Source organism: Polaromonas sp. AET17H-212, assembly GCF_002379085.1.
Taxonomy (GTDB): domain Bacteria; phylum Pseudomonadota; class Gammaproteobacteria; order Burkholderiales; family Burkholderiaceae_C; genus Polaromonas.
Window position 1 is genome coordinate 1 of record NZ_NBZW01000004.1, and the last position, 55619, is coordinate 55619.

Annotated in this window: 58 protein-coding genes and 1 other RNA gene (1 of these 59 running past the window's edge); 24 read left to right on the plus strand and 35 right to left on the minus strand. The window is 62.8% G+C overall.

The window, feature by feature from the left end:
- Positions 1–643 (plus strand): FAD-dependent oxidoreductase (locus B7G53_RS05310; RefSeq protein ID WP_217992590.1); only part of this gene is annotated, 643 nt, incomplete at its 5' end.
- A 122-nt stretch (positions 644–765) separates the two neighbouring features.
- Here B7G53_RS05310 and B7G53_RS05315 read toward each other — a convergent pair.
- Positions 766–1281, minus strand: coding sequence for a ComEA family DNA-binding protein (locus tag B7G53_RS05315; RefSeq protein ID WP_096664664.1), 516 nt, complete (start codon positions 1279–1281; stop codon positions 766–768).
- Between the two features lie 197 nt (positions 1282–1478).
- On the opposite strand from B7G53_RS05315, the gene B7G53_RS05320 reads away from it, so the two are divergent.
- Both B7G53_RS05320 and B7G53_RS05325 read left to right on the plus strand, forming a co-directional pair.
- Positions 1479–1931 carry a CBS domain-containing protein gene (locus tag B7G53_RS05320; protein ID WP_096664668.1) on the plus strand — a complete coding sequence of 151 codons (453 nt, stop codon included), beginning with the start codon at positions 1479–1481 and terminating at the stop codon, positions 1929–1931.
- 10 nt (positions 1932–1941) lie between these two features.
- On the plus strand, positions 1942–2292 hold the full coding sequence (locus B7G53_RS05325) for a hypothetical protein (RefSeq protein WP_096664671.1): 351 nt from the start codon (positions 1942–1944) through the stop codon (positions 2290–2292).
- A 21-nt stretch (positions 2293–2313) separates the two neighbouring features.
- On the opposite strand, the gene rfaD is transcribed toward B7G53_RS05325, so the two are convergent.
- The 11 genes from rfaD to gyrA all read right to left on the minus strand — a co-directional run bounded on the left by rfaD (position 2314) and on the right by gyrA (position 15407).
- The gene (gene rfaD / locus B7G53_RS05330; RefSeq protein ID WP_096664674.1) at positions 2314–3330 is read right to left on the minus strand and encodes an ADP-glyceromanno-heptose 6-epimerase; all 1017 of its coding nucleotides are present in this window, start codon (positions 3328–3330) and stop codon (positions 2314–2316) included.
- A gap of 16 nt (positions 3331–3346) precedes the next feature.
- The gene (gene rfaE1, locus B7G53_RS05335) at positions 3347–4294 is read right to left on the minus strand and encodes a D-glycero-beta-D-manno-heptose-7-phosphate kinase (protein ID WP_096664677.1); all 948 of its coding nucleotides are present in this window, start codon (positions 4292–4294) and stop codon (positions 3347–3349) included.
- A gap of 115 nt (positions 4295–4409) precedes the next feature.
- A complete protein-coding gene (gene lapB / locus B7G53_RS05340; protein WP_096664680.1) occupies positions 4410–5555 on the minus strand; it encodes a lipopolysaccharide assembly protein LapB in 1146 nt (381 codons plus the stop codon).
- The gene (locus B7G53_RS05345) at positions 5545–5817 is read right to left on the minus strand and encodes a LapA family protein (protein ID WP_096664683.1); all 273 of its coding nucleotides are present in this window, start codon (positions 5815–5817) and stop codon (positions 5545–5547) included. The genes lapB and B7G53_RS05345 overlap by 11 nt, the downstream gene beginning before the upstream one ends.
- Before the next feature lie 52 nt (positions 5818–5869).
- Entirely contained in the window at positions 5870–6181 is a 312-nt protein-coding gene (locus B7G53_RS05350) for an integration host factor subunit beta (RefSeq protein ID WP_096664686.1), read from the minus strand.
- A 69-nt stretch (positions 6182–6250) separates the two neighbouring features.
- Positions 6251–7936 carry a 30S ribosomal protein S1 gene (gene rpsA / locus B7G53_RS05355; RefSeq protein ID WP_096664689.1) on the minus strand — a complete coding sequence of 562 codons (1686 nt, stop codon included), beginning with the start codon at positions 7934–7936 and terminating at the stop codon, positions 6251–6253.
- A gap of 151 nt (positions 7937–8087) precedes the next feature.
- Positions 8088–10070 (minus strand): bifunctional 3-phosphoshikimate 1-carboxyvinyltransferase/cytidylate kinase, encoded by a 1983-nt coding sequence (locus B7G53_RS05360; protein ID WP_096664692.1) that lies wholly within the window; start codon positions 10068–10070, stop codon positions 8088–8090.
- Between the two features lie 10 nt (positions 10071–10080).
- A complete protein-coding gene (locus B7G53_RS05365; RefSeq protein WP_096664695.1) occupies positions 10081–10959 on the minus strand; it encodes a prephenate dehydrogenase in 879 nt (292 codons plus the stop codon).
- A gap of 38 nt (positions 10960–10997) precedes the next feature.
- Complete coding sequence (pheA, locus tag B7G53_RS05370) at positions 10998–12080, minus strand: prephenate dehydratase (RefSeq protein ID WP_096664697.1); 1083 nt, start codon at positions 12078–12080, stop codon at positions 10998–11000.
- Positions 12081–12171: 91 nt separating this feature from the next.
- Positions 12172–12759: a DUF2059 domain-containing protein gene (locus B7G53_RS05375; RefSeq protein ID WP_096664700.1), complete on the minus strand. Its 588-nt coding sequence runs from the start codon at positions 12757–12759 to the stop codon at positions 12172–12174.
- Positions 12759–15407 (minus strand): DNA gyrase subunit A, encoded by a 2649-nt coding sequence (gene gyrA, locus B7G53_RS05380; protein WP_096664703.1) that lies wholly within the window; start codon positions 15405–15407, stop codon positions 12759–12761. The genes B7G53_RS05375 and gyrA overlap by 1 nt, the downstream gene beginning before the upstream one ends.
- 253 nt (positions 15408–15660) lie before the next feature.
- On the opposite strand from gyrA, the gene ompA reads away from it, so the two are divergent.
- From ompA to B7G53_RS05405, 5 genes are all read left to right on the plus strand, one after another.
- Positions 15661–16293, plus strand: coding sequence for an outer membrane protein OmpA (ompA, locus tag B7G53_RS05385; protein WP_096664706.1), 633 nt, complete (start codon positions 15661–15663; stop codon positions 16291–16293).
- Between the two features lie 69 nt (positions 16294–16362).
- Positions 16363–17070 (plus strand): bifunctional 2-polyprenyl-6-hydroxyphenol methylase/3-demethylubiquinol 3-O-methyltransferase UbiG, encoded by a 708-nt coding sequence (gene ubiG, locus B7G53_RS05390; RefSeq protein ID WP_096664709.1) that lies wholly within the window; start codon positions 16363–16365, stop codon positions 17068–17070.
- A gap of 8 nt (positions 17071–17078) precedes the next feature.
- Positions 17079–17744: an HAD-IA family hydrolase gene (locus B7G53_RS05395; protein WP_096665095.1), complete on the plus strand. Its 666-nt coding sequence runs from the start codon at positions 17079–17081 to the stop codon at positions 17742–17744.
- Positions 17745–17756: 12 nt separating this feature from the next.
- Positions 17757–18143: a transfer-messenger RNA gene (gene ssrA / locus B7G53_RS05400) on the plus strand.
- Positions 18144–18552: 409 nt separating this feature from the next.
- Positions 18553–19230: a DUF4760 domain-containing protein gene (locus B7G53_RS05405; RefSeq protein ID WP_096664712.1), complete on the plus strand. Its 678-nt coding sequence runs from the start codon at positions 18553–18555 to the stop codon at positions 19228–19230.
- A gap of 70 nt (positions 19231–19300) precedes the next feature.
- Here B7G53_RS05405 and B7G53_RS05410 read toward each other — a convergent pair whose 3' ends face one another.
- The 4 genes from B7G53_RS05410 to B7G53_RS05425 all read right to left on the minus strand — a co-directional run bounded on the left by B7G53_RS05410 (position 19301) and on the right by B7G53_RS05425 (position 22925).
- A complete protein-coding gene (locus tag B7G53_RS05410) occupies positions 19301–19789 on the minus strand; it encodes a hypothetical protein (protein ID WP_096664716.1) in 489 nt (162 codons plus the stop codon).
- 9 nt (positions 19790–19798) lie between these two features.
- Positions 19799–20908 (minus strand): HigA family addiction module antitoxin, encoded by a 1110-nt coding sequence (locus B7G53_RS05415; protein WP_096664718.1) that lies wholly within the window; start codon positions 20906–20908, stop codon positions 19799–19801.
- Between the two features lie 12 nt (positions 20909–20920).
- A complete protein-coding gene (locus B7G53_RS05420) occupies positions 20921–21217 on the minus strand; it encodes a type II toxin-antitoxin system RelE/ParE family toxin (protein ID WP_096664721.1) in 297 nt (98 codons plus the stop codon).
- Between the two features lie 424 nt (positions 21218–21641).
- Complete coding sequence (locus tag B7G53_RS05425; protein WP_441338963.1) at positions 21642–22925, minus strand: phospholipase D-like domain-containing protein; 1284 nt, start codon at positions 22923–22925, stop codon at positions 21642–21644.
- Positions 22926–23102: 177 nt separating this feature from the next.
- Between B7G53_RS05425 and B7G53_RS05430 the strand changes: the two genes are divergently transcribed.
- Positions 23103–23843 (plus strand): pseudouridine synthase, encoded by a 741-nt coding sequence (locus B7G53_RS05430; RefSeq protein WP_096665101.1) that lies wholly within the window; start codon positions 23103–23105, stop codon positions 23841–23843.
- Between the two features lie 114 nt (positions 23844–23957).
- Complete coding sequence (locus tag B7G53_RS05435; RefSeq protein WP_096664724.1) at positions 23958–24590, plus strand: molybdopterin-dependent oxidoreductase; 633 nt, start codon at positions 23958–23960, stop codon at positions 24588–24590.
- Between the two features lie 471 nt (positions 24591–25061).
- Here B7G53_RS05435 and B7G53_RS05440 read toward each other — a convergent pair whose 3' ends face one another.
- Positions 25062–25775: a hypothetical protein gene (locus tag B7G53_RS05440; RefSeq protein ID WP_096664727.1), complete on the minus strand. Its 714-nt coding sequence runs from the start codon at positions 25773–25775 to the stop codon at positions 25062–25064.
- A gap of 524 nt (positions 25776–26299) precedes the next feature.
- Positions 26300–27079 (minus strand): alpha/beta fold hydrolase, encoded by a 780-nt coding sequence (locus B7G53_RS05445; RefSeq protein WP_096664730.1) that lies wholly within the window; start codon positions 27077–27079, stop codon positions 26300–26302.
- Positions 27080–27173: 94 nt separating this feature from the next.
- Here B7G53_RS05445 and B7G53_RS05450 point away from each other — a divergent pair, with 94 nt between their 5' ends.
- The 10 genes from B7G53_RS05450 to B7G53_RS05495 all read left to right on the plus strand — a co-directional run bounded on the left by B7G53_RS05450 (position 27174) and on the right by B7G53_RS05495 (position 37468).
- A complete protein-coding gene (locus B7G53_RS05450) occupies positions 27174–28172 on the plus strand; it encodes a YVTN family beta-propeller repeat protein (RefSeq protein ID WP_369680271.1) in 999 nt (332 codons plus the stop codon).
- A gap of 52 nt (positions 28173–28224) precedes the next feature.
- Entirely contained in the window at positions 28225–29073 is an 849-nt protein-coding gene (locus B7G53_RS05455; RefSeq protein WP_255249917.1) for a polysaccharide deacetylase family protein, read from the plus strand.
- A gap of 4 nt (positions 29074–29077) precedes the next feature.
- Positions 29078–30046 carry a sterol desaturase family protein gene (locus B7G53_RS05460; protein WP_176491292.1) on the plus strand — a complete coding sequence of 323 codons (969 nt, stop codon included), beginning with the start codon at positions 29078–29080 and terminating at the stop codon, positions 30044–30046.
- Between the two features lie 202 nt (positions 30047–30248).
- Positions 30249–31175, plus strand: coding sequence for an EI24 domain-containing protein (locus tag B7G53_RS05465; RefSeq protein ID WP_096664733.1), 927 nt, complete (start codon positions 30249–30251; stop codon positions 31173–31175).
- A gap of 16 nt (positions 31176–31191) precedes the next feature.
- Positions 31192–32016, plus strand: a complete 825-nt coding sequence (locus tag B7G53_RS05470; RefSeq protein ID WP_096665113.1) for a competence/damage-inducible protein A — start codon at positions 31192–31194, stop codon at positions 32014–32016.
- Positions 32017–32251: 235 nt separating this feature from the next.
- A complete protein-coding gene (gene glnA, locus B7G53_RS05475; protein ID WP_096664736.1) occupies positions 32252–33667 on the plus strand; it encodes a type I glutamate--ammonia ligase in 1416 nt (471 codons plus the stop codon).
- A 148-nt stretch (positions 33668–33815) separates the two neighbouring features.
- On the plus strand, positions 33816–34337 hold the full coding sequence (locus B7G53_RS05480; RefSeq protein ID WP_096664738.1) for a hypothetical protein: 522 nt from the start codon (positions 33816–33818) through the stop codon (positions 34335–34337).
- 16 nt (positions 34338–34353) lie between these two features.
- Positions 34354–35454 (plus strand): nitrogen regulation protein NR(II), encoded by a 1101-nt coding sequence (gene glnL, locus B7G53_RS05485; RefSeq protein WP_096664741.1) that lies wholly within the window; start codon positions 34354–34356, stop codon positions 35452–35454.
- Between the two features lie 48 nt (positions 35455–35502).
- Positions 35503–37047 carry a nitrogen regulation protein NR(I) gene (ntrC, locus tag B7G53_RS05490; protein WP_096664744.1) on the plus strand — a complete coding sequence of 515 codons (1545 nt, stop codon included), beginning with the start codon at positions 35503–35505 and terminating at the stop codon, positions 37045–37047.
- 157 nt (positions 37048–37204) lie between these two features.
- A complete protein-coding gene (locus B7G53_RS05495) occupies positions 37205–37468 on the plus strand; it encodes an HNH endonuclease (RefSeq protein WP_096664746.1) in 264 nt (87 codons plus the stop codon).
- A 41-nt stretch (positions 37469–37509) separates the two neighbouring features.
- On the opposite strand, the gene xth is transcribed toward B7G53_RS05495, so the two are convergent.
- The 9 genes from xth to B7G53_RS05540 are packed head-to-tail and all read right to left on the minus strand — an operon-like array spanning position 37510 to position 43069.
- Positions 37510–38301 carry an exodeoxyribonuclease III gene (gene xth / locus B7G53_RS05500; RefSeq protein WP_096664749.1) on the minus strand — a complete coding sequence of 264 codons (792 nt, stop codon included), beginning with the start codon at positions 38299–38301 and terminating at the stop codon, positions 37510–37512.
- A gap of 43 nt (positions 38302–38344) precedes the next feature.
- On the minus strand, positions 38345–38929 hold the full coding sequence (locus B7G53_RS05505; protein ID WP_096664752.1) for a DUF4337 domain-containing protein: 585 nt from the start codon (positions 38927–38929) through the stop codon (positions 38345–38347).
- Between the two features lies 1 nt (position 38930).
- A complete protein-coding gene (locus B7G53_RS05510; protein ID WP_096664755.1) occupies positions 38931–39434 on the minus strand; it encodes a dihydrofolate reductase in 504 nt (167 codons plus the stop codon).
- The gene (fosX, locus tag B7G53_RS05515) at positions 39431–39835 is read right to left on the minus strand and encodes a FosX/FosE/FosI family fosfomycin resistance hydrolase (protein WP_096664758.1); all 405 of its coding nucleotides are present in this window, start codon (positions 39833–39835) and stop codon (positions 39431–39433) included. Before fosX ends, B7G53_RS05510 begins: the two co-directional genes overlap by 4 nt.
- Before the next feature lie 8 nt (positions 39836–39843).
- On the minus strand, positions 39844–40677 hold the full coding sequence (locus tag B7G53_RS05520; protein ID WP_176491293.1) for a thymidylate synthase: 834 nt from the start codon (positions 40675–40677) through the stop codon (positions 39844–39846).
- Between the two features lies 1 nt (position 40678).
- Positions 40679–40993, minus strand: a complete 315-nt coding sequence (locus tag B7G53_RS05525) for a CcdB family protein (protein WP_096664766.1) — start codon at positions 40991–40993, stop codon at positions 40679–40681.
- 2 nt (positions 40994–40995) lie between these two features.
- Positions 40996–41235 carry a type II toxin-antitoxin system CcdA family antitoxin gene (locus B7G53_RS05530; RefSeq protein ID WP_096664768.1) on the minus strand — a complete coding sequence of 80 codons (240 nt, stop codon included), beginning with the start codon at positions 41233–41235 and terminating at the stop codon, positions 40996–40998.
- A gap of 27 nt (positions 41236–41262) precedes the next feature.
- Entirely contained in the window at positions 41263–42675 is a 1413-nt protein-coding gene (locus B7G53_RS05535) for an FAD-binding oxidoreductase (protein WP_096664770.1), read from the minus strand.
- Between the two features lie 7 nt (positions 42676–42682).
- The gene (locus tag B7G53_RS05540; protein ID WP_096664773.1) at positions 42683–43069 is read right to left on the minus strand and encodes a DUF2069 domain-containing protein; all 387 of its coding nucleotides are present in this window, start codon (positions 43067–43069) and stop codon (positions 42683–42685) included.
- A gap of 33 nt (positions 43070–43102) precedes the next feature.
- Here B7G53_RS05540 and B7G53_RS05545 point away from each other — a divergent pair, with 33 nt between their 5' ends.
- Positions 43103–44317, plus strand: a complete 1215-nt coding sequence (locus B7G53_RS05545; RefSeq protein WP_096664776.1) for a YihY family inner membrane protein — start codon at positions 43103–43105, stop codon at positions 44315–44317.
- A 37-nt stretch (positions 44318–44354) separates the two neighbouring features.
- Here the strand turns inward: B7G53_RS05545 and B7G53_RS05550 are convergent, their stop codons facing one another.
- From B7G53_RS05550 to B7G53_RS05570, 5 genes are all read right to left on the minus strand, one after another.
- Positions 44355–45059 (minus strand): ribonuclease activity regulator RraA, encoded by a 705-nt coding sequence (locus B7G53_RS05550; protein ID WP_096665116.1) that lies wholly within the window; start codon positions 45057–45059, stop codon positions 44355–44357.
- 46 nt (positions 45060–45105) lie between these two features.
- On the minus strand, positions 45106–46041 hold the full coding sequence (locus tag B7G53_RS05555) for a dihydrodipicolinate synthase family protein (RefSeq protein ID WP_096664779.1): 936 nt from the start codon (positions 46039–46041) through the stop codon (positions 45106–45108).
- Between the two features lie 63 nt (positions 46042–46104).
- Positions 46105–48132, minus strand: coding sequence for a TRAP transporter permease (locus B7G53_RS05560; RefSeq protein WP_096664782.1), 2028 nt, complete (start codon positions 48130–48132; stop codon positions 46105–46107).
- A 90-nt stretch (positions 48133–48222) separates the two neighbouring features.
- Positions 48223–49182: a TAXI family TRAP transporter solute-binding subunit gene (locus B7G53_RS05565; protein ID WP_096664784.1), complete on the minus strand. Its 960-nt coding sequence runs from the start codon at positions 49180–49182 to the stop codon at positions 48223–48225.
- A gap of 141 nt (positions 49183–49323) precedes the next feature.
- Entirely contained in the window at positions 49324–49668 is a 345-nt protein-coding gene (locus tag B7G53_RS05570) for an Mpo1-like protein (protein ID WP_096664787.1), read from the minus strand.
- A gap of 62 nt (positions 49669–49730) precedes the next feature.
- Between B7G53_RS05570 and B7G53_RS05575 the strand changes: the two genes are divergently transcribed.
- Complete coding sequence (locus tag B7G53_RS05575) at positions 49731–50120, plus strand: thioredoxin family protein (RefSeq protein ID WP_096664789.1); 390 nt, start codon at positions 49731–49733, stop codon at positions 50118–50120.
- Here the strand turns inward: B7G53_RS05575 and B7G53_RS05580 are convergent.
- The 3 genes from B7G53_RS05580 to B7G53_RS05590 all read right to left on the minus strand — a co-directional run bounded on the left by B7G53_RS05580 (position 50112) and on the right by B7G53_RS05590 (position 53682).
- On the minus strand, positions 50112–51437 hold the full coding sequence (locus tag B7G53_RS05580; protein WP_096664792.1) for a cytochrome P450: 1326 nt from the start codon (positions 51435–51437) through the stop codon (positions 50112–50114). The genes B7G53_RS05575 and B7G53_RS05580 overlap by 9 nt on opposite strands.
- 128 nt (positions 51438–51565) lie before the next feature.
- Positions 51566–52387, minus strand: coding sequence for an alpha/beta fold hydrolase (locus B7G53_RS05585; protein WP_096664795.1), 822 nt, complete (start codon positions 52385–52387; stop codon positions 51566–51568).
- Complete coding sequence (locus B7G53_RS05590) at positions 52384–53682, minus strand: O-acetylhomoserine aminocarboxypropyltransferase (protein ID WP_096664797.1); 1299 nt, start codon at positions 53680–53682, stop codon at positions 52384–52386. The genes B7G53_RS05585 and B7G53_RS05590 overlap by 4 nt, the downstream gene beginning before the upstream one ends.
- Positions 53683–53851: 169 nt before the next feature.
- Between B7G53_RS05590 and B7G53_RS05595 the strand changes: the two genes are divergently transcribed.
- Both B7G53_RS05595 and B7G53_RS05605 read left to right on the plus strand, forming a co-directional pair.
- Positions 53852–54316 (plus strand): CBS domain-containing protein, encoded by a 465-nt coding sequence (locus B7G53_RS05595; RefSeq protein WP_096664800.1) that lies wholly within the window; start codon positions 53852–53854, stop codon positions 54314–54316.
- A gap of 501 nt (positions 54317–54817) precedes the next feature.
- Positions 54818–55619, plus strand: partial view of an ATP-binding protein gene (locus B7G53_RS05605; RefSeq protein ID WP_096664803.1) — the beginning only. 905 nt of this gene lie beyond the right edge of the window; the window shows 802 of its 1707 coding nt (coding positions 1–802); it begins with the start codon at positions 54818–54820; its stop codon lies off the right edge, out of view.

Consider the following 55619-nt stretch of genomic DNA (forward strand, 5'->3'; position numbering starts at 1 on the left):
GCTGGAACTGGCCATGGCCGCAGCCTACGCGCTTCAAGGCGCCGGCTACCCGCCGGGCGGCCGCGTGAGCCTGGTGACCGGTGGCCCGCCGCCGGCCCAGAACTACCCGGCTGGTGTGCAGCGCCGCGTGCTGCAGGCCCTGCGGCGCCTGCAGATCACGGTGCTGCCCGATGCCTGCGTGGGCATGTCGGCCGGGGAGATCCAGCTGGCCGGCGGCGCGCGCCTGGCCTGCGATGCCCCCTTGCTGGCCATCGGCGCCCAGGCACCGGGCTGGCTGGCCGGCAGCGGGCTGGCACTGGACGAAGCCGGGTTTGTGGCCGTCAACCGCTTTCAGCAAAGCACCAGCCACGCCCATGTGTTTGCCGCCGGCGATGTGGCCAGCCGGGTTGATGCGCCGCATCCGCGCAGCGGTGTGTATGCGGTGCGTGGCGGCCCGCCGCTGCTGGCCAACCTGCGTGCCGCATGGCAGGGCCAGCCGCTGCGGCCTTACACACCACCTGGGCGCGCGCTGAACCTGATTTCCTGTGGCGGACGTTACGCGATTGCTGCCTGGGGCGGTCTGCACGTGGAAGGGCGCTGGGTGTGGCACCTGAAAGACCACATCGACCGCGGCTTTGTGGCCCGCTACGCCGCGCCGTCATGAACTGGTGTCTCCCTGATTTGCTATGTTTTTGATAGCTTACGGCGCTTTATCTATGAGGGATAGAGGCCGAAATGGCATGAAAAAACCCGCGCGAGGCGGGTTGATGGGCAAGCGTAAGGCGCTTACTTTTTGGCAGGCTCGGTCTTGGCGCCGGCCTTCGCCTCGGACTTGACGTCGGCTTTGGTCTCTGCCTTGGGGGTCACGGCGGCCTTGACGTCCTTGGCGGTCTCCTTGGCGGCGTCCTTGGTGGCGATGGCCGCACCCTTGACGGCGTCTTTGGTGGCGACCGCGGCATCCTTGGCTTTTTCGGTGACCGGCTTGTCGGCTTTCTTGTCAGCCTTGGCATCGGCCTTGACGTCTGCTTTGGCGCTGGCCTTGTAGCTGGTGCCGTTGACGGTCAGGCCATCGGCGGAAAACTTGGCGGCGCTGTCGGTGCCCACGCCCTTGACGCGGGTCACAAAGTCATTCCAGTCCTTGAACGGCGCTTTCTTGCGCTCGGAGATGATCAGCGCGGATTTGACGGGACCAATGCCCTTGATGGCGTCGAGTTCGGCCGGGGTGGCGGTGTTGACGTCAACGGCGGCAAAGGCCACGGCGACATACATGGCGGCCACGAAGGCCAGCAGTTTCTTGAACATCAGGAAGCTCCTCAAAATGGATGGTTGAAGCAGGTGATCCCTCCTGTGAACCAGGATGTCCCGCATTTAACGGCTGTTGCAGCCGTGAGGTTGACCAGCCCGGGTACTTGCGCTGGATCAACGATGCAGGCGCCGGGACAGGCATAAGCTGCAGTATCGCCACAAAGAAGCCTCCAGGCCGCCAAAAGGAGCTGAAAATGTCCACTCGTTTGAAAGACTTTGCAACCGCCGTGGTGGCGGTGGTTGAACCCGAGACCTCGGCCTTTGTGGCCGCCCAGCTGATGCGCAAGCACCATGTCGGCGCGCTCGTCGTCGTCGATGCCGCGGAAAAGAGCCGCCCGGTCGGCATCCTGACCGACAGGGACCTGGTGCTGGCCCTGATGGCCGAAGGGCTGGACCCCGAGGTGTTTACCGCCGGAGACATCATGTCCGTCGAGCTGGTCCAGGCGAACCCCGAGATGGATGCGATGGACGCGGTGACACTGATGCGCAGGCACCGGTTGCGCCGGCTGGTCATCGTCGATGAGGCGGACCGGCTGGCGGGTGTCGTCACGATGGAGGACATCCTGGAGCTGTTGACGCGGGAACTGGCCGATCTGGCCGCCGGGGTGATCGGTGCCCGGGACCGGGAGTTCGAGCAGCGCGCTTGAGGAGAGCCCCATGATGATTGAAAAGTGCTTGGTCGCGCTTGTGATGGTTCTTTGGGGCCTGGCCGGGCCTGTGCTTGCCCGGACCAGGACCGATGCCCTGCGCGGGGAGCTGCTGTATTCGACGCATTGCATCGCTTGTCACAGCACCCAGCTGCACTGGCGCGACAGGAAGGCGGCCAGAAACTGGGCCAGCCTCAAGGCCGAAGTCGAGCGCTGGCAGAAAACCTCGGGGCTGGGCTGGCGGGAGGAGGACGTGAGCGACGTGGCGCGTTATCTCAACGCCCTGTATTACCGCTTTCCCGAGCCGGAGCCGGACGGCGCGTCGACCGCAGAGGCCGCTGCACCGGCGCTTCCCCGCTGACCGGCGCCGTCGCGGGGCCGGTCAGGCTTTTGCGGCTTCGCCCTGGGTCAGGGCGCGCATGTAGGCCGCCACACCGGTCTGCACATCGGCAAAGACATGCTGGCAGCCGGCTTCGCGCAAGGCCGTCAGGTCCGCTTGGGTGTAGCTCTGGTACTTGCCGACCAACGCGGGCGGGATGTCGATGTAGTCGATCAGGCTGCCGTGCGCGGCTTCGTCCAGGGTCAGCGGCGCATCGCCCTGCTGCTGGCGCAGGGCGTTGACGACGGCCAGTGCCACATCGTTGAAGGGCTGGGCGCGGCCGGTGCCGAGGTTGAAAATGCCGGACTTCCCGGGGTTGTCAAAAAACCAGAGGTTGACGGCCACGACATCATCGATGAAGACGAAGTCGCGCATCTGCCCGCCCCGGCCATAACCGCCGTACTCGCCAAACAGCTTGACCTTGCCTTCGGCACGGAACTGGTTGAACTGGTGAAAGGCGACACTGGCCATGCGCCCCTTGTGCTGCTCGCGCGGGCCGTACACATTGAAGTAGCGAAAGCCGGCGACCTGGGTGGCCGTGCCGGAGAAGTCAGGCCCCAGTTCACGCCGCAGCCGCTGGTCGAACAGCAGCTTGGAGTAGCCGTAGACATTGAGCGGCTTCTCGAACTCGGGCGACTCGCGAAAGGTGTCCGAGCCGCCGTAGGTCGCGGCCGAGGAAGCGTAAAGCAACCGGGTGCGTTGCTCCTGGCAGGCCGCAAACAAGTCGCAGGACAGCGCGTAGTTGTTGTCCATCATGTACTTGCCGTCGCTCTCCATGGTGTCGCTGCAGGCACCCTCATGGAAAACCGCCTCGACATTGCCAAAGGCGGCGTCGGCAAACAGTTCGTAGAAATCGTCGGCGTCGATGTAGTCGGCGATCTGCAGGTCGGCCAGGTTGCGGAACTTGTCGCCGTCGGTCAGGTCATCGACGGCAATGATGTTGTCGATGCCGCGGGCGTTCAGCCCCTTGATGATGTTGGAGCCGATAAAACCGGCGGCGCCGGTAACCACGATTTTCATGACAGATCCTTGTGTTTCATGGCGAGGCAAACAGCTCGCCGTAGCTGACCGTCGCCGTGCCGAATTTGCCGACCACGATGCCGCCGGCACGGTTGGCCACCGGCACGGCGTCGCGCAGGCTCAGGCCGGCGGCGGCCATCGCGGCCAGGGTGCCGATCACGGTGTCGCCGGCCCCGGTCACGTCGAAAACTTCGCGCGCCAGCGCCGGCACATGCAGCTGGCCCTGGGCGTCAAACAGCGTCATGCCTTCTTCACTGCGCGTCAGCAGCAGGGCCTGCAGCTTGAGGGCCTCGCGCAGGTTCTGCGCCTTGCGCTGCAGGTCGGCTTCATCATGCCAGGGGCCGATGACCTGCTCGAGTTCGGCGCGGTTCGGGGTGATGGCCGTGGCGTTCTGGTAGCGCGAATAGTCCGAGCCTTTGGGGTCGACCAGCACCACCTTGCCGGCGGCGCGGGCCTGCGCAATCATCAGGCCGATGTGCGCCAGCCCGCCCTTGCCGTAGTCGGAAAACAGCACCGTGTCATGCGCTGGCAGCATTTTTTCGAACTCGGCCGACTGCGAGGCCAGCACCTCGTTTTCGGGCGTGTTTTCAAAATCCAGGCGCAACAGCTGCTGCTGGCGGCCGATCACGCGCAGCTTGACCGTGGTCTTGAGCTGCGGGTCGCGGCCGAAGCAGGGCGTGATGCCGGAGGCGGCCACCAGGGCTTCGAGCTGGTGGCTGGCTTCGTCGTCGCCGACCACGCTGAGCAGCGAGGCGCGCGCGCCCACGGTCACGATGTTGTAGGCCACATTGGCCGCGCCGCCCATGCGTTCTTCCTGGCGCGTGACGCGCACCACCGGTACAGGGGCTTCCGGCGAGATGCGGTCTACGGCGCCGTACCAGTAACGGTCCAGCATGGCATCGCCGACCACCAGCACACGGGCTTGGGCAAGCTGTTCCCGGGACAGAGTTAAAGGTGTTGTCATACGAGTGATTTTTTTATGCCAGTGGACGCCGCGGATCTGGCTTTGCCAGGCCGCTGGTGTCCGCCCCCTGCAAGGGGGGAAGGTGCTACACGCAGTGAGCATCCGACGGGGGTGTTCATAACTCTTCGATCCGGCGCGCCGGGTAGCTGTCCCAGGCCTGGCAGCCGGGGCAGTGCCAGAAATGCTGCGTCGCTTCGAAGCCGCAGGCAGCGCAGCGGTAACGCATCAGGGGCTTGGTGGCCTGGTCGAGTGCGCGCTGCACCATGCTGTGTTCATGCGCGCTGCCCAGCTTTTCGCCGGCAAGCCATTTGGCCGCCGCCACCAGCGAGGCTTCACGCTCCAGGTGCTGGCCATACCACTGGCGCGGGTCGGCGGAGGCCGTATCGAGTTTGACGATGGCCTCGACCACGTCAATCGATGGCAGCTGGGCGTAGTTGGCCTTCAGCAGGTCCAGCGCGGCCGCTTGCTGGCCGCTTTGCTGCGCGATGTTGACGAGCAGGCCGGCGGCCAGCGGCAAGGCCTGCGGGGCGGTCTGCTCCAGCCTGCGCAGGGTTGCAAAAGCGTCCGCATGTTGACCCAGCTGGGCCTGGAGCTTGGCCAGGTCGATCAGCGGGCGCGGTGAGGCCGGCGCCATGGCCGCCGCCTGTTGCAGGCAGTCGAGCGCCTGGCTGGTATCGCCGGAGGCCGCGGCCGACACCGCCTGTTCGCACAGGTAATGGGCCTGCCGGGTGCTGAAGCTGCCGTGGCTGGCGCTGTCGAGCTTGGCGGCGATGTCGGTGGCATGCGCCCAGTCGCGCGAGCGTTCGTAGATCGACAGCAGGGCCAGCCTGGCTTCCTCTTCGTAGCCCGTGCCTTCCAGTTTTCGCAGCGCTGTTTCTGCCCGGTCCAGCAGGCCGGCCTTGAGAAAATCGAGCGCCAGCGCATGCTGCGCACGGTCGCGCTCGGTCTGCGTCAGGTCGCCGCGCGACATCAGGTGCTCGTGCACACGCACGGCGCGTTCGTACTCGCCCCGGCGGCGGAACAGGTTGCCCAGCGCGAAGTGCAGCTCGGAGGTGTCGGGGTCGTTCTGGACGGCTTCGATGAAGGCGTCGATCGCCTGGTCCTGCTGCTCGTTGAGCAGGAAATTGAGGCCGCGGAAGTAGGCCTTGGGCGCCTGCCGGTTTTCGATCCGGAGCTGTCTCAGGTCCAGCCGTGACGCCAGCCAGCCCAGCGTGAAGGCAATCGGAAACCCGAGCAGAACCCAGGTGAAATCAAAGTCCATGGTGCATGGTGGAGGGGTTCTCGCTGAGCTGGCTCTGCTGGCTGGCGCGCACGTTTTTGCGTTTTTTCCACCAGCGCGGCATCATCATCAGGATGCCGGTGGCCAGTCCGCAGGCAAAGGTGACCAGCACGACCAGGACCAGGGGTGCCTGCCACAGCGTGCCGAAAAAGAAATACACGGAAACGGCTTGCTGGTTGTTCAGCGCGAACGCAAAAAGCGTAAAAAAAATGGCTGCCTTGAGCAGCCACATGAGGTATTTCACTGCAGGTCCCCTTGTGGTCCGGCAATTGTAGCCAGCACCAGGCGGGACGCCGCTATTTGACGGGAGGGGCCAGCATTTCTTCGGTCCGGGTGTCCACCGCTTCGCGCAGGGCCTTGCCCGGCTTGAAATGGGGAACCCGTTTTTCCGGAATGGCAACGCTTTCGCCAGAGCGCGGGTTGCGGCCCATGCGCGGCGGGCGCCGGTTGATCGAAAAACTGCCAAAACCACGAATTTCTATGCGGTGCCCACGCACCAGCGCGTCGCTCATGGCGTCAAGAATCGTCTTGACGGCATATTCGGCATCGCGGTGGGTCAGCTGGCTGAAACGTGCAGCCAGTTCCTCGACAAGATCGCTTCGGGTCATAAAAATGAGGGGACAGAGAAATGGCGTGCCGTTCCGGGGAGCGGGCACGCCATGTCTCAGGGGTCCGGTTTACTTCTCGTTGCTGTCCAGCTTGGCGCGCAGCAGGGCGCCCAGGTTGGTCAGGCCGGCGCTTTCACGCGAGGACTGCTGGCTCAGGGACGCCATGGCTTCCTGCTGGTCAACGTTGTCCTTGGCTTTGACCGACAGCTGGATGTTGCGGGTCTTGCGATCCACGTTCACCACGACTGCGGACACTTCGTCGCCTTCCTTGAGCACGTTGCGTGCGTCTTCGACGCGGTCACGGCTGATTTCGCTGGCGCGCAGGTAACCGATGATGTCTTCGCCCAGATCGATCTCGGCGCCCTTGGCGTCAACCGTCTTGACCTTGCCGGTCACAACCGCACCCTTGTCGTTGATCGACACGAAGGTGGTGAACGGGTCGGAATCGAGCTGCTTGATGCCCAGGGAGATGCGCTCGCGGTCGACGTCGACAGCCAGCACGATCGCTTCGACTTCCTGGCCCTTTTTGTAGTTGCGAACAGCGGCTTCGCCGGGTTCGTTCCACGAGAGGTCGGACAGGTGCACCAGGCCGTCGATGCCGGCAGCCAGGCCCACAAAGACGCCGAAGTCGGTGATCGACTTGATCGGGCCCTTGACGCGGTCGCCGCGCTTGGTGTCCTGGGCAAATTCCTGCCATGGGTTGGCCTTGCACTGTTTCATGCCCAGGCTGATACGGCGCTTGTCTTCGTCGATTTCCAGAACCATGACTTCGACTTCGTCGCCGAGGTTGACGAGCTTGCTCGGGGCCACGTTCTTGTTGGTCCAGTCCATTTCGGAGACGTGGACCAGGCCTTCGATGCCCGGCTCGAGTTCCACAAACGCGCCGTAGTCGGCGATGTTGGTGATCTTGCCGAACAGGCGGGTGCTTTGCGGGTAGCGGCGGTTCACGCCCATCCATGGGTCGTCGCCCATCTGCTTCAGACCCAGGGACACGCGGTTCTTCTCGGTGTCGAACTTCAGGATCTTGGCCACGATTTCCTGGCCAGCCGTCACCACTTCGCTCGGGTGACGCACGCGGCGCCATGCCATGTCGGTGATGTGCAGCAGGCCGTCGATGCCGCCCAGGTCAACGAAGGCACCGTATTCGGTGATGTTCTTGACGATGCCCTTGACGGCAGAGCCTTCTTTCAGGGTTTCCATCAGCTTGGCGCGCTCTTCGCCCATGCTGGCTTCGACCACGGCGCGGCGGCTCAGCACCACGTTGTTGCGCTTGCGGTCGAGCTTGATGACCTTGAATTCCATGGTCTTGTTCTCGTACGGAGACAAGTCCTTGACGGGGCGGGTGTCGATCAGCGAGCCGGGCAGGAAGGCGCGGATGCCGTTGACCAGGACGGTCAGGCCGCCCTTGACCTTGCCGCTGGTCTGGCCGGTGACGAACTCGCCGGATTCCAGGGCTTTTTCCAGGCTCATCCACGAGGCCAGGCGCTTGGCCTTGTCGCGGCTCAGCAGGGTGTCGCCGTAACCGTTTTCGACCGAGTCGATGGCCACGGAGACAAAGTCGCCGACCTGGACTTCGAGTTCGCCCTGGTCGTTCTTGAATTCTTCGAGGGGGACATAAGCCTCGGATTTGAGTCCGGCATTCACAACCACGTGGTTGTGATCAATACGCACTACCTCGGCGGTAATGACTTCGCCCGTACGCATTTCGGAGCGTTTCAGCGATTCTTCAAAGAGGGCGGCAAAAGATTCAGACATTGATTTTCCTAGTCCACAGAGCAGGGTTCCAACAGCGGGATTGCTATTGTTTTTAGAGCTGACTGCGGCGGTTGTTTGCGGATGACCCGCAGGTTAGGTTAAATAATCCTTGACCCAAGCACTGGGGGTGCCTACACGCAGGTACGGGGGGTCAGAAGGGCCGGGTGCCTTGCCACCAGTTCAACACCCGGGCTACCGATTCTTCAATCGACAACTCGGAGTTATCCAGTGGCCTGGCGTCATCAGCGGGCTTCAAAGGGGCGGATTGCCGTGACATGTCACGCGCGTCCCTAGCCTCCAAATCCTGCTGAATCGCGGCTATTGTAGCCGGAATTCCCTTTGAAATCAATTGCTTATGGCGCCGTTCCGCCCGGTGCCGGGCGCTCGCCGTCAGGAAGATTTTCAGCGCGGCATCCGGGAAAATCACGGTGCCCATGTCCCGTCCGTCGGCCACCAGTCCCGGCAGTTGCCGAAAGCCCCGCTGCAACTCGGTCAGGGCGTCGCGCACGGCAGGGTGCACCGACACCCGGGAGGCGGCCATGCCGGCGGCTTCGCTGCGGATGGCGTCCGACACGTCTTCCTGGCCCAGGAAGACCTGGTCGTCCTGAAAACGCACCGGCAGGGTGCGCGCGACGGCGGCGACGCCGGCTTCGTCATCGAGCGACACGCCGGCGCGGCCGGCGGCAAATGCCGTCAGACGGTACAGGGCGCCGGAGTCCAGGTAGTGGTAACCGAGGCGCTGCGCCACCAGGGCGGCCAGCGTGCCCTTGCCCGATGCGGTGGGGCCGTCCACACAGATCACCGGGATCAGCCGGCGCTCGGTCACCGACACCGAAAACAGGGCTTCGAAGTAGTCCGGAAAGGTCTTGGCGACACATTTCGGGTCCAGAATGCGTACCGGCAGGCGTGCCGGGTTGAAGGCCGCCAGCGAAAAACACATGGCCACGCGGTGATCGTCATAGGTGTGGATCGGGGCGGTGCGCCACTGGCGCGGCGGCGTGATGCGGATGAAATCGGCGCCTTCCTCCACGCTGGCCCCCAGCTTGCGCAGCTCGCAGGCCATCGCGGCGATGCGGTCGGTTTCCTTGACGCGCCAACTGGCGATGTTGCTCAGCGTGGTGGTGCCGTCGGCATACAGCGCCATCACGGCCAGCGTCATGGCCGCATCGGGGATGTGGTTGCAGTCGAGGTCAATTGCCTTCAGCGGCCAGGCGCCGCGCGAGATACGCAAGGTATTGGGCGTGCTGTCGATGTGTGCGCCCATCATCCGCGCGGCTTCCACAAAACGGATGTCGCCCTGGATGGAGTCCGCGCCCACCCCCACAACTTCGATGCCATTTTGGCCCTTGACCGGCTCGGCTATTACGCCAAGTGCTATGAAATAGCTAGCGGACGAGGCATCCCCTTCGACATGGATCTCGCCGGGCGAGCGGTAGCGGCTGCCGGCCGGAATGGTGAAACGCTGCCAACCGTCGCGCTGGACGGCGATGCCGAAGCGCGCCAGCAGGTTCAGCGTGATTTCGATGTAGGGGCGAGAGATCAGCTCGCCGACCACGTCGATGTGAATAGCGCGGGTGGCCACCAGTGGCAGGGCCAGCAGCAGGGCGGTCAGGAACTGGCTGGAAACATCGCCGCGCACGCGGATCGGGGCATCCAGCGTCAGTCGGCCGGTGCGAATGCGCAGCGGCGGAAAACCGTCTTCGCCCAAATAGTCAATGGCACAACCGAGGCCGCGCAGGGCATCGACGAGGTCGCCAATCGGACGCTCGTGCATGCGCGGCACGCCCGACAGTTCAAAGTCGCCACCCAGCAGCGCCAGCGCCGCCGTCAGCGGCCGCATGGCGGTGCCCGCGTTGCCGAGATACAGTTTGGCCTGCCTTTGCGCCAGTCGGCCGCCCAGGCCGTCGATGACGGCACTGTTGCCGCTTTGCGCCACCGTGCAGCCGAGCTGCCGCAGCGCGGCCAGCATCACGGCGGTGTCGTCGGAAGCGAGCAGGTCGTGCACCGTGGTGCGGCCCTCGCTCAGCGCCGCGAGCAACAGGACCCGGTTGGAAATGCTTTTGGAGCCGGGCAGGTGCACGCTGCCGCCGGCCCCCGTCAGTGCTGGAATGTCCAGGAACTCGGTATCGAACATGGCCCCGCGCCTATTTGAGGACTTTGGGGGGGGTCATCCGCCAGTTGGCGCGGGTGTGGCTGGCATGGTCGATACCTGCTTCCAGCGCATCGCCATCGCCGCTGCTGATCAGTTTTTCCAGCGAATGCAGGGTGGCCTGGAAAATCTTCGACTGCTCCAGCAACTCTTCCCGGTTGGCAATCAGGATGTCACGCCACATTTTGGGATCGCTCGCCGCAATGCGGGTGAAGTCGCGAAACCCCGGGCCGGCCAGCGACAGGTAGTCGTTGCCCTGGGCCTGGCCGGAGATGCTGTTGATCAGCGCAAAGGCGATCAGGTGCGGCAGATGGCTGACGGCGGCATAGGCAGCGTCATGTGACTGGGGGGACATCTTGACGACGTTGCAGCCCAGCGCCGTCCAGACGTCCACGGCTTTCTGGAGCTGGACCGTGAAGGTGCGCTCGATCGGTGTCAGGATGACCTGCTTTCCGGTGTACAGGTCCGCATCGGCATGTTCGACACCCGAGACTTCCTTGCCGGTGATCGGATGGGCCGGCACAAAACAGCCGAGGTGGTCGCGCAGCACCCGGCGCGCGGCGTCCACGACATCGCGCTTGGTGGAGCCGACGTCCATGATCAGCGTTGTGGGCGTCACCAGGTGGCGGATGGCCTTGAAGGTGGCCTCGGTGGCGGACACCGGCACGGCCAGCAGCACGATGTCGGCGCCGGAGACCGCCAGCAATGCCGAAGGCGCTTCCACGTCGATCACGCCCATCTGGCGCGCGCGCTCGGTCGTGGACGGCGACTTGCTGTAACCCACCACCCGTTTGACCAGGCCTGCGCGTTTGAGCGCCAGTGCAAAGGAGCCCCCCATCAGGCCGCAGCCAATCAAACCTAACTGTTCAAACATGAAGGGGTGCCAAGGTTGCCTGCAATTGATTCATTTTTTCAGTCGCTGACCGGGTAGGTGCCCAGCACTTTGTAGAACGCACAGAGCTGCTGCAGGTCTTTCAGGGCCGCAGCCACGTTGGGCTGCGAAGGGTGACCCTGCAAGTCGATGTAGAAAAAATACTCCCACTGGCCCGAGCGGGCAGGGCGCGACTCGAAGCGTGTCATCGACACGCCGTGGGTCTTCAGCGGTACCAGGATGTCGTGAACAGCGCCTGGCCGGTTCGGAACCGACACAATCAGGCTGACGCAGTCCTTGCCCGACGCCTGCGGCGCGCCCAGCACCTGCGGCAGGCAGATCACGGCGAAGCGGGTGCGGTTGAAGGCGTCGTCCTGGATCGCATGGGCCGCAATGTGCAGGCCGAATTCGGCACCCGCACGTTCGCTGGCGATGCCGGCCCACGCGGGGTTGCTGGCCGCCAGGCGCGCTCCTTCGGCGTTGCTGGAGACCGCGCGCCGCTCGGCGTGGGGCAGATGCGTGGTGAGCCAGCCCTGGCATTGCGCCAGCGCCTGTGCGTGGGCCAGCACGACCTCGATGCCGTCGAGTGACGCCGTCAGGCGCAGCAGGTTGTGGCGCACCAGCAGGCTGGTCTCGCCCACGACATGCAGCGGCGAATTCAGGAACAGGTCCAGCGTGCGTGTCACCACGCCTTCGGTGTTGTTCTCTACCGGGACCACGCCGAACTGGGCGGTGCCGGCCGTCGCGGCGCGAAACACCTCGTCAAAGCTGGCGCAGGGCACGTGTTCGATGCTGGAGCCGAAAAACTGCACGGCGGCCTGCTCGCTGAAGGTGCCGGCGGGGCCGAGGTAGGCCACGCGCTGGGGCGCCTCGAGCGCGCGGCAGGCCGACATGACTTCGCGCCAGATGTGGGCGATGTTGTCCCCTTTGAGCGGACCGGGGTTGGCCGCCTGCAGCCCCTGGATGACCTGGGCCTCACGCTCCGGCCGGAAGACCGGCGAGCCGTCCTGGCGTTTGATCTCGCCGACTTCGTTGGCCAGCGCGGCACGCTGGTTCAGAAGCGCCAGCAATTGCTGGTCGACCGAATCGATTTTTACGCGAAGTTGCTGCAGGCTTTGGGTCATGGATAAGGCGTCTCAAGCCCGGCGGGCAGGCGGGCGTCGCACAGGCGGAAGGTGGGGCGACGGCACGCCGGCTTGGGGAAACAGCCGCGCGTCATTTCTTCGCGGGTTTGGCTGCTGGTGCAGCGCCTGCAGGTTTGGCAGCGGGCGCAGCGCCTACGATTTTGGTGGCGGTTTCATTGAACTGCTTGGCGCGGGCCTGGATTTCGGTTTTGGAACTCTCCACCAGTTTTTTCACAAAGACATTGACCAGATCAGGCGTGGTGGCCTTGTATTTCTTCACGGCGGGAGACTCAAAAAAAGCGGTGAGCTGCTTGAGTTCGTCCAGGGTGAAGCGGTCCATGTAGGCCGGCACCAGGGCATCCCTGTTGGCCTGGCTGACCTTGCTGCCGATGATCTTGTTGGCATCTGCGGCAAACTTGGCAAGCTCTGCGTTGAGGTCTTCGGTAGCCTTGGCCTGTTTGGCCGGGGGAACGGAGGTCTCCAGCCTGGATTCCCAGCCGGCGATCAGGTCCTGGGTGGCGCTGCCGGCCAGTTGTTCGACCAGGCTGTCCAGGTCTGGCCCCTGCTGCAGGGCGACCAGCCGGGTGGCCCACTCGAGCTTGGGATCGGCCGTTTGGGCCTGGCTCGCGGCCGAGAAGGCGCAGCCGGCAATCAGGAGGGTGGTGAGCAGTTTTTTCATCAATTCGTTTCCGGGTTGGAGGCAGGTGTGCCTGTGTCTGTGTCGGGTTCATTGTCGTCCAGGCTGGCGTCGTTCTCCACGATGCGCTGCAGGCCGCTGAGCTGGGAGCCTTCGTCGAGGCCGATCAGTGTCACGCCCTGGGTGGCGCGGCCCATCTCCCGGATCTCGCTGACACGGGTGCGAACCAGCACACCCTTGTCGGTGATCAGCATGATTTCATCGTCGGTGTGAACCAGGGTGGCGGCGACGACCTTGCCGTTGCGCTCGCTTTGCTGGATGGCAATCATGCCTTTGGTGCCGCGGCCATGGCGCGTGTATTCCTGGATGGAGGTGCGTTTGCCGTAGCCGTTCTGGGTGGCCGTCAGCACGCTTTGTTCTTCATCTTCCGCCACCAGCATGGCAATCACGCCCTGGCCTTCGTCGAGCATCATGCCACGCACGCCGCGGGCATTGCGGCCCATCGGACGGACGTCGTTTTCATCGAAACGCACCGCCTTGCCGCCGTCGGAGAACAGCATCACGTCGTGCTTGCCGTCGGTCAGCGCGGCGCCTATCAGGTAGTCGCCGTCGTCGAGGTCCACGGCAATGATGCCGGCCTTGCGCGGGTTGCTGAAGTCTTCCAGCGGGGTTTTCTTGACCGTGCCCATGCTGGTCGCCATGAACACATACTGGTCCGCCGGGAAGGTCCGCTTTTCGCCGGTCAGCGGCAGCACCACGGTGATTTTTTCGCCTTCCTGCAGCGGGAACATGTTGACGATGGGCCGGCCGCGCGAGCCACGCGAGCCTGCTGGCACTTCCCACACCTTGAGCCAGTAAAGCCGGCCGCGGTTGGAAAAACACAGGATGTAGTCGTGCGTGTTGGCGATGAAGAGCTGGTCGACCCAGTCGTCTTCCTTGGTGGCCGTGGCGAGCTTGCCGCGACCGCCGCGTTTTTGCGCCCGGTACTCCGACAGGGGTTGGCTCTTGATGTAGCCCGTGTGCGAGAGCGTGACCACCATGTCGGTGGGCGTGATCAGGTCTTCGGTGCTCAGGTCGAACGAGCTGTGCTCGACCTGGCTGCGGCGCAGGCCCAGTTTGGACTGGCCGAATTCCTGGCGGATGACGGCGAGTTCTTCGCCGATGATGGTCGAGACACGTTCCGGACGCGCCAGGATGTCGAGCAGGTCGTCGATTTCCGCCATGACTTCCTTGTACTCGGCGACGATCTTGTCCTGCTCCAGGCCGGTCAGGCGTTGCAGGCGCATCTGCAGGATTTCCTGGGCCTGGGTTTCGGACAGGCGGTACAGGCCGTCGCTGCCCATGCCGAAGTCCTTCTCCAGCCCGTCCGGGCGGTAGTCGTCGGCATTGACCACGCCGCCGTCCGCGCGGGTGCGCGTCAGCATCTCGCGCACCAGGCTGCTGTCCCAGGGACGCAGCATCAGCTCGGCCTTGGCGACCGGCGGTGTCGGCGCGTTGCGGATGATGGCGATGAAGTCATCAATGTTCGCCAGCGCGACGGCCAGGCCCTCGAGCACATGGCCGCGCTCGCGCGCCTTGCGCAGCGTGTAGACCGTGCGCCGCGTGACCACCTCGCGGCGGTGCGACAGAAACACCTGGATCAGGTCTTTCAGGTTGCACAGCTTGGGCTGGCCGTTGACCAGCGCCACCATGTTGATGCCGAAGGTGTCCTGCAGCTGCGTCTGCTTGTACAGGTTGTTCAGCACCACCTCGGGTACTTCGCCGCGCTTGAGTTCGATGACCAGCCGCATGCCGGACTTGTCGCTTTCGTCCTGGATGTGGCTGATGCCCTCGATTTTTTTCTCGTGGACCAGCTCGGCCATGCGTTCCTGCAGCGTCTTCTTGTTGACCTGGTAAGGCAGCTCGTCAACGATGATGGACTGGCGCTGGCCCTTGTCGATGTCCTCGAAGTGGCAGCGCGCCCGCATGACGACCTTGCCGCGGCCGGTGCGGTAACCGTCCTTGACCCCGTTGATGCCGTAAATGATGCCGGCGGTGGGGAAGTCGGGTGCCGGGATGATTTCCATCAGCTCGTCGATGCTGGCCTGGGGGTTTTTCAGCAGGTGCAGACAGGCATCCACGACCTCGTTGATGTTGTGCGGCGGGATGTTGGTGGCCATGCCCACCGCAATGCCGCCCGAGCCATTGATCAGCAGGTTGGGAATGCGCGAAGGAAGAACCAGCGGCTCTTTTTCGCTGCCGTCATAGTTGGGCCCGAAATCGACGGTTTCCTTGTCAATGTCGGTCAGCATCTCCTGGGCGATTTTTGACAGGCGCACCTCGGTGTAACGCATGGCCGCGGCACTGTCGCCGTCCACCGAGCCGAAGTTGCCCTGGCCGTCCACCAGCATGTGGCGCATGGAAAAGTCCTGGGCCATGCGGACAATCGCGTCATACACCGACTGGTCGCCGTGCGGGTGGTACTTGCCGATCACGTCGCCGACGATACGGGCCGATTTCTTGTAAGGCCGGTTCCAGTCGTTGTTGAGCTCATGCATCGCAAACAGCACGCGCCTGTGCACCGGCTTGAGGCCATCGCGCGCATCGGGCAGGGCGCGACCCACGATCACGCTCATCGCGTAATCCAGGTAGCTGCGCCGCATCTCCTCTTCAAGACTGATGGGCAGGGTTTCTTTGGCAAACTGGGTCATGAGAGGCCTGAAAAGGATATTGCAATGCGCAGGGAGATAAGCCTGCTGATTTTAAGGCCTGTGCCGGGCCTGATCGGGGTGTGGCAAGTCCGCAACAAAAAACAAAGAATCTCGATTCTGTGTCGGACGAAGCCGATAGGGCGCTTGAACGGTCAATGAGCTATGGCACAATAACTGTAACGCTTTGAGTGATGGTCACTTACGGCGTGTATCCAATCGCAGCAAGTCTGCGGCTTTTCTCTAGAGGAGAACCATGAAGAAACTCAACAAAGTGGCAATGTTGTTTGCTTCCGCAGCGCTTGCAACCGCCGCTGGTGCACAAACAATTGACAACTGGAAAAACGGCACCAATGAGCTGGTCTGGAAAAACGGCACCAACGAATACTGCTGGCGTGATTCCAACTGGACCCCGGCTACTGCCGCTCCAGGTTGCGACGGCGCTATCGTTCCTGTCGTTACACCGGCTCCCGCACCTGCTGTTGTAACTCCTGCCAAGCCAGCTGCTGCACCCGTAGCTCCTCCCGCAGCCACCAAGGTCACTTACGCCGCTGACGCGTTCTTCGACTTCGACAAGTCTGTGCTCAAGCCTGAAGGCAAAGCCAAGCTTGACGACCTGGTCGGCAAGATCAAGGACATCAACTTGGAAGTCATCATTGCTGTCGGTCACACCGATGCAGTGGGTAGCGATTCCTACAATCAGAAGCTGTCGGTTCGCCGCTCGGAGTCTGTCAAGGCTTATCTGGTGTCCAAGGGCATCGAGAAAAACCGCGTCTACACTGAAGGCAAGGGCGAGAAACAGCCAGTTGCTGACAACAAGACTGCTGAAGGCCGCGCCAAGAACCGTCGCGTGGAAATCGAAGTGGTTGGCACCCGCGCCAACAAGTAATCCTTCTCGGATCGCTTAAAAAACCGCGCTACGGCGCGGTTTTTTTATGGGCGGGCGATAATCAGCTCCATGCATACGACTGAAAACGCAGACCCGGCCGAACTGGCCAAATTTTCCGATCTCGCGCACCGCTGGTGGGACACCGAGAGCGAGTTTCGCCCCCTGCACCAGATCAATCCCTTGCGGCTGGGCTGGATCGAGGGTCTGGCGCCGCTCCAGGGCAAGCGCGTCCTCGATATTGGCTGCGGTGGCGGCATTCTTGCCGATGCCATGGCCCGCCGGGGCGCCCAGGTTCTGGGCATCGACCTGGCAACCAAGGCGCTCAAGGTGGCGCAGCTTCACGCGCTCGAGGCCAATACCCAGGGCGTCGAGTACCGGGAAATCAGTGCTGAAGCACTGGCATCCGAACAGCCGGCGAGCTTTGACGTGGTCACCTGCATGGAAATGCTCGAGCATGTGCCCGACCCGTCCTCTGTGGTGCGGGCCTGCGCGACGCTGGTCAAGCCCGGTGGCCAGGTGTTCTTTTCCACGATCAACCGCAATGCCAAGGCCTTTCTGTTTGCCATCGTCGGTGCGGAGTACGTGCTGAGCCTGTTGCCACGCGGCACCCACGAATACGCGAAATTCATCAAACCCAGCGAACTGGCCGCTTATTGCCGCCGTGCCGGGCTCGATCTGCAGCAGACCAAAGGCATGGAATACAACCCGCTGACCGGGCATTACTGGCTCAGCGCCGACACCAGCGTCAACTACCTGCTGGCCACGCAGAAACCGTGATGGGGCCGATGTTCAACGACATTGAGGCTGTGCTGTTCGATCTGGATGGCACGCTGATCGACAGTGCGCCCGACCTGGGCGCTGCCGCCGACAAGATGCGCACCGACCGCGGTCTGGCGTCGCTGCCGCTGGCCGACTACCGGCCCATGGCCGGTGCCGGTGCGCGCGGCATGATTGGCATTGCGTTTGGGCTGACGCCTGACGATGCCGGTTTTGGCGAGCTGAAAGAAGAGTTTTTTGCCAACTACGAAGCCTGCATGACCGAGCGCACCTATGCCTTTGACGGCGTGGCCGAGCTGATTGCGGAAATTGAGCGGTCTGGCCTCAAATGGGGCGTGGTGACCAACAAATCAGCGCGTTTTACCCTGCCGCTGACACGCAGGATGCCGCTGTTTGGCTCCGCGCAGACCATCATCAGCGGCGACACCACCCCGCACGCCAAGCCGCATCCGGCGCCCTTGCTGGAAGCCGCCCGTCAGCTCCAGCTCCATCCGGGGCGTTGTGTCTATGTCGGTGATGACGAGCGGGACATCGTCGCCGGGCGCGCCGCCGGCATGCCGACCGTGGCCGCAGCCTACGGTTACCTCGGCGCGTTGGCCGACACCCGGCACTGGAAAGCCGACGCCACCATTGTTTCGCCGTCCTCCCTCTTGAATTTGCTGCGGATGGCTTAAACTACGTGGCTTGGGGCTGCATTGGTTTCGACGTGGGTTCGGACGCGGTGTGGTGCATGTCGAGCTGAGTGTGCTCGTAAAACTGATTCAAACAAACTAACTGCAAACGACGAACGTTTCGCACTCGCTGCTTAATTGCCAGTGAGCTTTACAACAGCAGGCCGATGGGCTGGGCAAGGGGTGTTTAGCGCAAGTTAAACGCTCCCGGCTGTAAAGATAATTTCATCGGCTGGCTCCGGGCTGGGTACCTTAACCCGGGGCAAGAAAATAGGGTGCTGGCGTCCTGTGTAGCGTGCGACTGCGCGACACAGGTGGCGAGACTCAAATCAGACCGCTAAACATGTAGATCTGCCCGAACAAGGCTTGCGGACGGGGGTTCAAATCCCCCCAGCTCCACCATATAAGTTGTTAAATGCGCCCAACATGGGCGCATTTTTCTTTATCTGTTCTTATTATTTTTGGTTTTGTCTATTTTTTCCGGCCTATTCGCACTGAATTCGCACGGCATTTTGGAGTCCTTGATCCTCCCGCCGTAACGAATTTTGCGGAATCAGCCTTGCATTCGTGTCTTGGGCCCTGATGTGTTTGAAGTCTGGGAAAGAGCTTCACGCGTGGAAACCGCACATTTGGGGTAGGAGGTCAACGTCACTTTGACCCTTTCTTCCAGGTTCTTGCTCAGATGCTAAAAACTCGGGCACAATGTATTTATCACTTGCCACTTGTGGCGCTTGAACGAAGTCCATTTCCATTTCGCATGATGGACATCGCATTGAAGGAGAAACCATGATCAACATGCACCACGAAGGCGATGGCTACGCATAAAGCGCTTAGGCCAAGCAAAAAGCCCAGCACATTGCTGGGCTTTTTGCTGTTTGGGGTACTCGTGATGTTTGGAGTCTTTTGCCTGTGGCAGATGTATCTCGTTCCAAATGACGTCGCCTATAACCTTGGTCCGTCTCAATGGGTTGTGATGTTTGCTGCTATCGCCGCTATCTGCGGCTGGATCATTGCAGCAGTCGTGACCATACGAAATTCGGTGAAGCAACACACTATTAATACGCTGCTTCAATCAAGACTGTCGGCCACATATATGGGATACGCCGACAAAATAAGTGCGCACTATGAGGCGTATGACGAGCGGCGGAGGTTGAATCCCGACCTGGTGGAGGCGCCTACAGATGGGGTGGATAAGCTTGCGTTGAGATACATCCTCAACTATTTCGAGTTCATTGCTATTGGCATTCGGAGAGCTGACTTAGATGAGGGGCTCCTGAAGGATAGCCTGAGGAGCATTCTTAAAAAGAATGTAGCGATGTCCCGTCTTTGGATTGAGGAAGTGCGAGAGGTTAACCCGCTTCTCTATCAAAATTTGGCTGAGTTGCACCGACGTTGGTGTTTTGACGATACGCCTTTAAAGGACCGTTCGGCCCCGCCAGTTGTAATGTCGCCCTACGAGCGTCTTGTCGAGTGGTACAACGAGGTATAGCCGAGGCTGCGGAAGGCTCTAGATGAGTATTTCCGAACAGGTTCAGTTAAGCACGAGGTCATTATCAAGCTTACGCCGGCTCTGCCTCTGCAGTGGAAAACTGTAGTTCCTCGACGTCATAGGTGAAATCGAGCACGCATTGCACGTCGCGTTCGGGCTTCCGGTGTTCGTTATAGACATCGACATCAGTTTTTAGCTGGAAGCAATCACCAACAATTTGTTGGCGTCGCTGCGCGAATGACTTAACGAAGTGCTCATGCGGCGCGTTTATGTCATCAATATCCGCCCACAGCGATAGCGTCTTGTTGCCATACTTTTGCGTAGCAGCGTGCTTTGCACGATACCGCCGTCCTCGGTGATCTGTCCGGTATTCCTCCCGGAACACTTGCGCAATATCAGCGGCAATGGAGTCAATAACGGTTTTGAGATTTGGCTTGTGACAACCATTTTTGTACGCCCACTCCGCCACTTCGTGTGGATCAATTAAGCCGTCGTTTCCTCCAACTACATCTCGGAAACGCTCGATATAGTCGCGGATTGAGTTTGAATACGCTGTCATGCTTAGCTCCTAGAGGTTTTCTACCATTCCCCAGCCATCGACTGGAGCAGACTTTATCGCTATCAGTCGAACCTTCGCTAGATGGCTTGACCATCTGTCGTACCTACCTAGTTTCCTTCGTAGCTGTCCAGCCACTAGCCCTGGATGGATGCCAAGGCGTCGTGAGAAGAGAATAATTTTTTCTTCGCTGAAATATGGGGAAACGCGGGCAACAAAATCATTAAGTTGAGCTTGGGAGCAACAGAACTCGGCTGCGGCATCATTTGCTAACTTTTCTTCCTTAGCCACCTCTATCGTCGTCGGACTATCGATATCGACATCTAGGATGAATCCGTTTTTTTGCCCATGTCCAAGTCGAACATGTTCCAGTTCGTGTCTCAGCACAAACCAAAAATTGTCTATTCGATCTAATCGAAGTGACATGGCTATCACTGGCTGAGTCTCGTTTAACCAGAAGCATGCGCCGTCAATGTGCGATCCTGCCAACGCTTCCACGTAAACAAGCCTAATACCGCAGTCCCCTAACACCTTTGGAACCAACCGCACCTCTTCGGGCGCAGTCCGAAGTGTTGCGAGGTGATCTAACATGGATTCGGTCCTCGTGGCTTCAAACTTTTTGCTAATTGTTGTCGCGGCAATTGCGCGAGCTCTGATAAGCCAAGCTAACTGACTAAGTTCAATATCCTCATTCGCACGGCTCCTTTTTGCTGCGTGAGCAAAGAACGGCTTCTCATCAAACGATTCGATGTTAAAAAATCGAAGAAACTGTTGCTCGAGAAGTTGAACGTTCTCGCTCGCTTCAATCCATCCGCGCTTGATCATTTCCCGTACTGGAAATTTTGAATATAGGGCGGCGCGACGTGGAATCACGTTACTTACGGCCACCTTTGAAAGCTGATATTGGCTTTCCAGATTCATCCAGAGTTCTGGACCAGTCCCGAGCGCTTCTCCAAGCTGTATTGCTGTTTCTGGGGTTATCGCTTTTTTACCGGCGATGATCTCATTCACCACTTTCGGTGGGCGTCCAAGAATTTCTGCCAATTCGACCTGAGACCAACCACGGGCCTCGATTTCCTCTTTGAGGAACTCGCCAGGTGCGAATACTTCTGCAGCATCCATCTCTTATCCTTTCTAGTGGTAGTCGGCTATCGCGACGACCACAACTGCTTTCCCTGAAGGCTCTTTTTGAAACTTCAATATCAATCTCCATTGGCTATTCAGCCGCATGGAATACTGACCATCTCTGTCGCCTTTTAATTTTTCAAAATGCAATGATTTCATTGCGTAGAACGCCCGTTCATCCAGCGCATTGCGGATGAGCTGCATCCTCATTCGGAAGGTTTTAACGATTGCTCGCTCAAGCCCCGCATCAAATTTGATGTCTGTTTCCAGTCGACGCAAGTCGTCGCTGTCGTGAATGACCTTCATATGTAAGTCCTAAAATTTGCATGGCGTGGCCCCTTCTGTCTGGAATAGTACCACATTCCCACTTAGTGGGAAGATCCGGTTTTGGTTTTGAGGTGGCTATGTCTAGCTGAGCCTGAGAATTGCTGAGATCTGAGAAAGGCGGGGCTGAGTCCCTGAAAGGGCCTGCATGAAACCCCCGACACTGCCGCGCCGAGTTTTGGTACAAGGTTGGTGCAAAACCAGCAAACCAAACGCACGGAATTCGCACGGATACTTCGTAACCTGCGCGGGTGCTAGGTCTTACTAGAGTTCAAATCCCCCCAGCTCCACCATACGACCCGATAAAGGCCGCTAACTAGAGATAGTCAGCGGCCTTTTTCTTTGGAAAATCGCAGCTCGACCGGCCAACCGCCGGCATTTTTTGGGCGGCCGGAGGCACACCCTGTCAGAGCTGGGACTCAAGCAGCAGCGCCAGCCGTTCCATGAACTTTTCCTTCAGGGGGCGGTTCGCCCATTCCTCGTAGCTGATCTGCCGCGAGCGCTTCAGGTCGTCCTCAAACACCCGGGTCTGCCGCGCTGCAAAGGTTTCGTCGTAGACGTTGAGGTTGGCCTCGTCGTTGAGGCGGAAGGAGCGGTTGTCGAAGTTGGTCGAGCCGACCGAGACCAGCAGCTGGTCCACGATCATGACCTTGCAGTGGTACATGGTGGGCTGGTACTCGTGGATCTGCGCGCCGGCCTGGAGCAGCGGCCCCCAGCTGCCGCGCGACGCGGCACGCACGGTGTCCGTGTCGATGATTTCTCCGGGCGTGATGATGCGGATCTTCACGCCGCGTTTCAGTGCGTCGGTCAGCGCCCGGGTGGTGAGTTCGTCGGGGACGAAGTAGGCGGTCGACAGGTCGATACTTTTCCCAGCCGCCGTGATGGACAGCTGGTACATCAACTGCATGCTTTCGCTCCCGCCCGAAGGCGAGCTGGAAAACACCTGGGCGTCGCTGCTGCCAACCGCCTGCAGGGCAGGGAAGTAGGCTTCGCCGTGCATCACCTTGCCGGTGACCTTGAGCCAGTTGTCCATGAAAACTGCCTGCATCTGGGCGACGGCCGGGCCCTCGATCTGGAAATGGGAATCGCGCCAGTGCTCGGCATCCTGGCCGGCGCCTGTCCATTTGGGTGCTATGCCCACGCCTCCGGTGAAGCCGGTGTTGCCGTCAACGACCAGCAGCTTGCGGTGGGTGCGGTTGTTCATGCGTGCCAGGTTGTACCAGTGCGGCTTGTGGAATTTGCGGATTTCCACGCCGGCCGCTTCCATTTCCTGCAAAAACGAGGCATCGATCTTGGCGCTGCCGACCCAGTCCAGCAGCACATGCACCTTCACGCCGGACCGGGCGCGTTCGGCCAGGGCGTCGGCGAACTGGCGGCCCACATCGCCAGACCAGTAGATGTAGGTTTCAAAGGTGATGCTGCGCTGCGCGCCGTGGATGGCCTGCAGCATGGCGGGGAAGATCTGGTCACCGTTGAGCAGCTCCCGGGCCCGGTTGCCGCCCACCAGGGCGGGGCCGAGCAGGGCGCCCATGGCGCGGCGGAACTGGGGATCGTGTGTGGCATACAGGCGCGGCAACTCTCGGTTGACCTTTTTTTCCCCGGTGCTGAAGTTCAGGGCGAGCAGCACGCCAGCCACGGTGATCAGGAAGGTGAGCAGAATGGTCAGTACAAGGCGGTTTTTTTTCATCATGGGTCGGAAAATGGGGCCGTGACGCAGCGGCTGGCGCGGCAAGGCGTGCCGGCGTTCGTTGCATCGATCAGGAAAAGCGTACCCAGACGTCCGGACGGCCCCTGAAAGCCGACGAGCTGTTGCGCGGTAGGCCAGGACCCTGTCCGGGCCGGCGACAATAAGGGCATGGCAAAAAACATGCAATTGCAGGACATTCTTTTCTCCCAGGGCTTTGGCACCCGGCGCGTCTGCGCCGGCCTGATTCAACAAGGTTTTGTGGCTGTAGCCGGCGTCCCCTGTACGGAGCCAGCTATGGATTTTGTAGCGGAGGGGCTGAAGTTCACGGTCCAGGGCGTGGACTGGGAATACCACGAGAAGGCCTACCTGATGCTGCACAAGCCGGCCGGTTACGAGTGCTCGCAAAAACCCAGCACCTACCCGAGCATCTACACCCTGCTGCCGGCGCCGATCCGCCAGCGCGGGGGTGGGGCGGCGGCCGGTGTGCAGGCGGTCGGGCGGCTGGACCAGGACACCACCGGTCTGCTGCTGCTGTCGGACGACGGCAAGTTCATCCACCGCATGAGTTCACCCAAACACCATGTGCCCAAGGTGTACGACGTCACGGCCAAACACCCGGTCGATGACCAACAGGTCCAGAAGCTGCTGGCTGGCGTGGTGCTGGACGACGACCCCAAGCCGGTGCGCGCCGCAGCCTGCGAGAAAACCGGCGAGCAGACCTTGCGCCTGACCCTCACCGAGGGCAAGTACCACCAGGTCAAACGCATGATTGCGGCGGTGGGCAACCGGGTGGAAGACGTGGCGGGCTTGCACCGCTCGCGCATCGGGTCGCTGGACCTGCCGGCCGACCTGAAACCCGGCCAGTGGCGCTGGTTGACGGCGCAGGACCTGGCGGCCATTGCCGGCGCACCCAGGGTCTGAGGAGGCGACGCGCGTTAGCGCCGGATCGGGAGAAACCCCAGTTAGCGGCGGCTAACACCCGGTTACGCTGTATTTCTTTGTAAAAAGACCTACAAATGCTACCGGGGGGCCGTCATGAAAAACCATCGCCGTCACTTTCTGGGCGCCGCTGCCATCGGGGCGGTGACCCTGCCTTCGCTGAGCCTGGCGCAGCACGCCCCCAGTGGCTCCCGCAGCTCCACGCTGTTGACGGTGGGCGGGCTGATCGGCAGCGGCAACCGGGGCGCGCTGGATCCGGCCATGGACCGTATGCTGGTGCGGCAGAACATCAGCTTCTCCAGGGCGCGGGTGTTCGACTTTGCCAGCCTGGTGGCGATGCCGTCCGCCACCATCCAGCCGACCCTGGAATACGACGGCAAGCCGCACACGCTCAAGGGGCCCTTGCTGACCGACGTCATAAAGGCCTGCGCCGTCGCGATCACGCCGCAGACCTTGTTCAAGCTTTATGCCGTCGACGGCTACACGGCCCAGTGGCCGGCCGCCGACGCCACGCACTACCGGGTGATCGTGGCCACCCACCTCGACGGCCGGCCACTGGCCTTGGGCGGGTTGGGCCCGCTCTGGGTGGTCTACGACGCGGACCGGTTTACGGACACGGCAGCCAAGCCGCTGTCTGCGCGTTTTGCCTCGAGTCCCTGGGCGACCTATTACATCGATGTGACCGACGGCTGTGGCTGCACCCCCGAGCCGGACAAAAAAACAGGATGAAGGGGCGGTGCGGCAAGGCTTGCCGGAGGCCGCTGCGCCGATCAGGAAAAGCTGACCCAGACGCCCGCGGCCCCCGAAAGCCGAGGGGCTGTTGCGCGGTTGGCCAAGACCCTGTCCCTGTCCGGCCCGGTGCAATAGGCGCGTGGCACAACATGCCATTGCCGGACATTCTTTTCTCCCGGGGCTTGGGTACGCGGCGCGTCTGCGCCGGCTTGATTCAACAGGATTTTGTGGCTGTAGCCGACGCCCCCTGTACGAAACCAGCTATGGATTTTGTAGCTAGGGAACTGAAGTTCATGGTCCAGCGCGGGGACTGGAAATACCATGGGAAGTCCTGCCTGATGCGGCACAGGCCGCCCGGTTCCGGGTGTTCGCAAAAGCCCGGTAGCTACCCGAGCATTGACACCCTGCGGTCGGCGCCGGACCCGGCCAGTATTGCAGCCTGACCGCATTTCGTGCACCGTCGCCGGTTCAGTTCAGCCGGTACCCGCTGGCGTGTCTCAATTCGGCCGGACGGCTGTTGGCCTGAATAAGGAAGGCGTCGTGCCACTGACTGGGTATGCCGCTGGAACTGCCATGCTCGTCGTTGGCGGGTTTGAGGCCGCGCATGCGGCGTTGCTGCACCAGCGTTTTTTTCAGGTTGATGCGGGCGGCCTCCACGGCGGCTTCCTCGCGCTTCAAGTACCTGGCTCTTGATGCCACTTCACCGAGGAATTCGTTGCGAATTTCTGCCGGGCTGGGCAGCCGGCCGGGGTTGACCACGATGTAGGAAATACCGCATTGCGCGAGTAAATTTTCTTTCAGGATCCTGCTCTTTCGCGAGAGGCCAAAAGGCTTGGGCACATCGACACAGCCGACAACGTGGCCATTGTTGGCACACACTGAAAAAGTGCAGTTGGTGTTCTTGAGCAACTCATACAGGTGCGGGCCGTTTTCGCTGGCGTTGGGCCGGGTGAAGCGGGTCACCGGCATTTTGATCATCACATGATGGTCATCAAAGGTTTCTGCCAGCCAGTGCCAAATTCGCAATTCCTCCGCGTTCACCAGTACCCGCGCATGCAGTGGCCAATGCGCCGGGATACGTCGTTTCCCCAGCCCGGCCCAATGTAGCCACAATCCCACCCACAGGCTGACCATTGCCAGCAGGGACAGCCAGATCAACGCCCATTGCGAATTTTCCGTCATGTTGTATTCTCCCCGAATACTTACTTATGGTTACAGTTTGAACATTACTCCTAATTTGCGCGCTTGGGAATAGAAATAATCACAACTTACTCATAAAAAAATAGGAACTAACCCTTTGTATTTAAGAATTTCGTGGTGTGGATAGTAAAAAGGTGTCGGGCGCTTGCTTCATTGTGGCCGTCACTCTGGGCGCGTGGCCACCGACAGGTAGGCCGGAATCCCTGGCCGTCGGCGCATGACCCGCATCGCTTCGGACGGGCGCTTTGGCCAGGGGTGGTAGCACATTGGACATTGGTCTTGGCAGCTCGAAGCCAATGGCGAACGGGCGCAATTGGCTACTGACTTGACAGCGCGCCTTGCAACCCGCCAGGTTCGGGACGGGTCGGTCGGGCAGCGGCCGCCGCCGCCGCCGTCCATTTTTCATTGCCTCCTTGTGCCATCACCGGTGATGGGCTCGCCAATCCGGCAGCCATGGTCCTTGCTGAGGCCAATGTCCGCTGTCCAGCCCCCCGCCCGACACGCTGTTAACGCATGGGCTGCAAAAAGCCGGCAATGACTTCCAGCGTCCTGTCGGGCTGGTCGCGCTGCGGTGAATGGCCGCAATCGGGCAGCCGCAGTTGCTCGGTCTGCGGCGCGGCCAGCGCCAGTTCGTCGAGTTGCGCCAGGGTGCCGTATTCGTCGCCCAGCCCCTGAATGGCCAGCAGCGGCGCACGGATGCGCCGGCAGTCGGGCCGGATGTCAAAGCTGCGAAAACCGGGCGACAGCCAGACGTCGTTCCATTGCCAGAAAGCGCTGTCCACATCGGCATGGTGGCGGGCCAGGCGCTCGCGCAGTCCGCCAGACTCGAATGCCGCGGTGGCCTGGGCAATGGCTTGCACCGCGACATCCTCGACCATCAGGTGCGGCGCCATGACGATGGCGGCGCTCACCGGGTGCCGGCTCGCGTGGAGCAGGGCGATGCTGGCGCCGTCCGAGTGGCCCAGCAGCACGGGCTGGGCGATGCCCTGGCTGGCCAGCAGGGCCGGCAATACCTCCCACGCTTCGCGGTGCATGTAGTCGGGCGCCAGGCGGCCGGCGCCGCGCACATCGGGCACGGGGTCGGACTGGCCGTAGCCGCGCCGCGAATACACCAGGCCGGCGCGGCCCGTGGCCTGGCAGACCGCTTGCGGCCAGCTGCGGCCACGCTGGGTCCACAGGCTGACCGAACCCAGGCCTTCGTGCAGGAAAACAAGCGGTGCCAAGCCGGCCGAACCGGCGATGGACTGCACTTCAAGCCGTGTGCCGGCTATCTCTACCCAATTCATCAGCAGATCGTAAGGGATGTAAGCGGACCGGGCTCCTGGCGCGTTAAAAAAGGCCTGCCGGTACACTTGCTGGTTGTCTGAAGAAAGCCATTGCGTGAATTTCCCCCTCCGTTTGTTTGCCGCCGTCCTGTGTACCTGCCTGGGCGCAGCCGCTGTCCCGGCCTTGGCCCAGACCCAGAGCCAGACCATGCCCCTGCTGGTGCTCAACTCACTCAGTGACAGCGTCAGCGTCATCAATCCGGCCGACTGGACGGAAACCCGGCGCATTCCCACCGGCAAGCAGCCACACCACCTGTACCTCACGCCTGACGAGAAGTCGGTGATCGTGGCCAATGCGCTTTCAGACACGCTGACTTTCATCGACCCCCGGACCGCCGAGGTCCAGCGCGTGGTGCGCGGCATCATCGATCCCTACCACCTGCGCTTTTCGCCCGACATGAAGTGGTTTGTCACCGCGGCCAACCGGCTCAACCACATCGACATCTACCGCTGGGACGGCACCGATGTCACCCTGGTCAAGCGTGTCCCCACCGGCAAGACGCCCAGCCATTTGTGGATAGACAGCAAAAGCACCACCGTGTATTCGTCGATGCAGGACAGCGACGAGCTGATCGCGATCGACCTGGGCACCCAGACCATCAAGTGGCGCACGCCGACGGGCCTGACGCCCGCCGACGTGTTCGGCACGCCGGATGACAAGTTCCTGCTGGTCGGACTGACCGGCAGCGACGCGGTCGAGGTTTACGACGTCAGCGGCAAGCAGCCGCAGCGCACCCGCCTCATCAAGACTGGCGCGGGTGCCCATGCCTTTCGCGCGCTGGGCGACGGCCGCCATGTGCTGGTCAGCAACCGGGTGGGCAACACCATCAGCAAGATCGACCTGCAGACCATGGCCGTGGTGGACGTTTACCCGGCGCCTGGCGGACCCGACTGCATGGATGTCTCGCGGGACGGAAAATTCATTTATGTCACCTCGCGCTGGGCGCGCAAACTCACGGTGATCGACATGGCCAGCCGCAAGGTGGTGCGCCAGGTCAATGTTGGAAAGAGCCCCCATGGTGTCTGGACACTGGATCACGCCCCTACCCATTGAGCCCCCACGGTTGCCCACTGCGTGTAGCTCCCGAGGCCTTGCAGGGCGCGGCTTGACCTGGGGCGTGGTGCGAGGGTTTTTTGCTATTTTTTTAGTAGCTGTTGGCGCGCATCCGGTATGGGCCGAGGGCTGTTTTGATGCTCAAGGCAAGCCCGGCAAGCCGGTCTACCTGACGCTGGACACCGGTCACATGGAGGTGGCGCCGCTGATCGCGGACATTCTCAACAAACACCAGGTCAAGGTCACTTTTTTTGCCGCCAACGAGCGCACAAAAACCGGGGATGGCAGCCTGGGGACGGCCTGGGCGCCCTGGTGGAAGGCGCGTGCCGCCGAAGGCCATGAATTCGCCTCCCACACCTGGGACCACAGCTACTGGCGCGCCGACCTGCGGCCGGCCACGGGCGGGCCGACGCAGTTCCGGATCAAACCCTCGGCCGGTCCATCCGAAGGCCGGGAGGCCACCTGGACGGCCGCGCAGTACTGCGAAGAGATCGGCCGGGCCGGCGCGCGGCTGGAGGCCATCACCGGCAGGAAGCCGCTGCCGTTGTTCCGGGCACCGGGCGGCAAGACCTCGCCGGCCTTGCTGGCGGCGGCCAAAACCTGCGGTTATGAGCATGTGGGCTGGTCGCCCGCCGGCTTTCTGGGTGACGAATTGCCCAGCGGCCCCTACCCCAACGACCTGCTGCTGAAAAAGGCATTGCGCGATATCCGGCCGGGCGACATTCTGCTGGCCCACTTGGGCATCTGGTCGCGCCAGGACCCTTGGGCACCCGCCGTGCTGGAGCCGCTGATCGTCGGGCTGAAAGAACGCGGCTTCTGTTTTGCGACGCTGCGCGAGCACCCGCACTACAAGGCCTGGGTGGCTGCCAGCCGGCCCGCCACGGCGCCCGCGGCAAAATAGCACCATGGACAGCTTGATCGACGGGGTGAGCAACGGTTTTTCTGCCGTGCAGCAATGGCTGTTCGAGGCCGTGGTGCAGCCGGCCCTGTTCGCGCTGGGCCTGGCCAACTTTCTGGAGGACGCCTTCCTGGGGACGGCCTGGTTCCTGGTCGGCGTCATCCAGATCCTGGTGCTGCTGGCGGTGTTCGGCCCGCTGCAGCGCTGGCGCCCGGTGGAGCCGGTGCGGGACCGCGCAACCATCCGCACCGACATCCTCTACACCCTGATCCACCGACTGGGCCTGTTCCGCATCGCCTTGTTTTTGACGCTGGAGCCGGTGTTTGACGAACTGTTTGGTGTCCTGCGCACCGCCGGCTACGGCACCTTTCACCTGGACCAACTCTGGCCCGGCGTGACCGATGGCGCGGTGGCCAGCTTCCTGATCTACCTGGTGGCGTTTGACTTCCTGGGCTACTGGATTCACCGCGGCCAGCACCAACTGGATGTCTGGTGGCGCCTGCACTCGCTGCACCACGCGCAGCGCCAGATGACGATGTGGAGCGACAACCGCAACCACCTGCTGGACGACATTCTGGTGGACACGCTGATGGTCATTGCCGCGCAGCTGATCGGTGTGGCGCCCGGGCAGTTCATCGCCATCGTGGCCCTGACCCAGCTCAGCGAAAGCCTGCAGCATGCCAATGTGCGGCTCTGGTTCGGACAGGTGGGCGAGCGCCTGTGGGTCAGCCCGCGTTTCCACCGGATGCACCACAGCATAGGCACCGGCCATGAGCCGGCGGGAAAAAACACCGCCAGGGGCCACAACTTCGGGGTCTTGCTGCCCTGGTGGGACGTGTTTTTCGGCACCGCCAACTTCGAGCAGCGTTACGACCCGACCGGCGTACGCGACCAGGTCGAGCAGTCGCGCGACTACGGCCGCGGGTTCTGGTCGCAGCAGTGGCTGGGGCTGAAGCGGCTGGTCGGCCGCGCCTGATTCCAGCAAGGACTCAGGCGCAGCGGCCTTCCGGGTGCATCCTTCGACAAGCTCACGACGAACGGAGAAAGAGGCGTCCGCGAAGGCACCTCTGTGCAAGCAGGGGCCGCGGGTCCGGCTTCGCCGGCCCGCAGGCGCAGCGGCCCCCTCGGGGGGCAGGGAGCTACACGCAGTGAGCGACCGTGGGGGCTACACTTCTTTCATGAACAAGCTTCTCGACGCCTTCTGGCGCGCAACCATGTACTGCCTGCACCCCCGGGTGATTGCGCTGTCGTTCTTGCCGCTGATCATCATGGGCGTCATCTCGCTCGGGCTCGGCTATTTTTTCTGGGAAGACGCCCTGGCCGCCGTGCGCAGTGGCCTGGAAAGTTATGAGCTGCTGAGCACCATGGTGCGCTGGCTCGAGGGCCTGGGGCTGGGCAACCTGCGGGTGGTGCTGGCGCCGGCGCTGCTGCTTTTCATGGCCATCCCGGTGATCGTGATTGCCGCGCTGCTGTTTGTCGCGATGCTGATGACGCCGGCCATGGTGGCGCTGGTGGCCGAGCGCCGCTTTCCACTGCTGGAGCGCAAAAAGGGCGGCTCGCTCGTGGCCAGCCTGTTCTGGTCGCTCAGCTCCACCCTGCTGGCGGCCATTGCGCTGGTCGTCTCGATGCCGCTGTGGCTGGTCCCGCCGCTGATACTGATCCTGCCGCCGCTGATCTGGGGCTGGCTGACCTACCGCGTGATGGCCTACGACGCGCTGGTCGATCATGCGAGTGCCGAAGAGCGGCGCGAGATCTTTCGCCGCCACCGGGGCAGCCTGCTGGGCATCGGCGTGCTCAGCGGCTACCTGGGCGCCGCGCCCAGCCTGATCTGGGCCTCAGGGGCGATGTTTGTCGCCATGGCGCCCATCCTGGTGCCGGTGGCGATCTGGATCTACACGCTCGTGTTTGCTTTTTCATCCCTCTGGTTTTCCCATTACTGCCTGGCGGCGCTGGAGCAGCTTCGCAAGCAGAACAATGCCCTGGTCCCCGATCCCCTTGCGCGGGATGCTATTGAAAAAATAGCGGATGACGTCCTGCCCGCAGGCCCTGCGGGGCCTGCGCCGACACTGGGCGCGCCGGGTGGCCAGCCCGGTTTCCTGCCCTGACTTTCCTGTTTTTTCCATGACCACACACTTCGGACTCATCATCGTCGGCGACGAAATCCTGTCGGGCAAACGCGCCGACAAACACCTGCCCAAGGTGATTGAACTGCTGGCCGCGCGCGGCCTGCCGCTCAGTTATGCCGACTACGTGGGCGACGACCCCGAACGCATCACGGCCACGCTGGCGCGCGCCTTCGCCGCTGCACGCGCCACGGGCGATGTGGTTTTCTGCACCGGCGGCATTGGTGCCACGCCGGACGATCACACCCGCCAGTGCGCTGCGCGCGCGCTGGGTGTGGCGCTGGCGCTGCACCCCGAGGCCGAGCGCCTGATCCGGGAGCGCATGCAGGACATCGCCAAGGAGCAGGGCGTGCCCTATGAACCGGACCGGCACGACAACATCCACCGCCTGAACATGGGCATGTTTCCGGCAGGCGCCGAGATCATTCCCAACCCCTACAACAAGATTCCGGGCTTCAGTGTCCAGGCGGGGGCGGGCGCCGTCCACTTCGTTCCTGGATTCCCTGTCATGGCCTGGCCAATGGTGGCGTGGCTGCTGGACACGCACTATGCCGGCTTGCACCAAAAATTGGCCTACGCGGAAAAGTCGGTGATCGTGATGGGGTCCATGGAGGCTGCGTTGACGCCGCTGATGCTCGACATCGAGGCCCGCCACAGCGGGGTCAAAGTGTTCAGTTTGCCAAGTGTGGACCACCCCGAATATGGCCGGCACATCGAGCTGGGCGTCAAGGGCGCACCCGATGCCGTGAGTGCCGCCTATCCGGCGCTTATCGAGGGCCTGCACACTTTTAACGCCAAGCTTGGCCCCGAATTGGTGCGCTAATTAATTGCACCGATAAAGTGCATTTCTGCTTGGCACTTTTGTGGTGCATTAATTTTCTCGCTCCTTTTGCGGTTTTGCGCATCCGGTGCTGCCCAAACGAGGGGCGGATGACGGCACAATCAGGGGCTTGGCTTTAAATCACCGGCAAACACCCGCGAGGGAGGTTTGGCACAAAAAGTGCATTCGACCACGCCGAAACAATTTTTTAACCACCATCCAGCAACAGGAGATTCTGATGGCAAAGACCGTCGCAGACGTCATGAAAATGGTCAAGGAAAACGAAGTCAAGTTTGTTGACTTCCGTTTTACCGACACCCGGGGCAAAGAGCAGCACGTGACCGTGCCCGTGTCCCACTTTGACGAAGACAAATTCACTTCGGGCCATGCCTTTGACGGCTCTTCTGTTGCCGGCTGGAAAGGCATTGAAGCTTCCGACATGCAGTTGATGCCTGACCCGAAGACGGCCAACATCGACCCGTTCTTCGAAGAAACCACGCTGTTCATGAGCTGCGACGTGCTGGAACCCAGCGACGGCAAGGCCTATGACCGCGACCCGCGCTCCATCGCACAGCGCGCCGAGGCCTACCTGAAGGCTTCCGGCCTGGGCGACACCGCCTATTTTGGCCCCGAGCCTGAATTTTTCATCTTCGACGACGTGCGCTGGAACACCGACATGTCGGGCACCTTCTTCAAGATCGAAGAGTACGAAGCCCCCTGGAATTCGGGCGCCAAACTCGAAGGCGGCAACCGCGGCCACCGTCCCACCGTCAAGGGTGGCTATTTCCCGGTGCCACCGGTCGACAGCACGCAGGACATGCGCGCCGAGATGTCCCTGATCCTCGAATCGCTGGGCATCCCGGTTGAAGTGTTCCACCACGAAGTGGCGGGCGCCGGCCAGAACGAAATCGGCACCCGGTTCAGCACGCTGGTGCAGCGCGCCGACTGGACGCAGATCCTCAAGTACGTGGTGCAGAACGTGGCCAATGCCTACGGCAAAACCGCCACCTTCATGCCCAAGCCCATCGTTGGCGACAACGGCTCCGGCATGCACGTGCACCAGTCGATCTGGAAAGACGGCAAAAACCTGTTTGCCGGCGACGGCTACGCCGGCCTGTCGGACTTTGCGCTGTACTACATCGGCGGCATCATCAAGCACGCACGCGCGCTGAACGCCATCACCAACCCCGGCACCAACAGCTACAAGCGCCTGGTGCCTGGTTACGAGGCACCGGTCAAGCTGGCTTACTCGGCGAAAAACCGCTCGGCATCGATCCGCATTCCTTACGTGGCCAACCCCAAGGGCCGCCGCATCGAGGCGCGTTTTCCCGATCCACTGATGAACCCCTACCTCGGCTTTGCAGCCCTGATGATGGCTGGTCTCGATGGCGTGGAAAACAAGATCCATCCCGGCGAAGCCGCCACCAAGGACCTGTACCATCTGCCGCCCGAGGAAGATGCGAAAGTGCCAACCGTGTGCCACAGCCTGGACCAGGCGCTGGACTGCCTCGACGTGGGCCGCAGCTTCCTGACCAAGGGCGGTGTGTTCACCGATTCCATGATCGACGCCTACATCGAGCTGAAAATGGGCGAGGTCACGCGTTTGCGTCAGGCCACCCACCCGATCGAGTTCGACATGTACTATTCACTGTAATTTTTTACAGTCTGTGGTCAAAAAAGGACGGCGAAAGCCGTCCTTTTTCATTGGACCGCATGGTTATCTGGTAGCCCATTTTGCTTTTTGACACCTTTGCGTGATACTGACAGACCGTCCTTGCCCTAACAGGCGCTTGGGGTTACGCATGAAACCTACAGTACTTCTTTCAATTTCGACCCTACTTCTCGCCGGCAGCGTCTCTGCTGCGCTTGCGCAGGAGCGCATCTACCGCTGCGGCGGCAAGGAAGGCGCTGCGCCCGAATACATCAACAACGCCAAGGATGCGCAGTCGCGGGGCTGCAGGCAGATTGAAGGCGGCAATGTGACGGTGGTCCAGACCATGCCGCAGAGCCGACCTGCTGCGGTGCGTGTGGCGGCAGCGGCGCAGGCATCGCCTGCCGCGGGCAACGACGCGCAACGCGCCCGGGACAGCGACACACGCGCCATCCTGGAGTCCGAACTCAAAAAGGCCGAGCTCCGGCTCGCCGAGCAGCAAAAAGAGTACAACAACGGCCAGCCGGAGAAGCAAGGCATCGAAGGGCGCAATTACCAGCGCTACCTGGACCGTGTGGCTGAAATGAAGGAAAGCATCGCCCGCCACGAGAGCGACATCGCCGGCCTGAAGCGTGAAATTTCCCGTTTGCCGGTAAACATCGTCCGTCAGTAACCCGTTCTGCGTCAGAATGGAAGGCTTGAAAAAGCCCATTCTTTCCGCGCCCGCCGCCGCTCCGGCCACCCCCCGTTTCCAGTCCTTTGACCTGCTGGCCACACTGGTCGCCGTGGTGCGCACCAGCGGTGTGGTGGTGTTTGCCAACGCGGCGCTCGAAGACGCGCTGGGCACCTCGCGCCGCACCATCGAAGGCTCCCAGCTCCCCGACTGCTTCACCGAGCCGGCCATTCTGCACAACGCACTTGAAGGCGCGGGCAGCAATGAATTTGCCGCGCTGCGTTACGACGCCTGGCTCAAGCCGCTGAACCGCGAACCCATGCCCGTGCATGTGGTGGTGGCGCAGACCGACACACCGGGCGAGGCCATCGTGGAGTTGCTGCCGCTCGAGCAGCAGGCCAAGCAGGACCGCGAGGAGCGCCTGATCGATCAGGCCCAGGCCAACAAGGAGTTGATCCGCAACCTGGCGCACGAGATCAAGAACCCGCTGGGCGGCATCCGCGGCGCGGCGCAGCTGCTGCAGATGGAGATCGAGTCCAAAGAGCTGACCGAGTACACCCAGGTCATCATTCATGAGGCCGATCGCCTGCAGTCCCTGGTGGACCGGCTGCTGGCACCGCACCGTCGCCCGCACCTGGTGGGCGACGTCAACATCCATGAGGTGTGCGAACGGGTCCGCTCGCTGATCCTGGCGGAGTTTCCGCGCGGCCTGCGCGTCATGCGCGACTATGACATCTCGATTCCCGACTTCCGCGGTGACCGCGAACAACTGATCCAGGCGGTGCTCAACATCACGCACAACGCTGCGCAGGCGCTCGTCGAGCGTGTGGCCGCGGGGGACGCGCAGATCACTTTCAGGACGAGAATTGCCCGGCAGGTAACTTTTGGCAAGCAGCGCTATCGCTTGGCATTGGAATTGCATGTTATCGACAATGGACCGGGCGTTCCGGACTCCATCAAGGACCGCATCTTCTATCCCCTGATCTCAGGGCGCGAAGGCGGTTCCGGACTGGGGCTGACATTGGCGCAAACCTTTGTTCAGCAACACCACGGCTTGATTGAGTGCGAGAGCGTCCCCGGCCGCACGGATTTCAAGTTGCTGATTCCTCTGCCTTGACATTCGTTGTCTTTCACAGATAACCGGTAGTACCAAAGGGACGAAAACATGAAACCGATCTGGATTGTGGATGACGACCAGTCCATCCGGTTTGTGCTGGAAAAAGCCTTGCTGCGTGAAGGCCTGCCGACGCGCAGTTTCACCAACCCGCGCGAGGTGCTCAGCGCACTGGAAAGTGCCACCGAAGAAGACGGACCGCAGATCCTGGTCAGCGACATCCGCATGCCCGGCGGCTCGGGCCTGGACCTGCTCGAGAAGGTCAAGGAAAAACTGCCCGGCTTGCCGGTCATCATCATGACGGCCTTCTCCGATCTGGACAGCGCCGTGTCGGCCTTCCAGGGCGGTGCTTTCGAATACCTGCCCAAACCCTTCGACCTGCCCAAGGCGGTGGAGCTGATCCGCCGCGCCGTCGAGGAAAGCCAGCGTGAGGAAGTGGCCGAGGAACGCATGGCCGCCACGCCCGAAATGCTGGGCCAGGCGCCGGCCATGCAGGACGTGTTTCGCGCCATTGGCCGCCTGAGCCAGAGCATGGTGACGGTGATGATCACCGGCGAGTCCGGTTCCGGCAAGGAACTGGTGGCGCGTGCGCTGCACAAACATTCACCGCGTGCCAACGGGCCGTTTGTGGCCATCAACACGGCCGCCATCCCGAAAGACCTGCTCGAGTCCGAACTGTTCGGCCATGAGCGCGGCGCTTTCACCGGCGCGCAGACCATGCGCCGCGGCCGTTTCGAGCAGGCCGACGGTGGCACGCTGTTCCTCGACGAAATCGGCGACATGCCGTTTGACCTGCAGACGCGGCTGTTGCGCGTGCTCAGCGACGGCAATTTCTACCGCGTCGGCGGCCACAACGCCGTCAAGACCAATGTGCGCGTGATCGCCGCGACGCACCAGGACCTGGAGCAGCGCGTGAAGGAGGGCGGTTTCCGGGAAGATCTGTTCCACCGCCTCAACGTGATCCGCCTGCGCCTGCCGGCGCTGCGCGAGCGGCGCGAAGACGTGTTCATGCTGACGCGCCACTTTTTGCAGCAAAGCGCCAAGCAGCTCGGCGTGGAGCCCAAGCGCATCTCCGATGCGGCCCTGCAGCAACTGAGCACCTTCAGTTTTCCCGGCAATGTGCGCCAGCTCGAGAACATCTGCCACTGGCTGACCGTGATGGCGCCGGCCCAGGTCATCGAAGCCAAGGACCTGCCGCCCGAGGTGCTGGGAGCCGTGCCCGAACCGGGCAGGGCGCCGGTGCCCATCGAAGGCGGCACGGCGCCGCAGCGGCCTTTGTCCATGCCGGCCGAGTTGCCGCGGGCCGCCGCGCCTGACGCTGCGCATGCCGGCGCCGCGGTGCTGCCCGCAGAGGCGGGCAGCCAACCCATGGCTGCCAACGGCAGCAGCTGGGAAAGCGGGCTCGAGGCCGAAGCCATGGCCTTGCTGGCGACCGGGCGCAGCGACGTGTGGGATGTGCTGACCCGGCGCTTCGAGTCGAAGCTGATCCAGACGGCGCTGCTCAACACGCGCGGGCGCCGCATCGAAGCCGCGCAGAAGCTGGGCATAGGCCGCAACACCATCACGCGCAAGATCCAGGAGCTCAATCTGGAGTGACTGGCCCCCACGGTCGCTCACTGCGTGTAGCTCCCTGCCCCCCGAGGGGGCCGCTGCGCCTGCGGGCCGGCAAAGCCGGACCCGCGGCCCCTGCTTGGTTGAAGAGGCGCTACCGTCGCTGACCGCATGGACGCCTCCCTTGATTTAAAGTCCTGCCATGAGCCGCTTAGCACTGACCCGCGACAAGATCTACAAAACCGTGGCGCGCCAGCTGCATGGCCAGGTGCCGTGCTGGGTCTGCGGTGAACATGTGTTGCCGGCCGCTGCCACGCTGGAGCACATCCGGCCCCTGAGCGAAGGCGGCAACAGCCACGCGGAGAACCTGGCCATCAGCCATGAGGTCTGCAACGGCCAGCGGCATGCGCTGGGGAAGGTGGCCGAATCGGCGCAGTCTCCCGGGCAGGTGCAGCGCCGCTCGTAGGCCAAAACGGGCTGCGCCCCTTTGCTGGTGGGTGCAGGTAGCTACGCTTTAGATAGCAAATCGAACTCGGCAATCACCGGCACATGGTCGCTGGGCCGTTCGTTTTTGCGCGGCAGCTTGTCGATCACGCAGCTCTTCACGGCGGGTTTGAGCGTGTCGCTGATCAGGATGTAGTCAATGCGCAGGCCGCGGTTGCGGCGGAAGGCGAACTCGCGGTAGTCCCACCACGAGTAACTTTTCTCCGGCTGCTCGAACAGCCGGAAAGCATCGTGCAGGCCCAGCCCCAGCAGCCCTTTCAGGTGCTCGCGCTCTTCGGTCGTGTGGTGGATGGTTTCGCGCAGGCCCTCGGCGTCATAGGTGTCGCGGTCGTCCATCGTGATGTTGAAGTCACCCACCACCACCAGCCTGGGGTGGGCCGCGAGTTCAGCCTTGAGCCAGGTGCGCAGGCCGTCCAGCCAGCGCAGCTTGTACTCGAACTTGTCGGTGCCGGGCGCCTGGCCGTTGACGAAATAGCCATTGACCAGCCGCAACTCGCCTTGCGGCGTGTCCAGCGTCGCGGCAATCACGCGCGACTGCTCGTCGCTGAACCCGTTGATGTTTTTGACGATGTCCCGAGGCGGTGTGCGGCTCAGGATGGCCACGCCGTTGTAGGTCTTCTGCCCGAAGACGGCGCACTGGTAACCGGCAGCCGCCAAAGCCTCCAGTGGAAACTTGTCGTCGCTGAGCTTGAGTTCCTGCAGGCACAAGGCATCCACCGGGTTGGCGGCCAGCCAGTCGAGCACCTGCGGCAGGCGCACCGCGAGCGAGTTTACATTCCAGGTCGCGATTTTCATGCTTTTTGTGTTCCAGCCCTTTGAATACGGGCGTGCGTAGCTATCAAATATGGAGCAATGCCAGGGCGCCTACCAGCAGGCCCACGCCGGCGAGTGCGAACATGCCGTACTCCAGCCACTTCTTGCGCGTCAGCAGGGCGATTGCCGCCAGGGCGATAGACACCTGCAGCACGGTGGTCGCTTGCGCCCAGCGGTGATGGAGGTGCATTTGTTCGTCGGACGACTTGTCCCAGGCGGTCGCCTCGGATTCGAGTTTTTCGGCGACCGCCTTGATCTCGTTTTTCTCGCTTTCGTAGCGGTCAATCTTGCCCTGGTAGGCGACCTTCTTGTCGTCAGGCGCCAGGTCGCGCGCAAATTCGGCCAGCGATTGCTTGGTGCTTTTGGACTGAAAGTAATTCCATTGGTTCGACGCTTCGGTCTTCTTGATCGCTGCGTTGTTTTTATACAGGCCCGCGTTGGCCTGGGTGGCCCCGCCCATGTAGGAAAAAATGGCACCGACGGTGGCAATGATGGCCGTCACCACGGCGATCTGCGCGATCATGCCGCCGCCTTTGTCGTGCCCGCCCTGCGCGGCGTGCTCCAGTTCGTGGTCGTGCGGCCCATGCACGTGAAATCCTGCTCCTGACATATCAAGTTTTCCTTTGTTTGTTGTAAGTGATGAAACTGAACTTCAGGCCGGTTGGCGACGTGTGGTCATCTCTGGCGGTTTCCGCCCATGCCGGGCCCAGCACCGGCGCCAGGGCATCCCCTGCAAAGTCCTGCGCAATCTCGGTGACCTCGGCGCGGCTGGCCAGCGGCTCGGCCTGCGCATAGATCTGCGCACCACCGATGATCCAGGCCTCGGGCGCCGGTCCGGCCAGCTGCAGGGCTTCTTCGAGGCTTCCGGCGCGCTGCGCGCCTTCGGCCTGCCAGTCCGCTTGCCGCGTGATCACGATGTTGGTCCGCCCCGGCAGCGGACGGAATTTCGGCGGCAGCGAGTCCCAGGTCTTGCGGCCCATGAGAACCGGACAGCCCTGGGTCAGCTGCTTGAAGTGCGCCAGGTCTTCCGGCAGATGCCAGGGCATGACGCCGTCCTTGCCGATCACGCCGTTGGCCGCGCGGGCGTAGATGAGGTTGATGCGGGGAGAGGTCATGAGTTGTACTGCCTGAGCCGTTCTTCAAGTGTTCCTGTGTGCAGCTCAAACAGGTGGTTGTCGAAATCGTAAAAATAAAGCGATTGGCCCTCCCCGGGGACGCGCGGCCTGGCCGGACGAACCTCCGCGCCTATGGCGCGCAGCCGGGTTTCAAAGCCGGGCAGCTCGCTTGCTTCCACCTTCCATGCCAGGTGCCGGTAGCTGCGCTCGGCCGGTGGGTCGCCCTCCATGGCTACCAGCCAGGTGTCGCCAAGCATGAAAAATTTTTCCCGTGACAGCGAAAAATTCCTGGCCTTGCTGTCGTAGACCTCTTTCGCACCCAGGCCCTCGCAAAGAAACAGTGCCATACGATCAAGGTCTCGCACAATGAAGGTGATGTGGCTGACGCCCTGGACAGGCATAAACGTCCCTATACCGCGACAGGCGCCTTGATCGCCGGATGGTGTTCGTACTCGAGGAACTCGAAGTCTTCGAACTCGTAATCGAAGATCGAAGCGGGCTTGCGCTTGATGTTGAGCGTCGGGTAGGGGAAGGGTGCGCGGCTCAGTTGCAGCGCCACCTGCTCGGCGTGGTTGCTGTAGATGTGGCAGTCGCCGCCGGTCCAGATGAAATCGCCGACGTCCAGGTCGCACTGCTGCGCCACCATGTGGGTCAGCAGGGCGTAGCTGGCGATGTTGAAGGGCACGCCGAGGAAAATGTCGGCGCTGCGCTGGTAGAGCTGGCAGCTGAGCTTGCCCTTGCCGCCCGGCTCGGTGGCCGGGGCCACGTAAAACTGGAAAAACGCATGGCAGGGCATCAGCGCCATCTTCGACAGATCGGCCACGTTCCAGGCGCTGACGATGATGCGGCGCGAGTCGGGGTTGGTTTTCAGGGTCTGGATGACTTCGGCGATCTGGTCGATGTGGCCGCCGTCCGGCGTGGGCCAGCTGCGCCACTGCACGCCGTAGACCGGGCCCAGGCTACCGTCTTCGCGCGCCCACTCGTCCCAGATGGTGACGCCGCGGGCCTTCAGCCAGTTGTTGTCGCTCGACCCTTGCAGAAACCACAGCAGTTCGTGCACGATGGACTTGAGGTGGACCTTCTTGGTGGTCACCAGCGGGAAGCCTTCGTTGAGGTCAAAACGCATCTGGTAGCCGAACACGCTTTTGGTGCCGGTGCCGGTGCGGTCGGCCTTGAACACGCCATGGGTGTCCACATGGCGCATGAAATGCTCGTACTGGGAGCGGATAGGGCGGGGCGACACGTTAATAAGCTCCAAAAAGGCAGTCCATGGCGGCAACGATGAGTTCACTCTGGTCTTGCAGACCGGTAACGCGTTTTTTCAATTCCCGCGCCGGAAACGCGGCGAGAGCGGCGGTGTCCAGTACCACCACTTTACCGTCGACTTCGAATACCGGGTTCAAGTCACGCATGGGATGCGGGTACTGCGCGGCTGGACGCATGGGGATGACAACGCGTGAATCCAGACTGTTGATGTAATCGTTCTGGACATCCAGCAGAAAGGGCGCGATCTTACGCCGCGTGGCATCGGGGTTGGCATAAACATCGTAACGTGCCATCGCTAGAAGGTCCGGTAGTTCGCCAGCGGCAGGCCTTCCCTGGCGATGCGTGCGTTGTACTCCGCGACGGCCTCCCGGTTTTCCTCGTTCCATTGCTCCCAGTAACGGCGTCGCACCTCGGCGGCCAGCAACGTGTCAACGGTCTGGGAAACATTCATGCCCATCTCGCGCGCCATTTCCAGCACCTTGGCGTTGAGCGACAGGTTGGTGGCCTTTTTGGCCGCGTTGTCAAATTTCAGCATGGCGCATCTCCATGAGTCATGCGCATATTATATGCGCAGCACCCGCCCGGGGTTCATCAGGTTGTCGGGGTCCAGGCCGCGCTTGATGGCCCGCATCAGGCCAAGGGCCACCGGCGATTTGTGCTTTTCGAGCTTGTCGAGTTTGAGGCTGCCGACGCCGTGTTCGGCCGAGATCGAGCCGCCGAAGGCCTGCACCGAGTCGTAGACCAGGGCGTTGACGTTTTCTTCCTGGTCGCGCAGAAACGCGGCCGCATCGCCGTCGGCCGGGGCCTGCACGTTGTAGTGCAGGTTGCCGTCACCGAGGTGGCCGAAGTTGACGAGGCGCACGCCCGGGATGGCTTTTTCGAGCAACTGGTCGGTGACGCGCACAAACTCGGGAATCAGCGAGACCGGCACCGAGATGTCGTGTTTGATGTTCAGGCCCTCTTCGGCCTGCGCCAGCGGGATGCTTTCGCGCACGTGCCAGAGCTGGTGCGCCTGCTGCAGGTTTTCCGCGACCACGGCATCGGTGACGCAACCGTCTTCCATGGCGGTTTCCAGCAGGCGCTCGAACTGCTCGCGCGCATGGCTTTCCGACTTGTGGTCGGAATTTTCCAGCAGCACGCAAAATGCCGTGTCCTCGTACAGCGGCACGCGCTGCTGCTTGAAGTGTTTGGCCACCAGGCCGAGCGCAAACTGGCCCATGACTTCAAACCCGGTCAGGCCCGCGCCCAGGTGGCGGTGCGCCAGCCCGAGCAGGGTGACGGCGTCCTCCATCGACGGCACGGCCGCCCAGGCGGTGAGCTGCGCGGCCGGCATGGGATAGAGCTTCATGGTCGCGGCCGTGATGATGCCCAGCGTGCCTTCGCTGCCGATGAACAGGTCGCGCAGGTCGTAGCCGGTGTTGTCCTTGCGCAGGCCGGACAGGCCTTCCCAGACCTCGCCTTGCGCGGTGACCACTTCCAGCCCGAGGCAGAGGTCGCGTGCATTGCCGTAACGCACGACCTGCGTGCCGCCGGCGTTGCTGCCCAGGTTGCCGCCAATCGTGCAGCTGCCTTCGGCGGCCAGGCTCAGCGGAAACAGGAAGCCGGCTTTCTCGGCGGTTTCCTGCAGGGTCTGCAAGATGCACCCGGCTTCGACCGTCATGCTCAGGTTGGCGCTGTCGATGGCGCGCACCGCGTTCATGCGCTGCAGGCTCAGCACCACCTGGCGGCCGGAGGCGTCGGGTGTCGAGCCCCCGACCAGGCCGGTGTTGCCGCCCTGCGGCACCATGGACACACCGGCCGCGGCGCAGGCCCGGACGACGGCCGCCACCTGCGCCGTATTGGCCGGGCGAACCACGGCCAGCGCCTTGCCGCGCGCGCGTTTGCGCCAGTCCAGCTCCCAGGCCGAGAGGTCGCCCGCGGTCAGCACATGGGCGTCGCCGACGATGGCGCGCAAGGCATCGAGAATTTTTTCCATAGGTGGGTCAGGCAGCAGGTTGAATGGTTTTTACGCCGTTTTTCAGGCGGATGCGCACATGCAGGGCGCAGGCGGTGAACAGCAGCAGGCACAGCACGACTTCGGCCATCGCCAGGTAATTGCCGGGCGGCTTGTCGCTCCAGGCGCGCACCGCGCCTTCGGTGAAATACAGCCAGACCATCAGGCTGAGCCAGCGGTAGGTGTACATGCGGTTTTTCAGCAGGCCGGCCAGCGGAAAACACAGCGGCAGCACCTTCAGGGCCAGCAGCGAGCCGCCCGGCCGCAGCGGCGCCAGCCACATCTCCCAGGCTAGGCCGAGAATGATCAGGGCGGCCAGGCTGCCCACTGCCAGCCAGCGTGTGGCGTCTATCTGTGTTGTTTTGTCGATGGTCATGTTGATGCTTGTGTCGATGGCATGATACCGGGGATGAAATTCCAGCAGTCCCTGCAGCAGTTATTGACGGACCTGTCCCACTTTCCCTGGCGCGACACCGCCATCACGCTGCGCCAGCGCTTCCGCGACGACCACATGGGCCTGACGGCCAGCAGCCTGACCTTCACCACCAGCATCGCGCTGGTGCCGTTTTTCACGGTGGCGCTGGCCATCTTCACCGCCTTTCCGATGTTTTCCAAGCTGCAGGGCGCGCTGCAGGCCTGGCTGGTCAACAGCCTGATTCCCGACAACATCTCGCGCCAGGTGCTCGGTTACCTGACGCAGTTCGCCAAACAGGCGAACAAGCTCGGCGTCGCCGGCCTGGCGGTGCTGCTGGTCACGGCTATCGCGATGATCCTGACGATAGACCGCACGCTCAACGGCATCTGGCGCGTGAAAAAGCCGCGGCCGCTGGCGCAGCGCGTGCTGATTTACTGGGCCGCCATCACGCTGGGCCCGCTGGTGCTGGGCGCCAGCCTGGCGGTGACGTCCTATGTCATCTCCGGCTCGCGCGGCGTGGTGGGCGACATGCCCGGCGTGTTGCGCGTGTTGCTGGACGTGCTGCAGTTCTTCCTGCTGGCCGGTGGCATGGCGGCCCTGTACCACTATGTGCCCAACACCTTTGTGCGCTGGGGCCATGCCTGGGCCGGCGGCCTGTTTGTCGCGGCGGGCATCGAGCTGGCCAAGAAGCTGCTGACGCTGTACCTGAGCAGCGTGCCGACCTATTCGCTGGTGTACGGCGCTTTTGCCACCTTGCCGATCCTGCTGGTCTGGATTTACGTGGCCTGGGTCATCGTGCTGATGGGGGCGGTGATTGCCGCCTACCTGCCCAGCCTGCTGGCCGGTGTGGCGCGGCGCGGCAGTGCGCACGGCTGGCAGTTCCAGCTGGCGGTGGAACTGCTGCAGCAACTGCACCGGGCGCGCAGTACCACGCGCATCGGGCTGGAAGGCTCGGAGCTGGCGCGGGCGCTGCAGGTCGACGTGCTGCAACTCGAACCCGTGCTGGAGACCCTGATGGCGCTGGACTGGATAGGCCAGCTGACCGACCCGGAGGACGAACACGAGGCGCGTTACCTGCTGCTCGCCGACCCGGCCGCCACCGCGCTGGAACCGCTGATGGCACAGCTGCTGCTGAGCCAGGACCCGTCCATGAAAAGTTTATGGGAAAACGGGCATTTCTCGGCGCTGCGCCTGCGCGACGTGTTATGAAAATGATAGCAAAGCGGGCGCCGGCCGCACGCGTTCACTAGCCGGCTTTTTTCGCCGCCTCGTAACGCGCCTTGTTTTCCGCGTTGGGCGGGTACAGGCCCGGCAGGGCCGCCCCCTTGTCGACCTCGCTCATGATCCAGGACTCGAGCCGCTCCTGTTCGGGGGCCAGCAGCAGCATCTCCTCCAGCAGCGCCGCCGGGATCAGCACCGCGCCGTCGTCGTCGACCACGATCACGTCGCCCGGAAACACCGCCACGCCGCCGCAGGCGATCGGCCGCTGCCAGTCCACAAAGGTCAGGCCCGCCACCGAGGGCGGCGCGGCAGCGCCGCTGCACCAGACCGGCAGGCCGGTGCCCAGCACGCCAGCCTGGTCGCGCACCACGCCGTCAGTCACCAGCGCCGTCACGCCGCGCTTTTGCATGCGGGCGCACAGGATGTCGCCAAAAATGCCGGCGTCGCTGACACCCATCGCGTCCACCACGGCGATGCAGCCTGCGGGCATGTCTTCAATCGCGGCGCGCGTCGAGATCGGCGAGGACCAGGACTCGGGCGTCGCCAGGTCTTCGCGCGCCGGCACGAAGCGCAGCGTGAACGCGCGGCCCACCAGGCGCGGCTGGCCGGTGCGCAGCGGCCGGGCGCCGCGCAGCCAGACATTGCGCAGGCCTTTTTTCAGCAGCAGCGTGGTCAGCGTGGCGGTGGTGATCTGCGAGAGGAGGGCGATGGCTTTGGGGTCGAGCTGCATGGCGATGGGGCTGTTCACGGGAATCTCCGTCAAGGGTTGAAATGGTTCAGGCAAGTTCAGCCAGACGCCGGGTTTGTCGGCTGGTCAGGCGTGCAATGTCGGCAATGTCTGCCGCCGAGAGTTTGGGGCCGGGCTTGCGGATGGCCGCGCTGGCGATCACGCCGCGTTCGGCCAGGATGTGCTTGCGCACCGCCAGGCCAATGCCGGCCTGCTGCTCGTAGCGGGCCAGCGGCAGGTAGGCATCAAAAATGTCGTGCGCTTTTTCAATGTCGCCGGCCGCATGGGCCCGGCACACGTCCACCATCATCTCGGGGTAGGCAAAGCCGGTCATGGCGCCATCCGCGCCGCGCGTGAGTTCTTCGGGCAGGAACAGGCCGCCGCCATTGCCCGTGAGGATGGAAACGCGCCGCACCTCGCCGCGCTCGCTGGCCGCACGAATGCTGGAGAGCTTGGCCAGGCCGGGGCAGTCTTCGTGCTTGAGCATGACGCAGGTGGGGGCGTTTTTCAGGATGCGCAGGATCACCGGGGTGGACATCTGCACGCCTGTGGACACCGGGTGGTCCTGCAGGACCCAGGGCACGTCCGGCCCCAGGGTTTCACTGACCATGTCAAAGTAAGCCACGATCTGGTCGTCGCTGCGCACGGTGGCGGGCGGCGCCACCATCACACCGGCGGCCCCCATGGCCATCACGCTTGCCGTCAACTCGCGCATGGGGGCAAAGCCGGGGGCGGATGCACCGACCACCACCGGCACGCGGCCTGCGGTCCGGGTCAGCACCTGTTGGACAAACAGGCGCGATTCCTCGGCCGTCAGCTTGGTGGCCTCGCCCATGATGCCCAGCACGGTCAGGCCGGTCACGCCCTGGTCCAGGCAGAAATCGACCATGCGGTCGGTGCTGGCCAGGTCCAGCGCACCGCTGTCGGTGAAGGGGGTGACGGCAATCAGGTAAACGCCTGTGGCGCAGGCATCGAGTTTGTTCACAACCAGCTCCAGAAATGAGGTCTTGTTTGTTTCCGCGACGGGGGAGCAGGCACAGCCATCGACTCAGGCCGGCTGCAACTGCCTGCGGAAGTATTGCATGGCCAGCACGGCGATCACCAGCCCGAAGCCGATCACGTCGGCCACGGCGCTGGGGTAGACCAGGGCAAAGCCGGCGACGATCAGCATCCAGCGCTCCGGCAGCGTGGTGCGCTTCAGGGCCCAGCCCTGAAAACCGCCGGCCAGCGCAGCGATGCCGATGGCGGCGGTGACCGTGACCTCCGCGATGGACCACCAGTTGGCCGTGGCGAGCGCCTTGCTCGAACCCATCAGCAGCAACCCCTGGCCTTCGGGCGCGAGCACGAACATGAAGGGCACCAGGAAGGCCGGCACGGTGTACTTCCAGCATTGCAGCGTGGTCTTGTAGGGGTCACCGCCGGTGATGGCGGCCGCGGCAAACGGCGACAGCGCGGTGGGCGGCGACACTTCGGACAGCACCGCGTAATAGAAGATGAACATGTGCGCGGCGAAGTCGGGCACGCCGAGCTTGATCAAGGCCGGCGCGGCAATCACCGCGCAGATGATGTAGGACGCCGTGACGGGCACGGCCAGGCCAACGATCCACACCACCAGCGAGGTGTACAGCGCGGTCAGCAGCAGGGAGCCGCCCGCGTAGTCGATCACGATGGAACTGAACTTCAGGCCCAGGCCGGTGAGCGTGACCACGCCGACGATGATGCCCGCGCCGGCGCAGGTGGCCGCGACATTGAGCACGCCGATTGAGCCGCCTTCCATGGCCTTCACGAAAGGCGACTGGAACAGGTTTTTGCCGAGCGAGCCCTTGCCCTGAAACAGGTCGTAGGAAAACAGGGCCGTGTCGCGGCGCAGAAAGCTGGTGAGGAAGGACACCACCGTGGCCCAGAACACCGAGAGCACCGGCGAGAAGCCCCACATCATGAAGGCGACGATGGAAACCAGGGACAGAAAGTGGAACCAGTATTTTTTGGTCAGGTTCCAGACGGAGTCCGCCTTGGCGAATGCCGTTTTGCCCATGCCATATTTGCGGGCATCGATTTCCACCATCAGGAACAGCGCCAGGTAGAAAAGAAAAGTGGGAATCACTGCCATCAGCAGCACATCAAGGTAGGAGATCTTCAGGAACTCGGCGATCAGGAAGGCCGCGGCGCCCAGCACCGGCGGCGAGATGATGGCGCCCAGCCCGCCCGCGGCCAGCAGTCCGCCGGCGGCATTTCTTTCGTAACCCGCCTTGGCGAGCATGGGGTAGGCCACGGCCCCCAGCGTCACGGTGGTGGCGACGCCCGAGCCGGACGGCCCGCCCAGCAGAAACGAGGCCAGCACCACGGTGCGGCCCGCGCCGGTCGGCTTGCCGCCCATCGCGGCAAACGAAAAATCGATGTAGAACTTGCCCGCTCCCGAGTACTGCAGGAAGGCACCGAAAATCGTGAACAGGATGATCAGCGAGGACGACACATCGACCGCCACGCCATAGATGCCTTCCAGCGTCATGTACATCACGCCGATCAGGCGGCCGACTTCGTAGCCCTTGTGCGTCCAGGGGGCGGGCAGCCAGGGGCCGAACAGGGCATACAGGAGGAAGGCAGACGTGATGACCGGCATGATCCAGCCGTTGGTGCGCCGCATGGCTTCGAGCACCAGCACGATCAGCCCGATCCCGAAAACGATGTCCCAGGGCGCGGGCGAGGTGTTGCGGTCGGTGAAGTCGTCGCCACCCAGGATCAGGTAGACCACGATGGCGATCGACAGGGCCGCGGCGATCCAGTCCCACCACATGACGCGGTGCCGGAAGCGGCTGGCGACGGGGAACACCAGAAAGCACAGGAACAGCACGAAGCCGACATGCACCGGGCGCAGGGTTTGCGTGGGAACAATGGCGTAGGCGGTGTAGAGATGGAACACCGACATGACAAAAGCCGTCAGCGTGACGAAAACAGCCAGCCAGCCCTTGAGCTTGTTGGCCGCGCCTTCCTCGGCCTCGATGAATTCCTCGGCCTTCAGGCGCGCTGACTCGCTGACGACGATCTCCGGCGTATCCGGTGTGGTGGGTTGGCTCATGCGGTGGGTGTCTTCCTAAGGGGGAGCTTGCGGAACGAGAGGCAGAAAGCAAAACCCCCGCGGTGAGGCGGGGGTCGGTTGGCGCAAGGCTCAGTTGAGCTTGATGCCTTTTTCGGCAAAGTATTTCACCGCGCCGGGGTGAAACGGAATCGGCGTGGCGCTTGTCTTCTGGTTCTCGAGCTTGAAGTTGGCCGCCTCCTTGTGCACGGCAATCAGGTCGTCGCGCTTGTCGAAAATCGTCTTGACGATGTTGTAGGCGGTCTTGTCGTCCATGTTCTCGTGGGCGACCAGAATGTTCATCACGGTGGCCTGCTTGTTGTCGGTGTCCATGCCCCGGTAGACCTCCTTGGGGATCACGTCCTCGACGTACAGGTTGCCGTACTTCTTGTTCATCGCAGGCACCACCTCGGCATGGTCAATCATCTTGAGCTTGGTGCCGGGCGTATTGGCCAGGTCGGTCACGCCGGCGGTGGGCAGTCCGCCGACCCAGAAGAAGGCGTCGATCTTGCCGTCCTTGACGGCATTGACCGATTCGGCGACGCTGAGGCGCTCGCGCTTGATGTCGCGGTCCTTGTCCAGGCCGGCGGCTTCGATTACGCGAAACGCCATCACCTCGGTGGCGCTGCCGGGCGAACCGGTGGACACGCGTTTGCCCTTGAGGTCGGCTATTTTGGCGATGCCCCGGCCCTCGACGCTGACCACATGCATGCGGTTCGGGTACAGCACCATCAGGGTCTTGAGGGGCACCTTGTTGCCCTTGAACTTGTCTTCGCCGCGGTAGGCATCGAGCCCCGCATCGGTCATGCTGAAGCCGATATACGGTTTGCCGCTGGCGATCAGCTTGAGGTTGTCGACCGAGCCGCCCGTGACTTCGGCCGTGGCCTGCATGCCAGGCACATGCTTGGACAGCACGGCCGCCATGCCCCCGCCCATGGGGTAGTACACACCACCGGTGCCGCCGGTGGCGATGGAAATGTTTTGCGCGCCAGCGCTTAAGGACAGCGCAAGGCCTGCAAGCACTGCGTAAAAGCGGGGTTTGAAAATCAGCATGTTTGTCTCCTTGTAGGCAGGGGCGGGCCGACCAGCCCATGCAATTTTTATTCTGACACGCGGTTTTGTTAGCACACTAATAGTTTTCCCGCAGTCGGGGCGGGGTGGCGAGTTTTTCTTTCTCGCCTGGCCAGCGGTGGCTCAGAGCTTGACCTTGCCAGTCCAGATGTCCTTGTACATGACCCAGTCGCCCATGAAGCTGTAGAGCGGACGCTTGAAGGAGGCCGGCTTGTTCTTTTCAAACACGAAATGGCCGACCCAGGCAAAGCCGTAGCCGCACAGCAGGCCGGCCAGCAGCCACCACGGGTTGCGCGTTGCGACCAGCGCCGCCAGGCACAGCAGCGAGAGGCTGGAGCCTGCGAAGTGCAGGCGGCGGCAGGTGCGGTTGCTGTGCTCGCTCAGGTAGAAGGGGTAGAACTCGGCAAAACGCTTGAAGGCTTTGGCGTCTGCCGCTGCTGGGCGTGTGCTGGAGGGGGTGGTGTCCATGGCTTGTCTCCGGGCGTTGTTGTGGGGCGATGATCGCCACTTTTCCAAGCACAATAGCAGCTATGCCTGATGTGTTCAACTCCCGTTCCCCGAATGACGCTGCCAGGCGCTGGGTCGTGTGTCTGTGCGCCGACTGGTGCGGCACCTGCCGCGATTACCGGCCAGTTTTCGACCAGGTGGCTGCGGAGCACCCGGGCACATCCTTCATCTGGCTCGATATTGAAGATGAGGCTCAGGCGGCGCTGGTTGGCGAGCTGGACATTGAAACTTTCCCCACGTTGCTGATTGCCGATGGCGCCAGGCTCCGGTTCGCCGGTCCCTTGCTGCCCCATGCCGGCACGCTGTCGCGCCTGTTGGGGGCGCTGGACAAGGACAGCGCCGTGGTCACTGCGGCCGATCCGGCCCTGAACGCCTTGGTGCAAACGCTGCACCAGCAGATCAGCTCAGGCTGAACCCACCTCAAACGGGGCGTTCAAAAACCCCCGGAAGCGGGCGCGCCCGCCGCGGGTCGGCGCGGCGGTCAGGCGGTAGTCGGGGAAACGCTGCAGAAAGCGCCCGACGGCGATGCGGCCCTCCAGCCTTGCCAGACTCAGGCCCGCGCACTGGTGGATGCCAAAACCAAAGGCCAGATGGCGGTTGTTTTCGCGCGTCAGGTCCAGCTGTTCGGGGTGGTCGAATTGCGCCGGGTCGCGGTTCGCCGCGCCTATGCACAGCGTGAGCAGAGCGCCTTCTGGCAGGTCCACGCCGCCGACCTGGCAGGCCTTGAGCGCGCGGCGGTTGCCCAGCTGGTTGGACGACTCGAAACGCAGGAACTCGTCAATTTCAACAGACAAATCAGCCTCTGTCCCTTGCGGGTCCTGCGCAGACAGCTTCACTTTTGATAGCAGATGCGCCCGGGCGCCGGGCCACTCCTGCAGGGCCACCAGGGCGTTGCCGATCAGGTTGGTGGTGGTTTCGTGGCCGGCGTTGAGGATGAAAACGCAGTTTTGCAGCAACTCGGTTTCGCTCAGTGTTTCACCGGCCACGGAGCCGTCAGGCGACTTCAGGTCCTCGCCCTGGATCAGGCGCGTCAGCACATCGTGCTCCGGGTCGCCCGGATTTTTCCGGCGCTCAGCCACCAGCGTCTGGAGGTAGGCCGCGAACTCGCTGACGCTCTGGTTGCCCAGCGCTTCCTGTTCAGGTGTGAGTTTGGGTTCGAGCGCGCCCAGAATCGCCAGCGACCAGCCGCGCAGCGGTGCGCGGTCGGCATGCGGCACGCCCAGCAGGTTGCCGATGATCTCCACCGGAATCGCCGAGGCAAAGTCCTCGATCAGGTCGCCGCCGCCCCTGACCTCGATGGCATCGAGCAGGCCGTCCACCAGCGTGACCAGCCCTGACTCCATGTCGGCAATGGCCCGCCGCGTGAGGGCGCCCATGATGAGCTTGCGCACGCGTGTGTGCAGCGGCGGATCATTGAACACCAGGCTGGTCGTGTGGTGTTCGAGCAGCGGTGCGCCCGCGCCGTACTTGGGCGTGAACTCCACCTTCTTGTCCGAACTGAAGGTCTGCGCATCGCGGTAGACCGCCACCAGGTCGGCGTAACGCGTGAGGAAATACGAGCCGTCGGGCATGCGCCGCACCGGCGCCGTCTCGCGCAGCAACGCGTAGACCGGATAAGGGTTGGCATAGAAGTCGGCGGGCAGGGCGCGCAGGTCGAAGCTGGCGGCAATCTCCCGCATACGTTCGGGCGACAGGGGCGGGGTGATGGCGAAGGGCGTGGCGTCGGTCATGCGGCGATTTTGGCACGCAGGCAGCCGCGGCGCCGGCCCGTTTCGGGCCGGGTTCAGGCGGGTCGTCGGATCTGCGCACGGGTGTCAGCCGCCGGGTGTCGCGCTGCGGCCGCGCCTTGCCCTTCAGGTCAGGGGGTTTTCAGGAAATCCCGCATCGCAAACAGCGTTTCCTCCGGCGCCTCGGTCATCTGGTGGTGGCCGACCGGCAGGCTGGCGACCTGCACGGTTTTGCCGCCGGCCCGCGCCTTGTCAATCAGCGGCTGCGCGGCTTTGGCCTGCGTCATCTGGTCCTGCGCACCCAGCACAAACAGCACCGGACAGGTGATCTGCGTGATGGCGTTGTCGCCGTTGGCATAACTGTCGCAGGCCTGGAAGCCGCGGTGAAACACATTGACCTGGGTGTTGCTGGCCAGCACGCGCCGGCCCAGCGCCATGCTGGCGCCGTAGACCCAGGTGCCCGGGCCCAGCGCCGAAGGCGGTGCGGCCAGGGTGCTGCGCGAAAACACATTGATCATGGTCAGCGCCTTCATCGGCTCGTTCAAGGCGGCGTCCAGCAAGGCTGGCGACACCTTCATCGGGTAGGCGATGCCCACCAGCACGAGGTGGCTCACGCGCTCTTTCAGGCGGGAGGCGGCCTCCAGCGCAATCAGCGATCCCCAGCTGTGGCCGATCAGCGCGGCGCGCTGCACGCCGGCGGCATCGAGCAGGCCAGCCACAAAGTCGGCGGCCTCTTCGACGGTCGAGGGTGCCTCGCCCGCGCTTTTGCAGTGGCCCGGCAGGTCCACCGCCAGCACGTTCCAGCCGTGGTGGGCCAGGTAGCGGCTTTGCAAAATCCAGACACTGTGGTCGTTGAGCACGCCGTGGATGAACACCACCGTGGGTTTGGTGGCATCGAAAGGTTTGCCGCCGGTGTAGCAGTAGGTCTGGTGGCCGTTGACGCTGAGGATCATGCTGCTTTCTCCGCAGCTTTGAGTGCCCGCTTGAGGTCGTCAATCAAGTCATCCGGATCTTCCAGGCCGATCGACAGCCGGATGGTTCCCTGCGTGATGCCGGCGCCGGCCAGCGCTTCGTCCGTCATGCGGAAGTGGGTGGTGCTGGCCGGGTGAATCACCAGGCTGCGGCAGTCGCCGACGTTGGCCAGGTGGCTGAAGACCTTGAGGGTTTCGATGAAGGCCTTGCCTTGCTCGCGCTTGCCCTTGATGTCGAAGCTGAACACCGAGCCGGCGCCGCGCGGCAGCAGTTTTTTGGCCAGCGCGTGGCTGGGGTGGGTCTCCAGCATCGGGTGGCCGACACGCGCCACCAGCGGGTGGCTGGCGAGAAAGGCGACGATCTTTTCGGTGTTGCTCATGTGCCGCGCCATGCGCAGCGGCAGGGTTTCGATGCCCTGCAGGATCAGCCACGCGGTGTGCGGGCTCATGCAGGCGCCGAAGTCGCGCAGGCCCTCGCGGCGCGCGCGCAGCAAAAACGCGCCCACCGTGCTTTCCTCGCTGAACACCATGTTGTGAAAGCCGTCGTAGGCCTCGGTCAGTTCGGCGAATTTGCCGGACTTTTCCCAGTCGAAACTGCCGCCGTCCACCACGATGCCGCCGATCACCGTGCCGTGGCCGCTCAGGAACTTGGTGGCCGAGTGGTAGACCAGGTCGGCGCCGTGGTCGAACGGCTTGATCAGCCAGGGCGAGGTCAGGGTGGAGTCCACCAGCAGCGGCACGCCGGCCTCGTGCGCGATGGCTGACACGGTGGGCATGTCCAGCACGTCCAGCCCGGGGTTGCCCACGGTTTCGCCGAAAAACAATTTGGTGCTGGGGCGCACCGCGGCGCGCCAGCCGGCGATGTCGCCGGGTTTGACAAAAGTCGTTTCAATGCCGAAACGCCGCATCGTGTAATGCAGCAAATTCTGGCTGCCACCGTACAGCGCGGTGCTGGCGACGATGTGCGAGCCCGCGCCCATCAGGGTGGCAATGGACAGGTGCAGCGCCGCCTGGCCGCTGGCGGTGGCAATCGCGCCTATGCCGCCTTCCAGTGCGGCGACGCGCTGCTCCAGCACCGCGTTGGTCGGGTTGCTGATGCGCGAATAGACGTGGCCGGCGCGCTCCAGGTTGAACAGGCTGGCGGCGTGGTCGCTGGATTCGAAGACAAACGAGGTGGTCAGGTGAATCGGCACGGCGCGCGCGCCGGTGGCCGGGTCGGGCGCGGCGCCGGCATGCAGGGCCAGCGTGTCGAAGCCCGGGTCAGAATAGCCAGACATGGTGTCTCCAGAAAATGGCGGAAGGAATCGTTGAAAACGGCAGCCAGCCTGAAACAACTTCAGGTGGCTTGCAAACGGATTGTGGGCTATATTTGATCTGAATTTTCCGCCGGGCGGCACCGGGGAAGAACCTGCAGACTGCCGAGACAAATTCCTGAAGGAGTGCCCCATGAAAGTCCTAGATATCCTGCGCGTCAAAGGCAACACGCTTTACACCGTCCAGCCCGATGAGCCGCTGTCCAAGGCGACCCAGATCATGGCGGAAAAAGACATCGGCTCGCTGGTCGTCATGGAACACGGCGACCTGGTGGGCATGCTGACCTTCCGTGAAGTGATTCTGTGCATTGTCAAAAACGGCGGCGAGATCGGCAACACGCTGGTGCGCACGGCGATGGACGATGCGCCGCTGACCTGCACACCCGACACCGAGATCGACGAAGTCCGCCGCATGATGCTGGGGCGCCATGCGCGCTACATGCCGGTGCTCAACAAGAAAGTCCTCGAGGGTGTGATCTCGTTTTACGACGTGGCCAAGGCCGTCGTCGATGGCCAGAACTTCGAGAACAAGATGCTCAAGGCCTATATCCGGGACTGGCCGGCCGAGGACGAGCCAAACCAGGCGCCTTTGCTCTGAGTTGGGTCGGGGCGGCATGAACTGTTTGCCTGATTTTTTCTCCCTTCCGGAGAGCGAGCGCGCCAGAACAGCCTGTCGCAGGCAGTGATTGCAGCGCGTTTTTGCTACATATTCAATAGCTGTCAGCGATTGCTGCTAAAGGGCGGGAGGCTGATTCGTCCGTACATGAAGCGGCCGCAGCCCTTGACCCCAACAACCATCTGAAAATCCGCCGCATGGCGGTGCCAACCCGTGCTGTTTCTGGTGCCATGTTCGCCTTGGCCAGCTGCGCGACCACCTCGCCGTGGGCGGCTCGTTCCTGCCAGTGCATCAAGGGATGAATGTTGCGTTGCAGCAATGCATGAATTGTTCCGGGCCGTCGTTGCCATGACCTCGGCCGGCCGAAACGGTGAATACCTGTATGTCCCACACCGGACACAACTAGCCTGTACGATCTGTCGTGTCACTTGATAACGGCCATTTATCACTAGCGCGTCGGCGCTTCACGGAAAGCATCCATCCATGGCCTCTGTCGCATCACCTGCCCCATCGGCCACCTCGCCCCGGCACATCCTGATCGTGGAAAACATCGCGGCTCAGGCCCAGATGCTGAGCCATATCCTTGAGGTCGAGGGTTACCAGGTCAGTGTCGTCGACAACGGCCAGTCCGCGCTGGAAATGACGGCCCGGATCCGCCCCTCCCTAGTCATCAGCGGCGTCAAAATCCCGGAGATGAGCGGTTATGAGCTGTGCCGGCAGATCAAGGCCGGCCCCGGGCTTTCCCAGGTCCCGGTGATTCTCGTCACCAATCTGTCCGACCCCAATGAGGTGCTGCTCGGCCTGCAGTGTGGTGCCGACAGCTTTGTCATCAAGCCCTATGAGCGTAGCCACATGCTGGCGCGGGTGGAGCACGCCCTGAGCAACCGCGACGTCGCCCACATGCCGGAAGACGGCCCGCCGGCCGAGATTTTTTTCCACGGCGAGCGGCACCAGATCAGTGCCAGCCGCACCCAGATACTGAACCTGCTGATGTCCACCTACGACGCGGCCGTGCAGCGCAACAACGAGCTTCACGAAAGCCGGCAGCAGTTGCGCGAACGCACGTCCGAGGTGCTGGAGGTCAACCGTTTTCTCGACTCCATGATCGAGCACATCCCGACGGCGGTGTACATCAAGGATGCCAAGCAGCTGCGTTACGTGCGTGTCAACTCCGCGGAGGAGCAGCTGACGGGCATCTCGCGCGAGGACATGGTGGGAAAATCCGTCCACGATCTTTTCGGCCAGGAGGAAGCCGACCGGTTTACTGCCCAGGACCACCGGGTGC

Coding starts and splice junctions, on each gene's coding strand:
- B7G53_RS05315 (WP_096664664.1), bottom strand. CDS start 1,281: ATGTTCAAGAAACTGCTGGCCTTCGTGGCCGCCATGTATGTCGCCGTG.
- B7G53_RS05320 (WP_096664668.1), top strand. CDS start 1,479: ATGTCCACTCGTTTGAAAGACTTTGCAACCGCCGTGGTGGCGGTGGTT.
- B7G53_RS05325 (WP_096664671.1), top strand. CDS start 1,942: ATGATGATTGAAAAGTGCTTGGTCGCGCTTGTGATGGTTCTTTGGGGC.
- rfaD (WP_096664674.1), bottom strand. CDS start 3,330: ATGAAAATCGTGGTTACCGGCGCCGCCGGTTTTATCGGCTCCAACATC.
- rfaE1 (WP_096664677.1), bottom strand. CDS start 4,294: ATGACAACACCTTTAACTCTGTCCCGGGAACAGCTTGCCCAAGCCCGT.
- lapB (WP_096664680.1), bottom strand. CDS start 5,555: ATGGACTTTGATTTCACCTGGGTTCTGCTCGGGTTTCCGATTGCCTTC.
- B7G53_RS05350 (WP_096664686.1), bottom strand. CDS start 6,181: ATGACCCGAAGCGATCTTGTCGAGGAACTGGCTGCACGTTTCAGCCAG.
- rpsA (WP_096664689.1), bottom strand. CDS start 7,936: ATGTCTGAATCTTTTGCCGCCCTCTTTGAAGAATCGCTGAAACGCTCC.
- B7G53_RS05360 (WP_096664692.1), bottom strand. CDS start 10,070: ATGTTCGATACCGAGTTCCTGGACATTCCAGCACTGACGGGGGCCGGC.
- B7G53_RS05365 (WP_096664695.1), bottom strand. CDS start 10,959: ATGTTTGAACAGTTAGGTTTGATTGGCTGCGGCCTGATGGGGGGCTCC.
- pheA (WP_096664697.1), bottom strand. CDS start 12,080: ATGACCCAAAGCCTGCAGCAACTTCGCGTAAAAATCGATTCGGTCGAC.
- B7G53_RS05375 (WP_096664700.1), bottom strand. CDS start 12,759: ATGAAAAAACTGCTCACCACCCTCCTGATTGCCGGCTGCGCCTTCTCG.
- gyrA (WP_096664703.1), bottom strand. CDS start 15,407: ATGACCCAGTTTGCCAAAGAAACCCTGCCCATCAGTCTTGAAGAGGAG.
- ompA (WP_096664706.1), top strand. CDS start 15,661: ATGAAGAAACTCAACAAAGTGGCAATGTTGTTTGCTTCCGCAGCGCTT.
- ubiG (WP_096664709.1), top strand. CDS start 16,363: ATGCATACGACTGAAAACGCAGACCCGGCCGAACTGGCCAAATTTTCC.
- B7G53_RS05395 (WP_096665095.1), top strand. CDS start 17,079: ATGTTCAACGACATTGAGGCTGTGCTGTTCGATCTGGATGGCACGCTG.
- B7G53_RS05405 (WP_096664712.1), top strand. CDS start 18,553: ATGGCTACGCATAAAGCGCTTAGGCCAAGCAAAAAGCCCAGCACATTG.
- B7G53_RS05410 (WP_096664716.1), bottom strand. CDS start 19,789: ATGACAGCGTATTCAAACTCAATCCGCGACTATATCGAGCGTTTCCGA.
- B7G53_RS05415 (WP_096664718.1), bottom strand. CDS start 20,908: ATGGATGCTGCAGAAGTATTCGCACCTGGCGAGTTCCTCAAAGAGGAA.
- B7G53_RS05420 (WP_096664721.1), bottom strand. CDS start 21,217: ATGAAGGTCATTCACGACAGCGACGACTTGCGTCGACTGGAAACAGAC.
- B7G53_RS05425 (WP_441338963.1), bottom strand. CDS start 22,925: ATGATGAAAAAAAACCGCCTTGTACTGACCATTCTGCTCACCTTCCTG.
- B7G53_RS05430 (WP_096665101.1), top strand. CDS start 23,103: ATGCAATTGCAGGACATTCTTTTCTCCCAGGGCTTTGGCACCCGGCGC.
- B7G53_RS05435 (WP_096664724.1), top strand. CDS start 23,958: ATGAAAAACCATCGCCGTCACTTTCTGGGCGCCGCTGCCATCGGGGCG.
- B7G53_RS05440 (WP_096664727.1), bottom strand. CDS start 25,775: ATGACGGAAAATTCGCAATGGGCGTTGATCTGGCTGTCCCTGCTGGCA.
- B7G53_RS05445 (WP_096664730.1), bottom strand. CDS start 27,079: ATGAATTGGGTAGAGATAGCCGGCACACGGCTTGAAGTGCAGTCCATC.
- B7G53_RS05460 (WP_176491292.1), top strand. CDS start 29,078: ATGGACAGCTTGATCGACGGGGTGAGCAACGGTTTTTCTGCCGTGCAG.
- B7G53_RS05465 (WP_096664733.1), top strand. CDS start 30,249: ATGAACAAGCTTCTCGACGCCTTCTGGCGCGCAACCATGTACTGCCTG.
- B7G53_RS05470 (WP_096665113.1), top strand. CDS start 31,192: ATGACCACACACTTCGGACTCATCATCGTCGGCGACGAAATCCTGTCG.
- glnA (WP_096664736.1), top strand. CDS start 32,252: ATGGCAAAGACCGTCGCAGACGTCATGAAAATGGTCAAGGAAAACGAA.
- B7G53_RS05480 (WP_096664738.1), top strand. CDS start 33,816: ATGAAACCTACAGTACTTCTTTCAATTTCGACCCTACTTCTCGCCGGC.
- glnL (WP_096664741.1), top strand. CDS start 34,354: ATGGAAGGCTTGAAAAAGCCCATTCTTTCCGCGCCCGCCGCCGCTCCG.
- ntrC (WP_096664744.1), top strand. CDS start 35,503: ATGAAACCGATCTGGATTGTGGATGACGACCAGTCCATCCGGTTTGTG.
- B7G53_RS05495 (WP_096664746.1), top strand. CDS start 37,205: ATGAGCCGCTTAGCACTGACCCGCGACAAGATCTACAAAACCGTGGCG.
- xth (WP_096664749.1), bottom strand. CDS start 38,301: ATGAAAATCGCGACCTGGAATGTAAACTCGCTCGCGGTGCGCCTGCCG.
- B7G53_RS05505 (WP_096664752.1), bottom strand. CDS start 38,929: ATGTCAGGAGCAGGATTTCACGTGCATGGGCCGCACGACCACGAACTG.
- B7G53_RS05510 (WP_096664755.1), bottom strand. CDS start 39,434: ATGACCTCTCCCCGCATCAACCTCATCTACGCCCGCGCGGCCAACGGC.
- fosX (WP_096664758.1), bottom strand. CDS start 39,835: ATGCCTGTCCAGGGCGTCAGCCACATCACCTTCATTGTGCGAGACCTT.
- B7G53_RS05525 (WP_096664766.1), bottom strand. CDS start 40,993: ATGGCACGTTACGATGTTTATGCCAACCCCGATGCCACGCGGCGTAAG.
- B7G53_RS05530 (WP_096664768.1), bottom strand. CDS start 41,235: ATGCTGAAATTTGACAACGCGGCCAAAAAGGCCACCAACCTGTCGCTC.
- B7G53_RS05535 (WP_096664770.1), bottom strand. CDS start 42,675: ATGGAAAAAATTCTCGATGCCTTGCGCGCCATCGTCGGCGACGCCCAT.
- B7G53_RS05540 (WP_096664773.1), bottom strand. CDS start 43,069: ATGACCATCGACAAAACAACACAGATAGACGCCACACGCTGGCTGGCA.
- B7G53_RS05545 (WP_096664776.1), top strand. CDS start 43,103: ATGAAATTCCAGCAGTCCCTGCAGCAGTTATTGACGGACCTGTCCCAC.
- B7G53_RS05550 (WP_096665116.1), bottom strand. CDS start 45,059: ATGCAGCTCGACCCCAAAGCCATCGCCCTCCTCTCGCAGATCACCACC.
- B7G53_RS05560 (WP_096664782.1), bottom strand. CDS start 48,132: ATGAGCCAACCCACCACACCGGATACGCCGGAGATCGTCGTCAGCGAG.
- B7G53_RS05565 (WP_096664784.1), bottom strand. CDS start 49,182: ATGCTGATTTTCAAACCCCGCTTTTACGCAGTGCTTGCAGGCCTTGCG.
- B7G53_RS05570 (WP_096664787.1), bottom strand. CDS start 49,668: ATGGACACCACCCCCTCCAGCACACGCCCAGCAGCGGCAGACGCCAAA.
- B7G53_RS05575 (WP_096664789.1), top strand. CDS start 49,731: ATGCCTGATGTGTTCAACTCCCGTTCCCCGAATGACGCTGCCAGGCGC.
- B7G53_RS05580 (WP_096664792.1), bottom strand. CDS start 51,437: ATGACCGACGCCACGCCCTTCGCCATCACCCCGCCCCTGTCGCCCGAA.
- B7G53_RS05585 (WP_096664795.1), bottom strand. CDS start 52,387: ATGATCCTCAGCGTCAACGGCCACCAGACCTACTGCTACACCGGCGGC.
- B7G53_RS05590 (WP_096664797.1), bottom strand. CDS start 53,682: ATGTCTGGCTATTCTGACCCGGGCTTCGACACGCTGGCCCTGCATGCC.
- B7G53_RS05595 (WP_096664800.1), top strand. CDS start 53,852: ATGAAAGTCCTAGATATCCTGCGCGTCAAAGGCAACACGCTTTACACC.